At 68.4% G+C, this 42,048-nt stretch carries 39 protein-coding genes and 2 pseudogenes; 16 read left to right on the forward strand and 25 right to left on the reverse strand.

The genetic code is table 11. The features are described 5' to 3' along the window. Nucleotides 1-382 precede the first annotated feature (382 nt). From M8859_RS34520 to M8859_RS34530, 3 genes are all read right to left on the reverse strand, one after another. Nucleotides 383-994, reverse strand: a complete 612-nt coding sequence (locus M8859_RS34520; RefSeq protein ID WP_249645514.1) for a QsdR family transcriptional regulator — start codon at nt 992-994, stop codon at nt 383-385. A 46-nt stretch (nt 995-1,040) separates the two neighbouring features. Further along, complete coding sequence (locus M8859_RS34525; protein ID WP_195070601.1) at nt 1,041-2,837, reverse strand: acyl-CoA dehydrogenase; 1,797 nt, start codon at nt 2,835-2,837, stop codon at nt 1,041-1,043. 139 nt (nt 2,838-2,976) lie between these two features. Next, a complete protein-coding gene (locus M8859_RS34530; protein ID WP_249645515.1) occupies nt 2,977-5,820 on the reverse strand; it encodes an ATP-binding protein in 2,844 nt (947 codons plus the stop codon). Between the two features lie 156 nt (nt 5,821-5,976). On the opposite strand from M8859_RS34530, the gene M8859_RS34535 reads away from it, so the two are divergent. From M8859_RS34535 to M8859_RS34540, 3 genes and pseudogenes are all read left to right on the forward strand, one after another. Further along, nucleotides 5,977-7,134 (forward strand): epoxide hydrolase family protein, encoded by a 1,158-nt coding sequence (locus tag M8859_RS34535; protein WP_249645516.1) that lies wholly within the window; start codon nt 5,977-5,979, stop codon nt 7,132-7,134. Nucleotides 7,135-7,532: 398 nt separating this feature from the next. Next, nucleotides 7,533-7,640: pseudogene (locus M8859_RS37850) on the forward strand (NUDIX domain-containing protein); the annotation flags it as partial. 88 nt (nt 7,641-7,728) lie between these two features. After that, the gene (locus M8859_RS34540; protein WP_249645517.1) at nt 7,729-7,875 is read left to right on the forward strand and encodes an NUDIX hydrolase; all 147 of its coding nucleotides are present in this window, start codon (nt 7,729-7,731) and stop codon (nt 7,873-7,875) included. A 125-nt stretch (nt 7,876-8,000) separates the two neighbouring features. Here M8859_RS34540 and M8859_RS34545 read toward each other — a convergent pair whose 3' ends face one another. Then, nucleotides 8,001-9,212, reverse strand: a complete 1,212-nt coding sequence (locus M8859_RS34545; RefSeq protein WP_249645518.1) for a helix-turn-helix domain-containing protein — start codon at nt 9,210-9,212, stop codon at nt 8,001-8,003. A gap of 213 nt (nt 9,213-9,425) precedes the next feature. Here M8859_RS34545 and M8859_RS34550 point away from each other — a divergent pair, with 213 nt between their 5' ends. From M8859_RS34550 to M8859_RS34560, 3 genes are all read left to right on the forward strand, one after another. Beyond that, entirely contained in the window at nt 9,426-9,767 is a 342-nt protein-coding gene (locus M8859_RS34550) for a hypothetical protein (RefSeq protein WP_249645519.1), read from the forward strand. Beyond that, nucleotides 9,767-10,135: a hypothetical protein gene (locus M8859_RS34555; RefSeq protein WP_195070597.1), complete on the forward strand. Its 369-nt coding sequence runs from the start codon at nt 9,767-9,769 to the stop codon at nt 10,133-10,135. Before M8859_RS34550 ends, M8859_RS34555 begins: the two co-directional genes overlap by 1 nt. Nucleotides 10,136-10,284: 149 nt before the next feature. Further along, nucleotides 10,285-11,283: an FAD-dependent oxidoreductase gene (locus tag M8859_RS34560; RefSeq protein ID WP_249645520.1), complete on the forward strand. Its 999-nt coding sequence runs from the start codon at nt 10,285-10,287 to the stop codon at nt 11,281-11,283. A 115-nt stretch (nt 11,284-11,398) separates the two neighbouring features. Here the strand turns inward: M8859_RS34560 and cysC are convergent, their stop codons facing one another. Genes cysC through M8859_RS34575 form a run of 3 tightly spaced genes read right to left on the reverse strand, consistent with a single transcriptional unit; the run spans nt 11,399 to nt 15,086 of the window. After that, the gene (gene cysC, locus M8859_RS34565) at nt 11,399-13,234 is read right to left on the reverse strand and encodes an adenylyl-sulfate kinase (RefSeq protein ID WP_249645521.1); all 1,836 of its coding nucleotides are present in this window, start codon (nt 13,232-13,234) and stop codon (nt 11,399-11,401) included. After that, nucleotides 13,234-14,166 carry a sulfate adenylyltransferase subunit CysD gene (gene cysD, locus M8859_RS34570; RefSeq protein WP_159930416.1) on the reverse strand — a complete coding sequence of 311 codons (933 nt, stop codon included), beginning with the start codon at nt 14,164-14,166 and terminating at the stop codon, nt 13,234-13,236. Before cysD ends, cysC begins: the two co-directional genes overlap by 1 nt. 32 nt (nt 14,167-14,198) lie before the next feature. Then, nucleotides 14,199-15,086, reverse strand: coding sequence for a helix-turn-helix domain-containing protein (locus M8859_RS34575; protein WP_159930417.1), 888 nt, complete (start codon nt 15,084-15,086; stop codon nt 14,199-14,201). Between the two features lie 84 nt (nt 15,087-15,170). On the opposite strand from M8859_RS34575, the gene M8859_RS34580 reads away from it, so the two are divergent. Genes M8859_RS34580 through M8859_RS34590 form a run of 3 tightly spaced genes read left to right on the forward strand, consistent with a single transcriptional unit; the run spans nt 15,171 to nt 18,283 of the window. Continuing rightward, nucleotides 15,171-16,334 carry a hypothetical protein gene (locus M8859_RS34580; RefSeq protein WP_159930418.1) on the forward strand — a complete coding sequence of 388 codons (1,164 nt, stop codon included), beginning with the start codon at nt 15,171-15,173 and terminating at the stop codon, nt 16,332-16,334. Beyond that, nucleotides 16,334-17,110: an SDR family oxidoreductase gene (locus M8859_RS34585; protein WP_159930419.1), complete on the forward strand. Its 777-nt coding sequence runs from the start codon at nt 16,334-16,336 to the stop codon at nt 17,108-17,110. The genes M8859_RS34580 and M8859_RS34585 overlap by 1 nt, the downstream gene beginning before the upstream one ends. Nucleotides 17,111-17,119: 9 nt before the next feature. Further along, nucleotides 17,120-18,283 carry a sulfotransferase family protein gene (locus tag M8859_RS34590; protein WP_321212491.1) on the forward strand — a complete coding sequence of 388 codons (1,164 nt, stop codon included), beginning with the start codon at nt 17,120-17,122 and terminating at the stop codon, nt 18,281-18,283. A 436-nt stretch (nt 18,284-18,719) separates the two neighbouring features. Here M8859_RS34590 and M8859_RS34595 read toward each other — a convergent pair whose 3' ends face one another. Continuing rightward, nucleotides 18,720-19,394 (reverse strand): PaaI family thioesterase, encoded by a 675-nt coding sequence (locus tag M8859_RS34595; protein WP_159930421.1) that lies wholly within the window; start codon nt 19,392-19,394, stop codon nt 18,720-18,722. A 200-nt stretch (nt 19,395-19,594) separates the two neighbouring features. On the opposite strand from M8859_RS34595, the gene M8859_RS34600 reads away from it, so the two are divergent. Beyond that, nucleotides 19,595-20,245, forward strand: a complete 651-nt coding sequence (locus M8859_RS34600) for an HAD family hydrolase (protein ID WP_159930422.1) — start codon at nt 19,595-19,597, stop codon at nt 20,243-20,245. A 25-nt stretch (nt 20,246-20,270) separates the two neighbouring features. Here M8859_RS34600 and M8859_RS34605 read toward each other — a convergent pair whose 3' ends face one another. Continuing rightward, the gene (locus M8859_RS34605) at nt 20,271-20,864 is read right to left on the reverse strand and encodes a TetR/AcrR family transcriptional regulator (protein WP_159930423.1); all 594 of its coding nucleotides are present in this window, start codon (nt 20,862-20,864) and stop codon (nt 20,271-20,273) included. A 21-nt stretch (nt 20,865-20,885) separates the two neighbouring features. On the opposite strand from M8859_RS34605, the gene M8859_RS34610 reads away from it, so the two are divergent. Then, complete coding sequence (locus tag M8859_RS34610; protein ID WP_159930424.1) at nt 20,886-21,254, forward strand: hypothetical protein; 369 nt, start codon at nt 20,886-20,888, stop codon at nt 21,252-21,254. Further along, nucleotides 21,251-21,772: an SRPBCC family protein gene (locus tag M8859_RS34615; RefSeq protein ID WP_249645522.1), complete on the forward strand. Its 522-nt coding sequence runs from the start codon at nt 21,251-21,253 to the stop codon at nt 21,770-21,772. The genes M8859_RS34610 and M8859_RS34615 overlap by 4 nt, the downstream gene beginning before the upstream one ends. Before the next feature lie 139 nt (nt 21,773-21,911). Here M8859_RS34615 and M8859_RS34620 read toward each other — a convergent pair whose 3' ends face one another. The 5 genes and pseudogenes from M8859_RS34620 to M8859_RS34640 all read right to left on the reverse strand — a co-directional run bounded on the left by M8859_RS34620 (nt 21,912) and on the right by M8859_RS34640 (nt 25,706). Next, nucleotides 21,912-22,412 (reverse strand): hypothetical protein, encoded by a 501-nt coding sequence (locus M8859_RS34620; RefSeq protein WP_159930426.1) that lies wholly within the window; start codon nt 22,410-22,412, stop codon nt 21,912-21,914. A 94-nt stretch (nt 22,413-22,506) separates the two neighbouring features. Next, nucleotides 22,507-23,787, reverse strand: a pseudogene (locus tag M8859_RS34625) (RNA polymerase sigma factor). 13 nt (nt 23,788-23,800) lie between these two features. Continuing rightward, entirely contained in the window at nt 23,801-24,151 is a 351-nt protein-coding gene (locus tag M8859_RS34630; protein WP_159930428.1) for a YciI family protein, read from the reverse strand. Between the two features lie 47 nt (nt 24,152-24,198). Continuing rightward, nucleotides 24,199-25,038 carry an ABC transporter ATP-binding protein gene (locus M8859_RS34635; RefSeq protein ID WP_159930429.1) on the reverse strand — a complete coding sequence of 280 codons (840 nt, stop codon included), beginning with the start codon at nt 25,036-25,038 and terminating at the stop codon, nt 24,199-24,201. Then, complete coding sequence (locus tag M8859_RS34640; protein ID WP_195140378.1) at nt 25,035-25,706, reverse strand: FadR/GntR family transcriptional regulator; 672 nt, start codon at nt 25,704-25,706, stop codon at nt 25,035-25,037. The genes M8859_RS34635 and M8859_RS34640 overlap by 4 nt, the downstream gene beginning before the upstream one ends. 260 nt (nt 25,707-25,966) lie before the next feature. Here M8859_RS34640 and M8859_RS34645 point away from each other — a divergent pair, with 260 nt between their 5' ends. Further along, on the forward strand, nt 25,967-27,646 hold the full coding sequence (locus M8859_RS34645) for a 2-isopropylmalate synthase (protein WP_249645527.1): 1,680 nt from the start codon (nt 25,967-25,969) through the stop codon (nt 27,644-27,646). A gap of 146 nt (nt 27,647-27,792) precedes the next feature. On the opposite strand, the gene M8859_RS34650 is transcribed toward M8859_RS34645, so the two are convergent. Together M8859_RS34650 and M8859_RS34655 are read right to left on the reverse strand one after the other, a co-directional pair. Next, the gene (locus M8859_RS34650; protein ID WP_159930432.1) at nt 27,793-28,314 is read right to left on the reverse strand and encodes a DinB family protein; all 522 of its coding nucleotides are present in this window, start codon (nt 28,312-28,314) and stop codon (nt 27,793-27,795) included. A gap of 50 nt (nt 28,315-28,364) precedes the next feature. Next, on the reverse strand, nt 28,365-28,745 hold the full coding sequence (locus M8859_RS34655) for a nuclear transport factor 2 family protein (protein WP_159930433.1): 381 nt from the start codon (nt 28,743-28,745) through the stop codon (nt 28,365-28,367). A gap of 87 nt (nt 28,746-28,832) precedes the next feature. On the opposite strand from M8859_RS34655, the gene M8859_RS34660 reads away from it, so the two are divergent. Continuing rightward, a complete protein-coding gene (locus M8859_RS34660; protein ID WP_159930434.1) occupies nt 28,833-29,618 on the forward strand; it encodes a helix-turn-helix domain-containing protein in 786 nt (261 codons plus the stop codon). Nucleotides 29,619-29,630: 12 nt separating this feature from the next. Here M8859_RS34660 and M8859_RS34665 read toward each other — a convergent pair whose 3' ends face one another. Both M8859_RS34665 and xylB read right to left on the reverse strand, forming a co-directional pair. After that, nucleotides 29,631-30,260, reverse strand: a complete 630-nt coding sequence (locus M8859_RS34665) for a maleylpyruvate isomerase family mycothiol-dependent enzyme (protein ID WP_159930435.1) — start codon at nt 30,258-30,260, stop codon at nt 29,631-29,633. Between the two features lie 154 nt (nt 30,261-30,414). Beyond that, entirely contained in the window at nt 30,415-31,821 is a 1,407-nt protein-coding gene (gene xylB, locus M8859_RS34670; RefSeq protein WP_159930436.1) for a xylulokinase, read from the reverse strand. Between the two features lie 332 nt (nt 31,822-32,153). Here xylB and M8859_RS34675 point away from each other — a divergent pair, with 332 nt between their 5' ends. Beyond that, nucleotides 32,154-32,648, forward strand: a complete 495-nt coding sequence (locus M8859_RS34675) for a hypothetical protein (RefSeq protein WP_249645523.1) — start codon at nt 32,154-32,156, stop codon at nt 32,646-32,648. On the opposite strand, the gene M8859_RS34680 is transcribed toward M8859_RS34675, so the two are convergent. The 6 genes from M8859_RS34680 to M8859_RS34705 form a co-directional block, all read right to left on the reverse strand. Then, nucleotides 32,639-33,649, reverse strand: coding sequence for a glycoside hydrolase family 172 protein (locus M8859_RS34680; protein WP_249645524.1), 1,011 nt, complete (start codon nt 33,647-33,649; stop codon nt 32,639-32,641). The genes M8859_RS34675 and M8859_RS34680 overlap by 10 nt on opposite strands. Next, a complete protein-coding gene (locus M8859_RS34685) occupies nt 33,646-34,089 on the reverse strand; it encodes a thioredoxin family protein (RefSeq protein WP_308221253.1) in 444 nt (147 codons plus the stop codon). Before M8859_RS34685 ends, M8859_RS34680 begins: the two co-directional genes overlap by 4 nt. Before the next feature lie 56 nt (nt 34,090-34,145). Beyond that, the gene (locus tag M8859_RS34690) at nt 34,146-35,627 is read right to left on the reverse strand and encodes an FGGY-family carbohydrate kinase (protein WP_195070740.1); all 1,482 of its coding nucleotides are present in this window, start codon (nt 35,625-35,627) and stop codon (nt 34,146-34,148) included. Nucleotides 35,628-35,629: 2 nt separating this feature from the next. Further along, entirely contained in the window at nt 35,630-37,042 is a 1,413-nt protein-coding gene (locus M8859_RS34695; RefSeq protein ID WP_249645525.1) for an L-fucose/L-arabinose isomerase family protein, read from the reverse strand. A gap of 122 nt (nt 37,043-37,164) precedes the next feature. Next, on the reverse strand, nt 37,165-38,043 hold the full coding sequence (locus tag M8859_RS34700) for a glycoside hydrolase family protein (RefSeq protein WP_223516358.1): 879 nt from the start codon (nt 38,041-38,043) through the stop codon (nt 37,165-37,167). Between the two features lie 78 nt (nt 38,044-38,121). Then, entirely contained in the window at nt 38,122-40,407 is a 2,286-nt protein-coding gene (locus M8859_RS34705) for an ATP-binding cassette domain-containing protein (protein ID WP_159930442.1), read from the reverse strand. Nucleotides 40,408-40,470: 63 nt separating this feature from the next. Between M8859_RS34705 and M8859_RS34710 the strand changes: the two genes are divergently transcribed. Then, a complete protein-coding gene (locus M8859_RS34710; RefSeq protein WP_195070590.1) occupies nt 40,471-41,439 on the forward strand; it encodes a helix-turn-helix transcriptional regulator in 969 nt (322 codons plus the stop codon). 384 nt (nt 41,440-41,823) lie between these two features. On the opposite strand, the gene M8859_RS34715 is transcribed toward M8859_RS34710, so the two are convergent. Next, nucleotides 41,824-42,048: hypothetical protein (locus tag M8859_RS34715; RefSeq protein ID WP_249645526.1), on the reverse strand; the 225-nt coding region annotated here is incomplete at its 5' end.

Below are 42,048 nucleotides of genomic sequence, written 5' to 3' on the forward strand. Positions count from 1 at the left end.
GCGGGGCATTACGGTGGGACACGAAGACCTCCGGCAGGTGAATGCGTTCCTAGACAGCTCGCACTTCACCCGGAGGTCTTCGCCATGTCAGCCCGACACGCCGCTACCAACGTCCGTGGTCAGTACATCTAGGTCGAGCAGTGCGGCGAGCGCTTCGGCGGTGTAAATGATCTTCAGCCGCAGTCCGGCGTTTTCGGTGTCGGGCAGCCGGGGCCGGTGGTGCGGGCGTATCCGGGGCCGAGCGGTGGTGGCCGCCGCAGTAGACGCCGTCGTCCTCGCACCACAGCTCGGAGGCGGCGGCGAGGGTGCGGGTGTCAGGGCGGTGCCGAGCCGCACGAACGGCAACATGCCGGTGATTTGCGGGACCGTGGTCGTGCGGCGGTCAGGGGGCGATCGCCTCGGGGATGCCCAGCAGCGCCGCCTGGACCTCGTGCAGGCGGTCGACGTCGCCGCGGATGCCCGCGACGTTGTCGTTGTACAGGAACGCCTCGCCGAGCCGGACCAGCGCGTAGGCCAGCAACGCCGGTTCCAGCGGAGGACGGTATCCGTCCTCTTCGGTGGCGCGGACGATCAGTTCCTGGACGGTGCCGACGACCAGTGGCTGTACCGGTCCGTCGCTCGCGGTGAGGATGCGCAACCCGGACAGTGGCTCGTTCTCGAAGTAGCGCCGGAACGGTTCGTTGTCACGCATCCAGCGGTTGACCCGATACAGCACGTCCAGGATGCGGCGCGCGCCGCTGGAGCGCCGGCGGGCGTCCGCATGCCTGAGCAGCGCCTCGAACTCCCCGGCCAGGACCGCGCCGAGCACTCCGTCGCGGGAGCCGAACCAGCGGTACACCGAGGCGCGGCTGAGCCCGAGTTGCCCGGCGATCGCCTGGATGTCCACGCGCTCCCCGGACAGGAACGCGCGGCGAGCGAGTTCTATGACCTGTTCCCTGGTCGCGGAGGCCGGGCGGCCGGGAGGGCGGGTGGTCCGCTGACTGGAATCGATCACCGCGGAATGATACATCGTCTAAGACGTGTATCGAAATGGGCTGAATTCAGAACCAGGCGTCCCGCATCTGCAGAGTAGTCGTGTCCAACCTGGCGAGCAGGTCCAGTGCCGGTGCGGTCTTGGGCAATTCGAAACGGTAGAAGAACCGGGCGGCATGCCGCTTGCCATCGTAGAAGTCGCCGGACCGGTCCGCGGCGGCGAGGAACTGTTCGAGCCAGATCCAGGCCAGGACGGTGTGCCCGAATGCCTCCAGGTACACCGAGCTGTTGGCCAGCGCGGCCTCTATGTCACCGGAGGCGAACAGTCCCGCCGTCACCTCGACCAGCCGCCGCCACGCCGAATCCAGGTGTGCGGCAAGCTCCGCCGCCTCGCCGCCCGCCGCCCGCGCGGCGGTGATGGTCGCGTCGACGCGGGAGCCGAGTGCGAGCAGGCTGGCGCCGCCCTGCTGAGTCACCTTGCGCCCGAGCAGATCCAGCCCTTGGATGCCGTGCGTGCCCTCGTGGATGGGGTTGAGCCGGTTGTCCCGGTAGTGCTGCTCGACGTTGTATTCGCGGGTGTAGCCGTAGCCGCCGAGCACCTGGATGGCGAGGCTGTTGGCCTCCAGGCACCACTGCGAGGGCCAGCTCTTGGCGATCGGGGTCAGGATGTCCAGTAGCAGGGTGACCGCGCGGCGCTCCTCGTCGGATTCGGCGGTGCGCTGCTCGTCGACCAGCCGCGCGCAGTACAGCACCAGCGCCAGCGCGCCCTCGGCATAGGCCTTCTGTGCCAGCAGCATCCGCTTGACGTCGGCGTGCTCGATGATCGGACGCTGCGGCGCGGACGGGTCGGCGGGCAGCTTGGCCCGGCCCTGCGCGCGGGTGCGGGCGTAGTCGAGCGACTCGAGGTATCCGGTGTAGCCGAGCGCGGTGGCGACCAGGCCGACGCCGATGCGGGCCTCGTTCATCATGTGGAACATGTAGGTCAGCCCGCGATGCGGTTCGCCGACCAGGTAGCCGATCGCACCGGGCGCGCCGCCGGGCGTCCAGCGGCCCTCGCCGAAGTTGAGTACGGTGTTGACCGTGCCGCGGAAGCCCATCTTGTGGTTGAGCCCGGCCAGGGCGACGTCGTTGCGTTCGCCGATCGCGCCGTCGTCGCCGACCAGGAATCGCGGCACCACGAACAGTGAGATGCCCTTGGTGCCCGCCGGTCCGCCGGGGATCTTGGCCAGCACCAGGTGCACGATGTTCTCGCCGAGTTCGTGATCGCCGCCGGAAATCCACATCTTGGTGCCGAACAGGCGATACGTGCCGTCGTCCTGTGGTTCGGCGCGGGTGACGATGTCGGCCAGCGACGAACCGGCTTGGGGCTCCGACAGGCACATGGTGCCGAAGAAACGGCCCGCGAGCATCGGCTTGACGAACTTCTCCACGTGCTCCGGACCACCGTGGGCGACAAGCAGATTCGCGTTGGCCACAGTGAGGAACGGGTAACCCGCGGTGCCCGGATTGGCCGCCTGGAACCAGGCGTAGCTCGCCTGCGCGACGGTCGCGGGCAGCTGTGCGCCGCCGAGTTCGTAGTCCATCGCGGCCGAGGGCAGCCCGGCTTTGGCGAAGGCGGCCAGCGCCTGGCCGACTTCGGGGATGATGGTCACGCGTTCGCCGTCGAAGGTGGGTTCGTTGGCGTCGTTGAGCTTGTTGTGCGGTGCGAAGTACTTGGCGGCCAGTTGCTCGCTGAGTTCCAGCACGGCGTCGAAGGTCTCCCGCGAGTGCTCGGCGTACCGCTCGCGTTTGGTGAGGTTCTCGACGTCCAGCCACTCGTAGAGCAGGAAATCGAGATCGCGCCGGGACAGCAAGGTCGACCGCATCAGCCCGTCCTTTCGAGACATGTTCGACTCACTGTATCTTACGGACCGGGATGGGACCGGGCCCCGCCCCGACGGAAAGTCGGCGTCGGAATCGCCGCGCTACTCACCAGTGCCGAACGGCCCCGCCATGCGCCGCCGCTCACCCGTCGGTCGAGGGGCTGAGCAGGCCGCGGGCGTGCGCCATCGCCGCGGCCTCGGTGCGGGTGGCCGCGCCGAGTTTGGCGAGGATGCGCGAGACGTGCACACCGGCGGTGTTGGCGCTGATGAACAGTTCGGCCGCGATCCGGCGGTTGCTCGCGCCCGTGGCTACCAGCCGCAGCACGTCGAGTTCCCGGGGCGTCAGGCCCGCGGTGCTCGGCCGCCGCGCTGGGGAGGGCCGGTCGGAGGATTCGGTGAGAACGATTCCGGCGCGCTCGGCCAACTGTCTGGCTTGCTCGGCGAGGGGAGGCGCCGCCAGTTCGTCGGCCAGCTCGAGCACCGACCGCAGCGCGTCGCGCGCTGCCGGGCGATCGCCCGCGGCCAGTTCGGCTGCCCCGGAGTCCAGCAGGCTGCGCGCCAGCTCGTACGGCTGACGAAGGGCCCGCCAGGAGGCGACCACCGCGTCCCAGTCGGCGGGACGGCCACTGCGCACGGCGTGGCAGGAATTCCGGTACGCGGCGTCGACCGCGCTGGTCACAGGCAGCTTTTCCGTGACCGAATGCAGAACCATGGGAGCGCAGCGCGTCCGGGCGACCGTATCGGCCAGCGCCCACGCCTCGTGATGATGTGCGGCCAGATCGTCCGCGATCAGCGTCGCCGCGCCGATCTCAGCGGCGCGCTGCGGGTCGCCCGCCGCGTGCGCGATCTCGGATTGCACCGTGTACAGCTGAATTCGGTATTGCCTGGCCCATCGACTGTCGCCGAGCAACGGCTGCGCGGTTCTCGCGCTCGTCGCCGCGGCGTTCGCGTCGCCGCGCGCCAGCATGATCCTGGCGTGACACAGCAGCAGCGCGGCGGTGCTCAACGGCGGCAACCGCTCGGTGAGCGATTCGTCGACCAGATCGAGCGCCTCGTTCCATCGACCCAGGGCTGTGAGTGCCTGAGCCCATTTGACCAGCAGAATCGGCGCGGCTTCGGCGAACCGGTAGGTCTCGTGCGCGGCTCGCAGACCCTGTTGGATGGCGGCGATGGCCTTCTCGTTGGCGCCTGCCGACACCAGCAGCGCTGACTCCCACAGCACCACCGTCAGCAGGGTTCCCGGATCTCCCGCTGCCTTCGCCGCGGCATGCGCACGGTCGAAATGCGCCGTGGCGACCTCCGAGCGATCCGCGGTGGCCAGTCCGAGATAGGCGTGGGCGCGCGCGGCCAGCGGCAGGTCGTCGAGCTGTTCGGCCACCTCGGCGGCGGAGCGCGCGTCGTCCTCGGCGGCAGCCGCCGCACCGCTGAACACGCGCGCCGCGGCGAGTTCGGCGAGCACCTCGCCGCGCAGCCGGATCGGCCGGTGCGCGGGAAGCAGTGCCAGGGCCGCGAGCAGGTCGTCCTCGCCGCCGCTGCTGCTCTGATTCCGCAGTCCGGCGCGATAGTGGTGCAGCCGGGCGGCGCGCTCCGGTTCGGTCGCCGCATCGATGGCGGCCAGCGCCGCGTCGGCTGCGGCGATCCCGCGCTCGACGACACCGCCGCGATGACACGCCGCCACAACCGCTTCCACGACATCGAGCCGCTCGACGTCCACCCTGCTCGCCGCGTCCGGCACGCGATCCCACAGTTCGAGCACCCGGTCCAGATGGCGCACCTGATCACGATGCGCGCCGATGCTCTCGGCTTCCGACGCCGATTCCCATGCGGCCTCGAGGGCGGGCGGCAGCTCTCCGGCGGCATACGCGTGGTAGGCCAGCTCGGCGGAGGGGAACTGGTGCGGGTCCTGTTTCCTGTGCTCGAGGAGTGCCTGAGAAATTTTGGCGTGCAACTGCTTTCGTTCGACGGGTAAGAGATCGTCGTAGACCGCATCACGGATGAGGACGTGCCGGAACTCGTAGCCGGTGTCGGTGGTGACCAGCAGTTGCCGATCGATCAGTTGGTGCAGGGCAGTGGTGAGCGCGGCCGGTGTGAGGGCGGTGGCGGCCTCCAGCAGCGTGTGCGGGACCGGAGACCCGGCCGCCGCCGCGAGGCTCAGCACCGAAGCGGTCTGCTCGGGCAGGTCGGACAGATAGCCGAGCAACAGCTCCGACAGCTCGGCGGGCGTGTCCTCGGGCGCGGGGCCGAGCGCTTCCACGAACAGCGGAATTCCCCTGCTGCGCTCGAAGACCCTCGCGATCGTCCCTGGCTCCGGTTCTCTGGCGTGCAGTGCGGCCAGCTGCCTGCCCACTTCGTGCTTGGTCAGCGGCGGCGGAGTCAGCAGTCGCACACGCGGGTCGCGGCGCAGGCCCGTGACCAGCTTGCGCAGCGGTTCGGAGTCGGCGGGCCGGTAGGTGCCGACCAGCACCAGATCGCCCTCGGCCAGGTTGGCCACCAGGAAAGCGAGCAATGCCAAGCTGGCGTCGTCGGCCCAGTGCAGGTCCTCCAGCACCACCACCAGCGGCCTGGTCAGCGCGAACTGTTCCAGCACGGTCAGGATCTCGCCGAACAACCGGGTTCGATCGGTCTCGGCGCCCGCCGTGCCGGACCGCGCGGCCAGCTCGGGAAGCCAGCGCGCCACCGCCGGCTCGGGCACCGGAAGCAGCGCCGCTAGGCCCTCCACCCCCAATTCACGCAGGACCGCGCGCATGACCGCGACGAAAGGCGTGAACGGCACGCCCGTCGCGCCGAACTCCGGACACCGTCCGGACAACACCGCCGTGCGTCCGCCGAGCCGCGTCGTGAACTCCGCTACCAGCCGCGACTTGCCGATGCCCGCTTCGCCGCCGATCAGTACGGTGTGCACCGCCGGATCACGGTAGGCGTCCTGCAATGCTGCGAGCTCGGCGGCCCGCCCCACGAAGGCGCCGCTTACGGGAAGGCTGACCACGGCGCGATCATGCCCGTACCGCGCCTCGGCGACAACTGCGAAGGTCGGGCGAGGGCGCGCCGCACCTGGGGTGAGAGATGAGCCCGCACACCGAACGCGCGAAATAACGGATTCTCGTGATTCGCTCACCCCCTCGTTACCCGAAGCATCAATGGCATGACGAACACCGAGATCCGCCCCTTCCGCATCGACGTCCCCCAGGCCGACCTGGACGACCTGCGCCTGCGCCTGGCCCGCACCCGCTGGATCGACGACCTGCCCGGTACCGGATGGGAACGTGGCGTGCCGACCGCCTACCTGAAGAACCTGGCCGGCTACTGGGCCGAGAAGTTCGACTGGCGCGCCGCCGAGACCGAGCTGAACGCCCACCCGCAGTTCACCACCACGATCGCCGGTCAGAACGTGCACTTCCTCCACATTCGTTCGGCCCGGGAGGACGCCACCCCCTTGCTGCTCCTGCACGGTTGGCCCAGTTCGGTGGCCGACTTCCTCGACATGATCGGCCCGCTCACCGACCCCGCCGCCCACGGCGCACCCGAGGCTCCCGCCTTCCACCTCGTCGTCCCGTCGCTGCCCGGCCACGGGTTCTCCGGCCCGATCACCGAGGCGGGGTGGAACGACGGCCGGATCGCGGCGGCCCTCGCCGAACTCATGGCCCGGCTGGACTACCACCGCTACGGCGTGCAGGGCGGTGACCACGGCGCTTTCATCGCCCCCGCACTGGGGCGGATCGACACGGAACATGTCGTCGGCGTGCACGTCAACGCGCTGGTCACCTTCCCGACCGGCGATCCCGCCGACATGGCCGCGCTCACCGACGCGGAGAAGGCGCGCCTCGGCGGGATGAAGAAGTTCCAGGACGACGGCTCGGCCTACATGAACCTGAAGGGCTCACGCCCGAACACCATCGCGCAATTGCTCGCCGATTCCCCGACCGGCCAGCTCGGCTGGATCGTGGAGAAGTACCGCGAGTGGACCGACCAGTCCCACGACCTGCCCGAACAGGCCGTCGACCTCGATCGCCTGCTGACCACGGTGAGCATCTACTGGTTCACCGACACCGCCCGCAGCGTCGCCGACCTCTACTACGAACGCTTCCACGACGCGACCATGTTCGCCCCGAAGCCGAAGGGCACCGTGCCGACCGGCGTCGCGGTATTCAAGGACGGCGACTACGCCATCCGCCGCTTCGCCGAGCGCGCCCACCACATCACCCACTGGTCGGAGTTCTACTCCGGCGGGCATTTCCCGGCACTGGAGGTGCCGGAGCTGCTGGTCGGCGATATCCGCGAGTTCTTCCGCACGCTCGGTTGAACCGGCAGGACCCGAGGGGCGGGCGCTCATCTCCACCTGCCCCTCGCCGTCGCCGAGACGGTGTCGTATCCGGTCGAGCGCGCAATGAAGGGGGGCGGACATCTTCGGCCTCACCCCCGTTTGTCGATCGCAGATAGCTGGCGACCACGATCGGAGTCTGGCGCTTCAGCCTGCGATACCGTCGAGCAGGTGAACCGCACTCGGTAGACGATCCACGGTGAGCGTCTCGTGGGCGAGAATCGCCATATCCGGCTGTCGACTGTGGATGTGGAGCTACCTGACGGCGTCAGATTCACGCAGTACGTCGCGGATGCCTCGATGCGCAATGACATTGGTACTCAACGAGAAAAGTGAAGCACTGTTGAAGTACCGACATCGATTCGTCCCGACCGCTGGGTGTGGCGCTTCCCGGCGGTTATGTCGATAGAGCGGAAGATGTCGTGATCGCGGCCGCGCGAGAGGTCGAGGAGGAGACCGGTTGGCGGCCGAGAAGAATGGAGCATCTGGTCACGTATCAACCAGCTATTGGCCCGCTGGATCATCCGCAGGAGATATACCTCGCTCGTGGCGCGGACTTGACAGACAATCGGCCGGATGTCCACGAGGCGGCCGGATGTCAACGAGGCGGAGGACATGCGCTGGTTCTCGCTCGACGAGGCGGTGCGAATGATCGAGCGCGGCGAAATCCTCGGAGCAGCAATGGTGGTCGCGGTCTATCGGGTGATCGCTCTGCCCGCTTAGTGCGTCACAGCGCCTGTTGTCGTGACTTCGCGACGGTCGAACGGCAGTGCCGGGTAAAGCGGACCCATCCTCCTTGAAGGCCAAGCGGGATGCGAGTGCGCGTCGCTCGAGTGCAGGCGAGCTGATCAGGTGCGGTCGATGCCACACCACGCGGCGAACCCGCGCACGCTTTCGTTGCTTCGTGCATCGTCGCGGGCGAGGACGCGAATGGTCTCGTGCACCATTGGGTGGTATCGGGTTTGGGTGGGCGCGATCTCCTTGGCCTTTCGCAGAGAGCCGAGGGCTTTCGTGCGATTGCCGTGAAGCAGGTAGCCTCTGGCCAAGTCGATGTAGTGGTGGCCCGCACGCTCCCGTGGCGTGGTCGCCGGGAGATGCACGCGTTCGGCGCGCTTTACGGCCTCGGTGCCGTCCATCATCTCGACAGCCAGGCCGACCGACCAGATGTCGACATTGGTGACGCCGAAGCACAGCCGGTAATCGTCACGGTCGACACCGACGCGTTGGGCGGTGTCCCGCGCTTCGGCGAGATGTTCATCGGCGAGGTCGCGGCGACCGGCTCGGGCGGCGGCGAGGCCCGATTTCAGGTGCAGGCTGCCCCACATGCTGAGGACGGCCGGATCGTCACCGCTGATATCGGACTCGATGGCGGCACGACTTGATTCGAGAAACCGAAGGGCCGTGGACCAGTCGGCCGCGCAGATCAGTTCCCCCGCGCGCTGGTAATCGCCCGCCAGGACGGCCAGCGGGTCGCCGGACTGCGCGGCTGCCCACTCGTACCGCTCGACACACAAAGAAGAAAGGTCGATATAGCCCAGCTTGTACACGACTTGCCCGGTTGCGGCGAACGCTTCGGCGAGAAGTCCGAATACGCGCTCACGCTTGGCTCCCGTCGCGGCATTCCACGCGACGCGCAGGTCGGCGAGCAAGCCGGGAAGGAGCGTGCCGAGGTCACCGAGGTTGACCGAGTGCCGCAATGCGGAAGCTTTCGCGACGTCGGCGGCGAGGTCGCGTTCGGGACGAGGGTCCATGGACCCGTCGGGCTCGATCTTGTACGCGGCCAGTTCCCGGCGAATCTCGGGTACACCGGCGTGCACTCGCTGTTCGTCGCGGGTCTGCCGGGGATAGGGCTGCTCGAGCAGATCGACCACGTTCACTCGCAGGGCGCGGGCGCATGCCGCGACGAACGCCGGTGATGCCGGCGCACGGCCACGCTCGACTTTGCGGACCAGACTCGCCGAGAAGTTGGCTTCCCGCGCGAGTCTTTCCTGGCTCCAGCCCGCAAGCTTCCTGGCTGTGCGGACTTTCTCGCCGACACCGGATTCCTGGGTCATCGTCATCACGGGTTCCATTCGACACGTTTCCTCATGCCCAGGGTGACAAATCTTTTGCCGGTTCGCTGTGTTGTTCGTCCTTCAAAGTCATGTTCCGGCCCTGGCGGCGGGTGAAGCCCTTCCGGATCGCGCCACATCTCCGGCGTTGCTTACACCGCTGGAGATGCGAGAGTCCCCGGCGCCGGGTGCCACACCACATCAACCGAACAAGGGGTGGACATGGCAGAAATCGCGCTTGGCTACATCCGGCTGGATCGGTCCGGTAGTGATCACGCAGGTGAGGAGCGCGCGATCCGGGCTCTAGCCGAGCGGAGGGGCTACCCCGACCCGGAAGTGCTGGTGGTCGATCGCGACGCGCTGATGCCGACGCTCCTGCTGATGCAGGCCATCCGCCGGGTGGGCGCTTCGGTTGTCATCGCTCCGACCCGGGAGCACGTCTGGACCAGCAGGCGCGGTCTCACCGAGGAAGTGACTCTGATCGTCGTTGCGCCCGAGGAAATATGGAAGCGTGGCCATCGGTGGACGCCGTTCGGTTCACCTGACGGCGCGGTGCGGTATTGATGTCCGGCTGGCACGAGTACGGCACAGCTTTCGTTGTGGCGACGGCGATGGTGATGGTGCTGCTGGGAGTCTTCTTCGCGGCGAGTAGATGGTGGCGAAGGCCGTTGCGCGGGCCGAGCGTCTATCACATCGCCGAGCGTGTGGGCCATGAGCAGTTGTGCCTGCTGGGCTGGCCACCGCTGGGCTGGCCTGCGGTAGACCCGGTGGACGGCCCAGAACTCAGTACCGGCGATGCCCACGCGCTGATGCAGGTGCATCGGGATTGCGACGCGGACGAGTGCTCGTGGAAAAGCGCCGCCGTCGAAACTCTGCGGATCACCGGGCGCATGCGACCGAGCAAGTACCCGCGCCGATCGAATCGGCCTTGACGACCGACAGGACCGATAGGCATTGCGCAACAGGCTGATACGTTCGATGCGGACTGTAAAACCGCACGTGCACATGGTGGCCGGTCCGGGGGAGAGCATGATCCGGGCGTGTCATCGATCGGCCCGGCCTACAGCGAAGGGGTGCCCTGGTGTTTCGAGCGGAGGTCATCGGTTGCGGTATCGGAGGGGCGTGCGCGGCGCTGGCGCTGGCGAAAGTCGGTGCCGACGTCACGGTCTACGAGAGGTCGCAGCGCGCGGCCGATGTCGGCGGATGGGTCACGCTCGGTCCTGCGGCGTCGACCGCGCTCGATCAGATCGGTCTGGGTGAGAAGGTCAGGGCGGCCGGGTTCCCGGTTGTCGGTGTCAGTTCGGCCGATACGCTGACGGGGCGCACGAAGTCCTTCGCTCGGACCGAGCCCGGTCATCGCTGGTCGAGTATCCATGTGTGGCGCAGGGATCTGTTGGCCGTACTGCGTGAAGGTCTGGACCGAGCGAAGATTCCCTGCGCCTACGGAACTCGGGCCGATCCCGGCAAGCGCACAGGTGACCTGCTCGTCGGCGCCGATGGCGCTCGTTCGGAAACCCGGCGCATGCTCGGCAGTTCCCAGGAGCCCGCATACACCGGGCAAGTGATCCGGTACGGACATTGCCCGGTTCCGGTGCGAGGGCTACCGACGAACGTACTGCACTTCTGGGCGCACTCGGAGGGGGTCGCGGGGTACGTGGGGGACGAGCGCGATGGTTCCTTCTGGTTCAGCAGGCGAAAAGCGGAGTCTCCGGCCGCGGCTATCGACGCCGACGTGTTTCTCGAAATGCTGCGGGCGACGCAAGTGGCGCAGGTACTGGAGCACTCGGAGGTGAGTGCGCCGATCGCCCTGTACGAACTCGACCCCGATGGCCTCTGGCACAGCGCTGACACCGTACTGATAGGTGATGCGGCACACGCCGTTTCGCCGGCGGCGGGGCGAGGAGCGACCTCCGCGATCGAGGACGCGATCGTCTTGGCGAAGACCGTGCGTGGTGCGAACTCTATTGCCATGGCGCTGGAGTCCTACACCCGGACGCGTCGCCCGATAGCGCAAGCGACCTATCGGCCGGGATCGGTGCGGCAGCCTCCCAAAGTGTCAGCGGCCGATCTGCGGCTCTGACCCGTGGCAGCCGGTCGCGGCCGTGGGGCTCGATCAACGGCTCGGCACCCCCAAGGTGAGTTCGCGGGATCCGACCGATCGCGCGGAGAAATCCGGCGGTTGCCCACACACGTTGTCAGTCCAATCGCGTCAACCTCGCGATGATCGTGGCGGCCATCGATGCCGGGTCCCCATGGTCGGGGCGGAGAACGATATCGGCTTCGGTGGGTGCTTCGTACGGGTCATCGATGCCGGTGAAGCCGCGGATCTCGCCCGCGCGGGCCTTGGCGTACATTCCCTTGGGGTCGCGGGCTTCGCAGACCGCCAGCGGGGTGTCGACGAACACCTCCAGGAACGGGATTCCCGCTGCCTCGTGCGCGGCGCGCACCCGGTCGCGGTCGGCGCGGTAGGGGCTGATCAGCGACACCACCGCGACCACACCGGCTTCGGCGAACAGTTTCGCCACTTCGCCGACGCGCCGGACGTTCTCTTCCCGGTCCGCCGCGCTGAACCCGAGATCCGAGTTGAGCCCGTGCCGCAGGTTGTCGCCGTCGAGGAGGAACGCCGGACGCCCCTCGGCGACCAATCGGCGCTCCAGTTCCACCGCGACGGTCGATTTCCCGGAGCCGGACAGGCCGGTCAACCAGACCGTCAGGCCACGGGTGGCGCGCTCGTCGCGCTCGACGGCGGTGGAATGCCAGACCACGCGGGAGGAAGGCAGGCTCGGGCCGGTGATCATGCCCGCGGCGACGGTGTTGTTGGTGGTGTCGTCGACGAGGATGAAGCTGCCGGTGGCGCGGTTGCGCCGGTACGGGTCGAACAGCAGAGGCTGGCGAGTGCGCAACTGGACACGGCCGATCTCGTTGAGCGTCAACGACTCCGCGCGCTCGTCGCGATGCAGCGTGTTGACGTCCAGCCGGTAGTCCAGGGAGCGGACCTCGGCTGTGACGGCACGGGTGGTGTGCCGGATGGTGTAGGTCGCGCCCGGGGTGAGCTGGGCGTCCTCGGCGAACCAGCACACCATCGCGTCGATATCGCGGTCGGTGTTCGGGCGGTTGTTCGGGCGGCAGATCAGATCGCCGCGGGAGATGTCCAGCTCGTCGGCGAGCTGGATGGTGACCGCCTGCGGCGGGAAGGCTTCCGCGACCGGTGCGCCGCCCGGTCCCCAGATCGCCTCCACGGTGGTGGTGAAACCCGAAGGCAGCACGGCAACTTCGTCGCCCGGCTTGAAGACGCCGCCCGACACGGTGCCCGCGTAGCCACGGAAGTCCTGCGCGTGCCTGCGGGTGACGTACTGCACCGGGAAGCGCGCGTCGATCAGGTTGCGGTCGGAGGCGATGTGCACCTCTTCGAGATGGTGCAGCAGGGGAGTGCCCTCATACCACGGCATGCTCGCGCCGCGATGCACGATGTTGTCGCCGTGCAGCGCAGACACCGGCACGAAGGTCAGATCGGAGACGTCGAGTTTGGAGGCCCACCGCGCGAACTCCTCGCGGATCTCCTCGAATCGCTCCTGCGACCAGTCCACCAGGTCCATCTTGTTCACGCACAGCACCAGGTGCGGGATGCCGAGCAGGCCGGCCAGGAACGCGTGCCGACGGGTCTGCTCCACCACGCCTTTGCGGGCGTCCACCAGGATCAGCGCCAGGTCGGCGGTGGAGGCGCCGGTCACCATGTTGCGGGTGTACTGGACGTGGCCGGGGGTGTCGGCGATGATGAATTTTCTTCTGGGCGTGGCGAAGTAGCGGTGTGCCACGTCGATGGTGATGCCCTGTTCGCGTTCGGCGCGCAGGCCGTCGGTGAGCAGGGCGAGGTTCGGATAGTCGTCGCCGCGGTCGCGGCTGGTGCGCTCCACCGCGGCGAGCTGGTCGGTGAAGAGGGTCTTGGAGTCGAACAGCAGCCGGCCGATCAGGGTCGATTTGCCGTCGTCGACGCTGCCCGCGGTGGCGAGGCGCAACAGTGTGGTCGTCATCAGAAGTAGCCTTCGCGTTTGCGGTCTTCCATGCCTGCCTCGGAGATGCGGTCGTCGGCGCGGGTGGCGCCGCGCTCGGTGACCCGTGCCGCGGCGACCTCGGCGACCACCTCCGCGGGGGTGGCCGCGGTGGATTCGACGCAGCCGGTGCAGGTCGCGTCGCCGACGGTGCGGAAGCGCACGGTGGCCTCGTAGGGCTGCTCGCCGTCGAGCAGTTCGAGGAAACGGGTGTGCGCCAGCAGCATTCCGTCGCGCTGCACCACCGGCCTGCGGTGGGCGTAGTACAGCGGGGGCAGCTCGATATCCTCGGCGGCGATGTAGCTCCAGATGTCGAGTTCGGTCCAGTTCGACAGCGGGAACACCCGGATGTGCTCGCCCGCGCGGTGCCTGCCGTTGTAGAGGTTCCACAGTTCGGGGCGCTGCCTGCGCGGATCCCACTGGCCGTACTCGTCGCGGAAGCTGAACACCCGCTCCTTGGCGCGGGCCTTCTCCTCGTCGCGGCGCGCGCCGCCGAAGACCGCGTCGAACGATCCTTCCTGGATCGAGCGCAGCAGCGTCGTGGTCTGTAGCCGGTTGCGAGAGGCGCGCGGCCCGGTCTCCTCGACCACCCGTCCCGCGTCGATGTCGTCCTGCACTCGTCCTACGACCAGACGCAGCCCCAAGCGGGCCACCGTCGCGTCACGGTAGGCGATCACCTCGTCGAAGTTGTGCCCGGTGTCGATGTGCAGCACCGGGAACGGCAGCGGCGCGGGCCAGAAGGCCTTGGCCGCCAGATGCAGCATCACCACCGAGTCCTTGCCGCCGGAGAACAGCAACACCGGGCGTTCGAATGTCGCTGCCACTTCCCGGAATATGTGCGCCGACTCGGCCTCGAGCGCGTCCAGATGGGGCAGCTCGTAGGTGCTCGCCGTCGACTTCGCGTACTGGCTCACACCGCAAAACTAGAACACGTTTCGGTCTTTGGTCAATGGCTTGAGCCCGGCTTGTGCCCGCCCGAGTTCGCCGTCACCGCGTCGGCGGCGGCCACCAGCGCGGCGCCTCGCCTGGCGATCTCGGCCCCGGTGACCGACCGGCCGACGTACATCGTGAGCACCATGTTCTGCCTGCCGTCGCCGTCGTAGGTCGGGGCCGCCAGCAGGCTCACCGCGTGCTCCTTGCGGGGGCGCAGATCCGCGCCCAGATACACCCGCTCGCCGAGGCTCGTCACCAGCTCGCCGACCAGTTCGCGCAGCTCGGGCGGCAGATCGCGGTCGGCGACCCCGGCCAGCAGCGAGTACAGCCGCCGTCCGGCCGTGGTCATGCTCTCCACGAGGAACCCGCGCTCGCGGCACTCGGCGACGACCTGGCGCAGGCGCGCCTCGTCCTGTCGCAACGGCACCGCCGACGGCTTGGCCAGCCAGGCGTCGAAGGCCGCGTCGATGTCCCAGAGCACGTACATCAGGCCGACCGGTGGCGCGAAATGGTAGGCCGCGCCCACCTTCACCAGGCCGGGACCGGTGCTCTCCAGCACCATGATCTGCTCGCCGACCACCGCCGACGCCGTGCAGGTCGTGTGGTACCGCGCGGACAGTTTCTCCAGCTCGACGCGCGCGAGCGCGGAGATGGCGAAGCTGTCCTGCGCCGCCCGTCCGGCCGCGATCAGCGCCGGTCCGAGCCCGTAGGTGCGGGTATCGGCGTCGCGCGTCAGGTAGCCGCCCGCGGTGAGTTCGGTCAGGATGCCCAGGCAGGTCGGTTTGGCCAAGTCGAGTTCGCGGGCGAGCTCGGAGAGCCCGAAGCGTTTCCCGCGCTGCTCGACGAAGAAATCGAGGACCTGAACCACCCGCGCGGTGGGTGCGGACCGACGGCCGACCATTGACCACTCCTAGAACACGTTCTAATCTTGCCTTGATCGAAATGTACCAGAGCGGTACATATATGGAACACCGGAGAGAGCCTCTTGCTGACACAGCCGTTCGCGGACGCCATCGCCGCCGCCGAGCAGATCATCACCGGAGCCGCGCACATCCGCACCGAACAGGACCTCGTCGAGGGCTACGACTACCTGGCGGGCAGCATCCGCGCGTCGTTGCAGATGGCCTGGGCATACGAGCTGGACTTCCCGTTCTTCGTGATGTCCACCGGGCCCTACACCAAGATGGGATTGGACAACCCCGACACCCTCTATTTCCACGCCTATCTGCGGCCGGACGCGGATTACGTGGTGACCGGAACCCGCGGCACCACCCGCGACCTGAGCTTCCAGGTGCTCAACGGCAACTACTCGCCGGTGGACGTGCCCGACAGCCTCACCGCCTTCGACGACCGCGAGCTCGACATCCGCCCTGACGGCAGCTACGAGCTCCGCTTCGGACCGGGCGAAGCGGGCCCGGGATACGTTCATCTCGGCGCCGACGCGGCGATGCTGGTGGTGCGCGAGGTCCACAGCGATTGGGCCACCGAGAAGGCGGGCACGATCCGCATCCAGCGGGTCGACCGCATCGGTGACGCGCCGCCGCCGCTGACCAAGGACGTGCTGACCAAGCGGTACGGCGTCGCGGGCAAGATGCTGGTGTCGCGGCTGAAGACCTTCCTCGCCTTCCCGGAGTGGTTCTACCTGAACCTGCCGGTGAACACGCTGACCGAGCCGAGGCCGACGCCGGGCGGGCTCAGCACACAGTTCTCCTCGGTGGGTCACTACGACCTGGACGACGACCAGGCCATGATCATCACGGTGCCGAAGTCCGACGCGCCCTACCAGGGCTTCCAGCTCGGCAGCATGTGGTACCTGTCGCTGGACTACATCAACCACCAGACCAGCCTCACCGCCGACCAGGCGCACGTGGACCCGGACGGGATGATCCGGCTGGTGGTCAGCGAGCGCGATCCCGGTCTGGCCAACTGGATCGAGCGCACCGGGCACGCCAGGGGTTATCTGCAATTCCGCTGGCAGCGGCTGTCGAGGGAGATGAAACCGGACGACGGGCCCACCGTGGAGCTGGTCTCGGTCGCCGATCTGCCGAATCGCCTGCCCTTCTACGAGCAGGCCCGGGTCACGCCGGAGCAGTGGCGTACGCGGATCGCGGCGCGGCAAGTCGCCGTCGCGGAAAGGATGCTCGGCTGATGCTGTTGCGGGACAAAGTGGTCGTCGTCTCCGGCGTAGGGCCGGGATTGGGGCGCGCGATCGCCGTGCAGAGCGCGAAAGCGGGCGCGGACGTGGTGCTGGCCTCCCGGACCGAGTCGCGGCTGACCGAGGTGGCCGCGGAGATCACCGCACTGGGCAGGCGCGCGGTGGTCGCGCCCACCGACATCAACGACGAGGCCGCCGCGGCCGATCTGGTGGAGACCGCGCGCAGCGCGTTCGGCAAGGTGGACACGCTGGTGAACAACGCGTTCGCCATCCCGCCCATCGTCGATCTCGCCGATGTCGACTTGGACCAGGTGCGGGCGGGCTTCGAGACGAACGTGCTGGCCGCATTGCGCCTGACCAGGCTGTTCGTGCCCGCCCTCACCGAGACCAAGGGTTCGGTCGTGATGATCAACTCGGCTGTGCTGCGCCACTCGCGGCGGACCTTCGGGCCGTACAAGATGGCGAAGGCCAGCCTGCTCGCGCTGGCGCAGAGCCTGGCCACCGAACTCGGGCCGAAAGGTATCCGGGTGAATTCCGTCGCGCCCGGCTATATCTGGGCCGACAACCTGAAGTGGTACTTCAACTACCTGGCGCAGCAGCGGGGGATCACCCCAGAGGAGGTCTACGACGAGACCGCGAAGACCACCGACCTGCGCAAGCTCCCCGAACCCGACGAGATCGCCGACGCTGTCGTGTTCTTTGCGTCCGACATGGCCCGCGCGATCACCGGCGCGTGCCTGGACGTCAACGCCGGCGAATACCACCACTAGGAGATGACCGTGATCGGTAGGGACGACGTCGGCACCGTCGATGACCTGCATGCTTCCGCGACCAAGGTGGTCGGGCTGGACGACTTCGGGACCGATGACTATCGCGAGGGGCTCGAGGTGCTGCTCGAGTCGTACGCGAAGGACGCCGCACTCACCCCGTTCGGCAACAAGGTCAACCGCGCCTTCCTGCGCGGCGCCCTGATCGCCCGCCTGCTCAGCGAGGCGGCCTGGCGGCAGCACCCGCAGCACGCCGACGTGGCGATCGAACGGCCGATCTTCGTGACCGGTCTGCCGCGCTCGGGCACGACGGCGGTGCACCGTCTGCTCAACGCCGACCCCGCGCACCAAGGGCTGGAGATGTGGCTGACCGAGATGCCGCAACCGCGCCCGCCGCGGGAGACGTGGGCGAGTGACCCGGTGTACCAGCGCCTGGCGGCCGCCTACGACAAGCACCACGTCGAACACCCGGAATTCATGGGCGTCCATCACATTTCGGCCGACCAGGTCGAGGAGTGCTGGCAGCTGTTGCGGCAATCGGCCATGTCGGTGTCCTACGAGTGCCTGGCCTACCTGCCCACCTACTCCGAGTGGTTGCGCGACCGGGATTGGACGCCCGCCTACCGCAGGCACCGGCGCAACCTCCAGCTGATCGGCTTGCCGGACGCGGGCAAACGGTGGGTGCTGAAGAACCCGAGCCACCTGTTCGCGCTGGACGCCATCTTCGAGGTCTATCCGGACGCGCTGGTCATCCAGATGCACCGCGATCCGCGCACCATCATCGCGTCGGTGTGCAGCTTGAACGAGCAGGCGTCGGCGGGCTGGTCGGAGAAATTCCGTGGTCCGGTGGTGGGCACGGCACAACTGGATCTGTGGGCGCGGGGCGCGGAGCGATTCCTCGCCGACCGCGAGCGCTTCGCCGCGGGGCAGTTCTGCGACGTCGACTACGACGAGTTCGTCGCCGACCCGATCGGCACCGTCGAGTCGATCTACCGGCGCTTCGAGCTACCGCTGACCGAGGAGGCGAGCGCCGCGATGACCGCGCTGCACGCGCAGAGCACCACGGGCGCGGCGCGTCCGGCGCACCGCTACACCCTCGGCGACTTCGGGCTGACCGCCGAGCAGGTGGACGCGCGGTTCGCCGCGTACCGGGAAGCGCATTTCCCCGGGCGGTGATCACTCGGCGCCCGCCGGTCCTCCGGCACGACCGGCGCGCGCTGAACGAGCTTGCCGCGCATGCATTTCACGCGTATTTGCAATGAATGCACACGCGGCGACTCCGGGGTCGTGCGCCTTGCCTCTACCTGCACTCTTTCGATCGATCCGGATTTCCGGCTGGGACAGGGCAATTCATGCATTGGTGCACGGTGCGCCATTCGCGACCGCGCTCGTGGGGCGGGAGTCCATCGCCAACGCTCGGGGGAAGACCTGGGCCGCAATTACTCTCGGCGATGGTCCGGCCGCTGCGGGCGGGTAGTCGCGTCAGCGCGTAGGTCTGCGCGTGTCGACCGGTGACCGGGTCGCTTCACCATGCGTGAGTGACACGGACGGAACATGGGCGGCCAGGAAGCCGACGATCCCGGTCCGCGACCGCGCGTCGTGCCGTGGCGCGTCAGGGCTGTCCGGGCTCGAGCACGATGAACAAGCCGTTCGCCTCCGCGCACAGCCGGTCGCCGTTGTGCAGGGTGGCCCGCACGTAGACTTTGCGACCCTCCTGCCGCTCGGCCCACGCGCGCACCTTCAGCTCGGTGTTCAACGGGGTGATCGAGCGGTAGTCGACGGTGAGCGAGGCGGTTCTGGTGACCGAGCCGGAGTGCACCGCGGCCGCCATGCCGAGCAGGTCGTCGAAGGCGATGGCGATCTGGCCGCCGTGGGCGGCGCTGTTGCCGCCGAGGTGGAAGGTGCGGAAGGTGAGGCGCGCGTCGACGCCCTGCCGGTCGACGTGGTCGATGACGAACGGCGGCAGCGTGATGTTGCCGCGGGCGGGCAGGTCGAAGCGGGTCCAGTTGGGCGTCGACCACTCGTCCACCACGGCCGCGTCGAGCTTGTCGTTGAGCTCTTTGAGGATGCCGATGGCCTCCACCGCCAGTTCGTCGGAGGGGGAGGTCAGCCGGACCCGGTCCATCAGGCCGCGCACCTGCTCGATGAACTGTCCGTAGTGCGGCCCGCCGCGGGAGATGTCGTCCTTGGCGGCTTCGTGCGCGGCGATCAGCTCGGTCATCGGCCGGAACCCGCCCTCGTGGTGTTCCTTGCTCGGCAGCGAGTCGCCGGCCTGCGGTTCGTTCATAAGAACAAGTTATCGGTTGCCCGGGGAATGCTCGCCGGGCGGGTGCCGCGTGCGTCGCCGCACGCGCGCACCGCCTAGGCTGATGCGCGGCCGGGTATCGCGTTTTCGCGGGTGGTACCGGCACGATTCGGGCGGGTGGGCAGTGCGACTCGGCCGCGATCGACCTCTGACCGCTCCGGCTGGCGAAAGGCTCTGTGTGCATGGGTATCACCGCGGTCGTCTTCGACATGGACGGCGTACTGATCGACTCCGAGCCGGTCTGGGAACTGGTGCGGCGCGGCTATGTCGCGGAGAAGGGCGGCCGGTGGCTGCCCGACACCCAGCAGCGGCTGATGGGGATGAGCACCGGTGAGTGGTCGGCCTATCTGAGCGGCGACCTCGGCGTCGGCGAGCCGCCGGAGATCGTGGCGCGGGAAGTGATCGAGCGGATGGCCGAGCGCTATGACGACGGCGTGCCGTTGCTGGCCGGGGCCGTCGAGGCCGTACAGCGGATCAGCGAGCACTGGCCGCTCGGGCTGGCCAGTTCGTCGCCGCGCGCCCTGATCGACACCGTGCTCGGCCGGACCGGCCTGATCGAGTATTTCACCGTCACCTTCTCCACCGAGGAGGTCGACCGCGGCAAGCCCGCTCCGGACGTCTACTCGACGGTCGCGACGTTCCTGCGTCAACGGCCGACCGACTGTGTGGCAGTGGAGGATTCCAGCAACGGCCTGCGCTCGGCCCATGCGGCGGGTATGCGAGTCATCGCCGCGCCGCGCCCGGAGTATCCGCCCGCTTCCGACGCGCTGGGACTGGCCTCCCGAGTCATCTCCTCGCTCGACGAACTCACCCCCGCGCTGATCACCGGCTGATCCGCGGACCGGGCACCCGCGCAGGTCAAGGACGGTAGGAGATCAGCAGGGTCCGGACGGCGGCGGTCAGGTCGTCCTCCAGCCAGCCGGGCAGTGACGGAGCGTGGGCGTGGCGGCGCAGCGCCGCATAGGGGAGATCGACGACCGCCCGGGAGATCGCGTCGAGCTCGCGGTCACCGTCGCGGCCGAACAGCGCGGCGGCGATGCGGCGCAGATGCTCGATCAACGGGGCGTTCATCGTGGCCAGCGTGGCGCGGAACTCGGCGTCCGGTCCGCCGTCGAGGAGATCGCTGGGACGCAGCTCGAGCAGGAGCTTGGCGTCCTCGGGTAGTTCGCGCCCGAACCGCAAGGCCGCCCGCGCCATCGCGACACCGGCCTCGACCGGGTCCGGTTCGTCCGCCACGGCGAGGGTGCCGTCCTGAAAGCGGCGCAGCGCGCGCAACCACGCCGCGGTGAGCACGCCGTTGCGGTTGCCGAACCGGTGATACAGGGTGCCGACCGGCGCGCCGCTGGCCTCGGCGATGGCCGACACGCTGGTCGCGCGCGGTCCCTCGGCCAGCGCCAGGGTGCGCGCTGCGTCGAGGATCACGTCGGTGTCGTGCTTGCGGGGTGGGGCCATGTACTAGTACGTTCCTTCTATATGGAGCGTTTGTCCTATATAGATGAGCATGCCAGATCGGTCGAGGCGAATCGTGATCGGGCGTGGAAGGCGGTGGTGAAAGTGGTGTGTAAAGACCCGCACGATCCCGCCGCGGCGCCGACCGGCTTCGTGCTGGATTCCGCCGAGGAACCGCGCCGGTTGGCGCTGCGCGGGCAACACTGGTTCTCGAAATACGCGCTGATCTTCGAACTGGACGAGGAAGGACCCAGCCGCACCCGCGTTCGCGCCCGCAGCTACGGGGACTTCCCCGGCCTGCACGGCCGGATCTACCGCGCGCTGGTCATCGGGACCGGATGCCACCGGGTGGTGGTGCGGCAGATGCTGCGCCGAATCGCGGCGGCGGCATGATCCCGGGAACGGTGTGGGGCGCCACCGAGGCCGAGCGCGAAGCGCCCCTGCCGTGCGACGACCGGCAGTCCGGCGGGGTTCAGGCCGACCGGGCGATCAGCATCGACGCGCCGCCCACCCTCGTCTACGCCTGGCTGTGCCAGTTGCGCGTCGGTCCGTACAGCTACGACCTGCTGGACAACTTCGGCAGACGCAGTCCGCGCCTGCGCGACCCGATGCTCACCGAACTGGAAGTGGGCCAACGGTTCATGTCCCAGTTCGAGCTGGTCTCCTTCGTCCTGGGCAGACACATCACCCTGGTCGCGGACAAGATATGCGTCACCTACGCGGTGCGTCCCGAAGGTGGGGGAACCCGGCTCGTGGTGCGGATACGCTTCGGCGGGCCGAAACTGCTCGCGGCGGCGCTGGCCCTCGGTGACGTGCTCATGATGCGCAAGCAACTGCTGACGCTGAAGGAACTCGCCGAAGCCGAACACCGCACCGGTTCGGCGGCCTCCCCCGAGCCACCGCAACGTTGACGCGCCACGTCGGCATCGAGTCATCGCGATGCCCGGCGACACACTGGCAGCCGGCGCCCGCGTCCAGCTGTGACTCGGTGCGCAGCCGCGCCGATGTCGATTCGAGCGCGAGGGATGATCCGACGACAGAACCTCGCGCTCAGCGGCGACGTTCCACCAGGTCGAACTTCCGCTGCTCGAAACCTTCCGGCACGGTGTCGCGCACCGAGATCAGAGCGTCCGCCCAAGCGCCGAGGAGGGTGTGGTCGCCGGAGGTGTGGCATTGCTCCGGCGCGGGTTCGGCGGTGAGCAAGGGAAGCGGGTGGATGCGGTGGCGGGCCTGGTTCTCCAGCACCGTGGCTTTGTCCATGAAGATCCGAAGGTCGTGATTGAGCAGGTAGCGGCCGACCGCGCCGTGTTCCGGTGGCACCAGCGCCGCAACGGAACTTGCTGTCCGGTAAGTGTTTTCGTTGTCCTGCCCGCGCCGTGGCGCTTCCCGTCCCGCCCAAACGACCCTGGTGGGCTGCCAGAGCAGTCGTTCGATCCCTTGAACGAGGTGGTTGCCGATCCTGGCGTGTTCCATCAGCCTGGCGCCGACGTCCACATAGCCGAGCAGGCGGTGGTCGCCGGTGCGGAGTACTGCTCGATACAGCTGCCACACGTAACCGTATTCCCTTCGGTGGTAGTCGATTTCGTTGCATGCTCACACGCGTTTGCGGTGTGGCGATTACAACGGCGTTACCACCGTGGTGCGGCTAGTCGGCCTCCGCGCACGCCGAAGCACGGTGGAGCAGAAGGGCTCGCTCGGAGGCGTTGCCGGTGAGTTCGGCCGCGCGAGCCGAATTCGGTGCGTGCCTGGGCGTACCGGCCCAGCCGGGCGAGCAGATCACCGCGCACGGCGTAGCGAAGGTGATAGTTGTCCAGGGCGCCCGTAGCGGTGAGTGCGTCCACCAGCTCCAACCCCGCTGCGGGGCCGTGTATCCGGCTCACCGCCACGGCGCGGTTGAGCTCGATGACAGGAGAGGGAAAGCGTTGTGCGAGAATGGCATACAATCCGGCGATGCGCCGCCAATCGGTCTCTTCCGGCGTCGCGGCCATCGCATGCACCGCGGCGATCGCGGCTTGCAGGGCGTACCGGCCCGGCGGCCGCCTGCGCTCGCGCGCCGAACTGTTCGCCCGTCCGAGGGCGGCCAGTCCGCGCCGGATCAGCAGACGATCCCAGCGGGAGCGGTCCTGCTCGTCGAGCAGGACGATGACCTCGGTGGGGCCGGTGCGCGCGGGCAGGCGGGAAGCCTGCAGCTCCAATAGCGCTGCCAGACCGTGCGTTTCCGGCTCGGCGGGCAACAACTCGGCGAGCATGCGGGCCAGACGCAACGCGTCCTGGCACAGCTCCACCCGCATCCAGTCCTCGCCCGCCGTCGCGGCATACCCTCGTTGAAGACGAGATAGACCACCGCCAGCACCGAGGCCAACCGTTCACCCAGCTCCGGCTCGCCCGGGACCTCGTAGGGAATCCGCTTGTCGGCGATGGTGCGTTTCGCGCGCACGATTCGTTGCGCCACCGTCGATTCCGGCACGAGGAACGCCCTGGCGATCTCTCCGGTGGTCAGCCCACCGAGCAGCCGCAGCGTCAGCGCCACCCGGGCCGGCTCGGGTAGCGCCGGATGGCAGGCGGTGAACATCATCCGCAGCAGGTCGTCCTCCACCGGGTGATGGTCCGCGCCGGATGGCGGCGGCTGCTCGGTCACGATATCGCGACCGAGCAGCTCCAGCTTGCGGGCGAGGGTCCGGTTGCGGCGCACCAGATCGATCGCCCGGTGCTTGGCGGTGAGCATGAGCCAGCCGCCCGGATTCGGCGGCACGCCCGCGCTCGGCCACTGCTCCAGTGCCGCGACCAAGGCATCCTGCGCCAGCTCTTCGGCAGCGCCCAGGTCGCCGACCATTCGAGTGAGCCCGGCGACCAATCGGGGCCACTCCATCCGGGTCACCGCCTCGACGGCGCGTCGCGCCGACTCCGCTGACCGCTGCCCGCTCATCCGCCGGACTCGATCAGGCGGGCTCGTCGATGCGCCGCAACTCGACCTCGATGTCCCATTGCGGGCCGTGCGCACCGAGGAAACGCGAGGTCCATTCCACCGCCTCCTCCTTCGACTTGACCTGCAGAAGGGAGTATCCGCCGACTACCTCCTTGGATTCGGTGAAGGGGCCGTCCAGCACGGTCTGCCTGCCACCGGACTGCCTGACCTTGGTGGCCTCGGTGATCGGGCGCAGGCCGTTGGTGTCCAGCAGCACACCCGCCTTGGTCATCTCCTCGATCACCTTTCCGACCTGCTCGAACAGTGCCTCGTCCGGCTGCGGCGCGGTGGCGGGGTCCACGTGGATGAGCATCATGTATCGCATCTGGGCATCCTCGGTCGATGTGTCGTCAGGATCGGTCGATCCTCACATCACTGCATCGAACGAGCACCGTCCGAATCGACATGCGAGGGCCACGCGGTGGTTCTGCGCGCCGCGCGTGCGGTCCAGCGGCCCTCGTCGTAGCGGACCTCGACCGGGTGCGCGAACGCGGCGCTGACGTTCTCGGTGGTGATCGTCTCCGGCGCCGGGCCTGCCGCGACGGTGTGGCCGTCGGCGATGAGCAGCGCGTGGGTAGTCGTGCTGGGAAGTTCCTCCAAATGGTGGGTGACCAGGATGGAGGCGACGTCGGGATGGGTGCGGTCCAGTGTGTCGAGGGTGTCCAGCAGTTGCTCGCGCGCGGCCACGTCCAAACCGGTGGACGGCTCGTCGAACAGCAGCAGCCGGGGTTGCGCGATCAGCGCGCGAGCGATGAGCGTGCGGCCGCGTTCACCTTGGCTCAGCGTGGGCCAGACCTCGTCCGCCTTTCCCGTCAAACCGACGGTGTCGATGATCGCGTCGGCTCGGTCGAGCTGGTCGGCCGTCGGCGCCCAGCGCATCGGGGTGTCGATCGTCGCGGTCAGGCCGGTCAGCACCACCTCGCGAATGGTCAGCGGAGAGCGCAGCGGATGGCGGGGGTCGACCTGGCCGATGTCGCGGCGCAGCCGCTGCAATTCGACGCGGCCGAGTTCCGCCCCGAGCACGCGGACCGACCCCGAGGTCGGGAAGGTCACCGCACCGCAGAAGCCGAGCAACGTGCTCTTTCCCGCGCCGTTGGGACCCAGCAGCGCCCAGCGTTCGCCGGCGCGCACCGTCAGCGAGATCCCATTGATGATCTTCTTGCCGTCGCGGCGGAAGGTCACGTCGGACAGTTCGAGCACCGGAGTGGTCACGCGAAAGCCTCTCTCAGGGTGGTCAGGTGCGCGCGGCTGTGCTCGGCCGCGGCGGCGGGGTCGCGGGCGGCGATCGCGTCGGCCAGCCGCTCGTGCGCGGCGTGGTCCGCGGACTCCGACGGCACCGGGTGGATCTTCAGCATGTCGATCATCGCCAGCCGCAGCCGGGGCAGAAAGCTGTCGAACAGCTGGGTGAGCACGTCGTTGTGAGCGGCGACGATGACGGCCCGGTGAAATGCCATATCGGCGTCGACGTGCTCGGGCGCCGACTCCCCGTGCGCCGCACGCGCGGCCAGTGCCCGGCGGATCGCCCGCAGGTCGGCGGGAGTCCGCCGCCGCGCGGCCAGTGCGGCGGCCTCGGCCTCGATGGCGATGCGCGCCTCGATCACCGAGGCGATGGTGGCGCGGCGCAGCACGGCGTCCCACTCCTCGGGCACGTCCAGTGCGGTCACGAAGACGCCCGCGCCTTGGCGGCTGTCCAGCACGCCCTTGCCCGCCAGCTCGCGGATCGCCTCGCGCAGCGTCGAGCGTCCGACCCCCAGCTGCGCGGCCAGTGTCGTCTCGCCCGGCAGGCGGTGACCAAGCGGCCATTCGCCCGCCCGGATCCGGGTGAGCAGCAACTCGGCCGCCTGGGCGGCCAGGGGATGGCGCCGTACCTGCGAGATCATCAGGACCAGGACCTCTCTACTTGTCTGAGGAGTCGTGTTACAGTCTGCCATCATGCGCACCATGCTCCTGCTTAGCCGCCACGGCGGGGCCTGAACGACCGGCCCCCCGCCGTGGGGCTTCGTCGTGGCCGGTCACTTCGTCGTGACGGCCGCAACGGCCAGGAAGCAGACCCATGACCACCGCATTCCCCAGCATCGACACACCCGTGGGCGACGTACCGGATCAGGCTCCGGCGTGGAATCGTCAGCGGCATTCCCAAATGCCCTCGCATCGCTACCGTGACATCTACCAGCGCGTGGAAGTGCCGCTCACGCAGAGGCATTGGCCCGACGCCAGGATCACCCGGGCGCCCCTGTGGGTGCCGGTCGACTTGCGCGACGGCAACCAAGCCCTCGCCGAGCCGATGGACCCGGCGCGCAAGCGGCGCTTCTTCGAACTCATGATCGCCATGGGTTACAAGGAGATCGAGGTGGGCTATCCCTCGGCCTCCCAAACCGACTTCGACTTCGTCCGGCTCATCGCCGAGGACGATCTCGCACCCGAGGACGTGACGATCGTCGTCTTCACCCCGGCGCGTCGCGATCTCATCGCGAGCACCGTGGCCTCCATCCGGGGCATACCCAACGACGTCGTGATCCACATGTACACCGCCACGGCTCCCGCTTGGCGCGACATCGTGCTCGGCAAGGACCGCGCGGCGCTGCGCGAGCTGATCCTCGACGGCGGCCGTGCCGTGCTGGCCGGCGCCGGGGACCTGCCGAACGTGCGATTCGAGTTCTCACCCGAGGTGTTCAATCTGACCGAGCCCGATTACGTGCTCGACATCTGCGACCGGATGACCACGTTGTGGGACGCCACCGTGCGGCGGCCGGTCATCTTGAACCTGCCTGCCACCGTCGAGGTCGCCACCCCGAACGTCTATGCCGATCAGATCGAATACATGCACCGCAATCTGGCCCGCCGCGACAGCGTGATCCTGTCGGTGCACCCGCACAACGATCGCGGCACCGGCATCGCGTGCGCCGAGCTGGCGGTGCTCGCGGGCGCGCAACGCGTCGAGGGCTGCGTCTTCGGCAACGGTGAACGCACCGGCAACGTCGACATCGCCACGCTGGCGCTGAACCTGCATGCCCAAGGTGTGGACCCGATGATCGACTTCTCCGACATCGACGAGATCCGCCGCACCGTCGAATACTGCACGCGCATGCCGATTCACGAACGTCACCCGTACGTCGGCGACCTGGTGCACACCGCGTTCTCCGGCACCCATCAAGACGCCATCAAGAAGGGAATGGCAGAGCATCGCGCCCGCGCCGCCGCGACGGGCATCGAGGAGCGGGAACTCGACTGGCACGTGCCGTATCTGCCGATCGACCCCACCGACCTCGGCCGCGGCTACGACGGGGTGATCCGGGTCAACTCCCAATCCGGCAAGGGCGGCATCGCCTATCTGCTGCACACCGAGTACGGCATGGACCTGCCGCGGCGCTTGCAGATCGATTTCGCCGGACACGTCCAGGGGCTCGCCGACGACACGGGGGTCGAGATCACCGCCGCCGAACTGCTCGAGCTGTTCGAGGCGATCTACTGCGAGGACCAGTCGTGGCTGGACTTGAAGGAGTGGCGCACCAGCGGCGATGGTGCGGAGGCGCTCACCGAGATGACGCTGACCGTCGACGGGGTCGCCCACCATATACGCCGCCGCGGCGGCGGTCCTGTCGCGGTGCTGACCGAAGCGCTGGCCGCAGCCGGATACCCCATCGAAGTGCTCGGCCTGACCCAGCAGTCGATCGAGCGAGGCAACGACAGCGCCGCGATCACCTATCTGGAATATCGCAGCGGCGAACACACCGGATGGTCCTGCGGCCGGAGCGATTCCGTACTGGCGGCATCATTGGCCGCCGTGGTGCGTGCCGCTGGGCGCTCGGCGCGACGATGATCGTCTGACGCGACCGGTCCAGCGGCGTTCAGCGGCCGGTGGACCCGATCGGGGTGCTCGGGCGGGCCGGCACCTCGATCGGGCCGGGTCCGGTTCGCGATCGAAACCGGATCCGATGAATACGGGTGGAAGCGGCCGGTGGCCCGTCAGTCGCCGGTGAGACCGTCGATCCGCTGCCGCAACAGGTCCGCGTGACCGTTGTGCCGGGCGTATTCCTCGATCATGTGCAGGTATACCCAGCGCAAGGTGTAGACGTCGTCGCTCCAGCGATGGCGGAAGGTGTGGTCCAGCGGCAAGGCCGCGACGGCCGCGTCCGCTTCAGCGATCTCGGCCCGGAAGGCAGCGAAGGCCGCCTCCGGGTCGGCGTCGGCGATGTCGACGAAGTCGCCGTCCGGATTGTCCTCGGAGCAATAGACGTATCCGAGTTCCCGGCCCGCCGCGGCACGCCGGAACCAGCCGCGCTCGACCTCGGTCAGGTGCCGGACGAGGCCGAGCAGCGACATGGTCGACGGCTCGACGGAGCGCGCGCGAAGCTGGTCGCCGTCGAGCCCGGCGCACTTCCACAGCAGTGTGTCGCGGTGCCGGTCGAGCCATGCCCGCAGCATGGTGCGCTCGTCGGCGACCAGTGGCGCTTCGGTGCGTTCGATGTCGGGCGCGATCCACCTCACGCGCTCGACCATAGCCTCGCCCGGATCCATCGAGCACACGAATTTCCGCCTCAGAACATGCCGTGCGGTATTCGATCGGGTTCGGGCACCGGTTGGACGACATCCCAATGCTCCACGATCTTCCCGTCGACGAACCGCCAGATGTCGACGACCGCTTCGGCGGGCTCATCCGGCGGGATCATGCGGTAGTGCGTGACCACGTACTCGTCGTCGGCGATCACCCGCGCCAGCTCGAGCCGGGACGCGGCCACGGGCGCCTGCGCGATGAACTCGATGAAGGCGTCCTTCCCGGAGGGGTTTCCGGGGCTGTGCTCGAGGAAGTCTTCGTGCAGCAGCGTTCGCAGCACGTCGATGTTGCCCGCCGCGAATTCCCTGAAGCATCGCAGGACCAGTTCCTTGTTGCGTAGTGCCACGTTGTTGTCGTTCGTCATGCCGCCGAGACTGGCAGCGGGCCGACAGAAGTGTCGATTACCTGCCATGTAATGGCGGTACGACCCCGCCGTCGCGATACTGGGCCAATGAACGGTGACCGACCGGTAGGCGAGCTGCTGCGCGAGTGGCGGCACCGGCGGAAGTTGAGTCAGCTCGATCTGGCCATTCAGGCGGACGTGTCCGCCCGGCACGTCAGTTTCGTCGAGACCGGCCGCACGATTCCCAGCCGATCCATGGTGCTGCACCTGGCCGAACAGCTCGACATCCCGCTGCGCGAACGCAACCGAGTGCTGCTCGCCGCCGGACACGCTCCCGAGTTCCAGCGCCGCGATTGGACCGATCCCGCGCTACGGCGCGCCCGTTCCGCCGTACAGCGAGTCCTGCATCTGCACGAACCCTTTCCAGCGCTGGCCGTGGACCAGCGCTGGAATCTCGTACAGGCCAACGACTGCGTCGGTGTCTTCTTCGGCGACGTCGATCCGGATCTGCTCGAACCTCCGGTCAACATGATGCGGCTCGGTCTGCACCCACGGGGATTCGCCTCCCGGCTGCGCAATCTCGAACAGGTCCGGGCCTTCCTGCTGCCCCGCCTGGCGCGCCAGGTCACGGCGACCGGAGATGCCGAACTCGCGGCTCTGCAGGAGGAACTGTGGGGCTACGGCGCCCCGGGGAGTGCCGACAGCGACCCCGCGGACATCATGTTGCCGATCCGGCTGCGCCACCGCGACGCCGAACTCTCGTTCTTCAGCACGATCACCACCTTCGGCGCGGCTTTCGACATCACGCTCGACGAGGTCGCGGTCGAAGCGTACTTCCCTGCCGACGACGAAACAGCCGCCTATCTGCGCGGGCTTGCCGACGCCGCCCGGTAGCGCACAGTCGGGTCATCCCGGCGCGGTGAATCGCGGCGCGGTCGAGCCGCGCAGATGTCCGGCGGGCAGCTTGCGGCCGCAGAGTACGAGCAGCAGATCCTGAGCCGAACCCGACAGCACCGTGCCGGAGCCGTAGCTGAAGTCCAGGTCGTCGGCGCGCAGTTCGACACCGCCGAGTTCAGCTCCGAACAGCTTGACGGTCTTCGGATCGATCGTGTCCAGGACCAAGCGCATCCGATCATCCGGCACCCGGCGGTCCAGGCCGAGCGCGACGGTGATGTCCAGGCCGTGGATCACGTCGTGACTCAACGCGTTGGACAGTCCGCCGCCCGGTGGCCGCCAGGGGTGATCGACGTTGTCCCACAGCGATTTCAGCAGATCCGACGCGCTGAGCGTGGCGGCGTCCACCCGGGCGGTGCGGTCGGCCATGCGATTGAAGTTGCCGAACGCCGCCAGCATCCCCAGCGCGAAGCGGGCACTCGACAGCCGATACGGCATGGTGATGTGCGCGACCACTTCGCGTACCCGCCAGCCCGCGCACAGCGTCGGCGCGTCCCAGCTCGCGGCATCCAGCCCGGCCAACAGTTCGGCGAGTTCCGTCCGTTCCGCCGTCACCGCCCTTCGCACCTGGGTATCGGTCATTCGTCCACCTCTCTTCGACGAGGGTGATCAAACCCCTCCGGCCGTCGAGACGCCACCCCAGCGATGGAAATCGGCGACCGGAACAGCGGTGCACGCGCGGCTTCGGGTCCCGGCACCGGCGGACCCGGCCTGGCAGGGCACGCGAAGGTCGTGGTCAGCCGTGCAGCGCCCGGCGTGCCCGCTCGTACTCGGCGCGGATCCGTCGCCCGGCAGCGGCATCGGTAGGCGCGGGAATCTCCGCGACCGTGCGCGCGGGCCAGGCCGGCGGCCGGGACGCACCGCTCAGTGCCCAGGCTGCCTGGCGAGCGGCGCCGAGCGCGACGTACTCGGCGGGTTCCGGCACCGTCACCGTGACGCCGAAGATCTGCGCGGCCACCTCCGCGACCAGCCGCGAGCGTGCCGCGCCGCCGATGAGCAGGACGCGCCGGGGCGTCACCCCGGAACCGGTGAGGTGGTCGAGCGCGTCGGCGAGATGGCACAGCAAGCCTTCGAAGGCGGCACGGGCCACGGTGCCGGGACGCATGGCGCCCGGCCGCAGACCGTGCAGACTGCCCGTCGCGTGCGGAAGGTTGGGTGTGCGTTCACCGGCGAGGTAGGGCAACAGGACCACGCCGTCGGCGCCCGGCGGTTCCGGCGCGGCCAGCGATTCCAGCGTGGGCAGATCCACGCCGAGCAGGTCGGCGGTCGAGGTCAGGACGCGCGCGGCGTTGAGCGTGCAGACCAGCGGCAGGAACGCGCCGGTGGCGTCGGCGAATCCGGCCACCGCGCCGCTCGGGTCGGCGCCGGGGCGACCGGAACGAGCGAAGACCGTCCCGCTGGTGCCCAGGGAGACCACCACGTCGCCTTCCGTGATGCCCAAACCGAGCGCGGCCCCGGCGTTGTCGCCCGTTCCCGCGGCGACGAGTACACCCGACGGCGTCCGGCCTGCGGGCTCGTCCGGGCGAAGGACGCGAGGCAGGAATGGCCTACGTCCGCGAAAGGCCATGGCCAGCAGGTCTTCGCGATAGCCGCCATCGGCGGGCGACCAGTAACCGGTGCCGGACGCGTCGCCCCGGTCGGTGGTCGGCTCGGGCATATGGCCGGCGCCACCGTCCCGGAGTCGCCAGGTCACGTAGTCGTGGGGCAGCAGGACGTGCGCGGTGCGGTCGGCGAGTTCGGGCTCGTGGTCGGCCAACCAGCGCAACTTGGCGACGGTGAAGGCCGCCACCGGCACGCTGCCCACCGCATCGGCCCACGCCCGCGCTCCGCCGAGGTCGGCGATCAATTCCTCGGCCGCGTCCGCGGAGCGCAGGTCGTTCCACAACAGCGCGTCCCGCACCGGACGACCTGCCGCGTCCAGAGCGACCAGGCCGTGCTGCTGTCCCGCGACGGCGATCGCGTCGACGTGCTCGAGCAATCCCGCGCCCGCCGTACACAGTGCGTCCCACCACGCGGCCGGTGCGACCTCCGTCCCCTCGGGGTGGGGCGCCTGACCTCGACCGAGGATTTCACCGCTGTCGGCGTCACAGACGACGACTTTGCACGACTGGGTAGAGCTGTCGATTCCCGCGACCGTCGTCATCCTGCCCACCCCCATCGAATTCCGTTCGCGCCGCCGACGCGGCATCCCCGGCGCGGGGCGATCGGCACGACCCCGGACGAATCCGGTCGAATCCCGAGGACGAATCCGCCGCGTGATCCGAGGCGGACGGCCTTGCCCGGACCCCCTGCTGCCCACCGCTGACCGAACCCGGGCGTAGCGCGGCCGCTGGAACGGTACGACGCGTCACGCGCCTGCCGCACCACCAACCTTTCGATCGTCTCGAGCACACGCATACCGACCACCTTGCACCCCGACCGCCCCGCACCGGCCCCTTTCACGTGTCCGACCGCCGTATCGGGCAGACTGGCGCGATGAGCATCGACCCCACCGACGTGCGCATCCGCACGGGAGACGGGACGCCGCTGCCGGAACTGACCGAGGACGCGCTCGGCGACCTGCTCGACGAATCCGCAGGTCCGGAACACGCCATTCTGGAGCTCGGCCGGGCCGACCTGCACGACATCCGTGCCAGGTTGCTGCCCGACGGCGTCTACGAACTGGAGCACCGGGCCGGGTCGGCGACGGAAACCTTCCAGATGTACACCTCCGACCCGGTGCTCGTGCGCGACGTGCTGTGGGCTTGGCTCTCCGGTGATCCGTGGTGGCACGACTCGGTCGCGTGGTTCCCCGTCGACCCGGCGTTCGCGGAACTGCGAGCCGTGCAGGACGAACTCGCCGGACTGCTGGACGGGCTGACCGTCCTGGACGGTGTCACCGCGGACCTGGACGCGGCGCTGGCACGCGCTGACGAACTGCTGGCACCGGACTTCGCGGCATCGGACGCGGACGACCCTGATCAGGCCTGATACCACCATGCGGTGGTCGCGACGTGGGCGTCCTCCAGCGGAAGATAGGTCTCCACGTCCCGCCATCCGAGGGCCTGCACGGTGACGCGCAATTCGCGCTCGAAACAGATCGGGTCGCGCACATGCCAGCGGTACATCCCGAATCGCTGATCCGGTCGATAGATTTCTTCCGGCGGCAGCACTTGGTGCAGCCCGAGATAGGGCGTGCAATATGTCCGGTAGGTCCCGTCGAGATCGAAATTCCAGGCGCCGCCGAAATAGTCCTCGGTGCCTGTCCCGCAAATAGTGGGATGATCGGTGTCTCCGTCGAGGAAGAACTTGACTTCACCTTCGCCCCACCATCCCGGCGCACCCGGGCGAATGGCTAGATAGGTGCCGACGTAGCGGCCCGGTCCCGGTGTCGTGTCGAGAATCGTGTGTACGGCCGGATTGCCCACTCCGGTGGTGTGCGTCCACCGAGTGTGCAGATACCCGGCGCCGTCCGGCACGTCCTCTTCGGTATAGGTCGCTTGGTAGTACACCGGAACCTCACGGCCGCAGCCGTTCTCGAGCGTGATGCGCGCTCGATGCCGGAACGGCATGGGCCAGTAGCTGTTGAGTCCTCCGGCGGGCGCCACGACCACCATCTCCGAACTCAGCAAGGCCAGCTCGCCCCAGCCGTTGCAGAAGAAGTCACCGAGTGGCAGCTCGATCGCGGGCCGCGCGGCGTCGTCCCAGGACATCCGCAACGTCAGCCCGCGCAAGACGGAACGTTCGGTGGTCAACCAGAAATGCCGGAACACGCCGGGCCCGGAAACATCGGCCAACGTGGCGTTTTCCCCATCGGCGAGCGCGATGGACGGGGAAACCTTCCACCCCGCCCCCAGCAGCCTGGCCGCGCGCGCTCCGGTGCCGTCGGTCGCTCGGGCGCCCGCGCCGGGCGCTCCGGTCGGATTCTCGGCGCTGACCGACCGCGTGCGCGTGCCGTCCAGCCGCCACAGGTCACCGCCCGGCGCGGTCACAGTCCCGGCCAGCCGTATCGGGGTGCGGTCGGCGCGAGTCCGGCTCTGCGGGAGGCGCCGGACCCGCCGGTCGTGGCGAGCTGCCGGGCTTCGGCCTGCTCCCGCCGGACCTGGTCCATGTCGAGCCAGAGGATCTGCTGCACGAGGTCCTCCAGCGCGTCCGCCATCAACGCCCCCGCCTCGCAGTAGACCAGCACACCCTCCCGGAACGCCATCAGCGTCGGATACTGGGTGACCTGGGCACGCGCGCTCAACGCGACCTCTGCTTCGGTGTCGACCTTGCCGTGCACGATCTCCGGATGCCGATCCGCCGACGCCTCGTACACGGGAGCGAATCGCTGGCACGGCCCACACCAGCCCGCCCACCAATCCACGAGCACGATGGCGTGGGACGCGACGACGGACTCGAAATCGTGCTGGGTCAAGGTGATCGTGGGCATGGAATCCTCGTATCGTTCTGCGAAGCAACTCTGCATCGTCGCATGGATATCCGCGATCATGAAGGCGCACCGGCACGATGCTGTTCGGCCGCCAGGAAATGCGCGATATTCGTCGTGTGGTCGTACAGATCGCGGTAATGACGGTAATACTCTTCGTATTTCGCGGTGCGCGCGGGATGAGGCCGCACCGTGTCTACGACGGGATTCCACGCGGAGGTATCGACGCCGGCGGCTTCGGCCGCGAGCAGCGCGTCGCCGAGACTCGCGCCGACGGTGTCGGCGGGCAACTGCTGTGGCAGGCCGGTGACATCGGAGACGATCCGGGTCCACAGGCCGCCTTTGGTGCCACCGCCCACCGCGACCAGACGCCCGGCCCGCCCACCGGCTTCGGTCATGGCCTCGAGATTGTGCCGCACCCCGTAGGCGATGCCTTCCAGGACCGCGCGGTAGAGCTCGGCTTTTCCGTGCCCGAGGGTCAGTCCCGCGACGATGCCGCGGGCGTCCGGGTCGAACAGGGGAGTGCGCTCCCCGGCGAAATAGGGCAGCGCGAGCAGCCCTCTGCTGCCGGGCGGCACGTCCGCGGCCGCGGCGACCAGGTCGGCGAACTCGCCGCCGACGAGCTTGCGCAGCCAGTCGGTGACCGCGCCGGAGGTGGCCATGCCCGCGGCGAGCGTGTACGTGTCCGGCCAGGTGCCGCAGGTGCCCCACAGGCCGGGATGCGGGCGGGGGTCGGTGAGCACCTGCACCAGGAACATCGTGGTGCCGTACATGATCATCGCGTCGCCCGGCGCGCGGACGCCGACGCTGGCCGCCTCGGCCCACGCATCGATGGTGCCGGTGGTGACCGGCAGGCCCGCCGGAAGACCCGTGGCGGCCGCCGCGTCCGCGGTCACCCGGCCCACGATCTGCGTGGGCCAGGCCAGTTCGGGCAGCGACCATCCCGGCACGATCCGCTCGGCCCAATCCGTCGCCCACGCGCGGGCACGCAAGTCGTACAGGGGTACGCACTGACTGGCCGATTGGTGGTCGAGAACGTACCGGCCGGTGAGCCGGTACACCAGGAAAGAACTCGCCATCAGCAGCATTTCGGTGCGTGCGGCGACCTCCGGTTCGTGCCGGACCAGCCACCGGGCCTTCGGACCGACGGCCTGGCTGGTCAGCGTCGATCCGGCGCGGTCGAGCACGGCCCGCGCGCCGAATTCGTCGTTCAATTCCGTGATCTCGGCGCTCGCCCTGGTGTCGACGCCGTAGAGGATGGCCGGACGCAGCGGCGTGCCCTGCGCATCGGCGGGCAGGAGGCACGGGCCGATGCCGGATACCGCCAGACCGTCGAGCGGGGCGCCGCCCGCCGCGTCGACGAGGTCGCGGGCGAGCGCCACGAAATCGCCCCACCACACCGCTTCCGCGTCGTGCTCGACCCAGCCCGGGTGCGGCATGGAAACGTCGTGCGCTCGTTCGGCTCTGGCGACGATCGTGCCGCGGGCATCGGTGAGGACGCCTTTGGAGCTCGAGGTTCCGATGTCGATGCCGAGGAACATCGTCACCGCGTGAACTCGTCCAGCGTGACGTCGAGCAGTTCGCACGTCGCGCGGATCGAGGCCCGGTGATCACCGGGCACCGCGTGGATGTGGTTGGCGCCGAAGCGGTTCAAGAAGTCCTCGGCGCGCGCGTCCAGCCGGGCGAACGCGTGCGGCCACTCCCAGGTCGATTGCTTCATCAGCGCCTCGTTGGTCCGCTGGTCGTAGTTCTCGAACTCGCCGAGCATCAGTTGCATGCGGTAGCGGCCGTCGAGGCGGGTCAGCCGCGCGAGCGTCATCCGGCCCGGCGCGGCCAAGTGGTGCACCGAGGCGCCGCCCGCGGGGAAGAAGAACACCTCCGGGTACAGGTGCACCTTCGCCAGATTCTCCGCGGGGTCGGCGCTGCGCGCGGCGAACCAGGTGGCGTGCTGGCCGGAATTGCAGAGATCCCAGATGTCGCGGTCTGCGTGATAGTGGCGGACGTCGGCGAACAGCACCGGGGTGCCGGCGATCCGCTTGAGCAGCTGCATGGTCAGCGCGCCGTCCATGTCCGCCTCGGTGGCGCAGACGTGCGGCTCTTTGGGGCCGTTCCAGTCGTAGGGATCGTTGAGGAACGCCTCGGTGACGTCCATGGTGGCGAAGTACTGGGTGAGTTCGGGCTGTCCCTTGATCCCCGAGAAATCCAAGCGCCATTCAGCGATCAGCTCGCGCATCGCCAGATAGGAGCGGATCTGGCGTTCCAGCAGCTCGGGGGTGAGTTTGGCGCCGTCGTAGTGCACGCCCGCGGTGTGCCGCTCCAGCCACTCGCGCGCGGCCCTGGCCTCGCCCGCGTCGGCGAGTTCGGCGCGCCGCACGATCTCCCACTGGTCGATCTCCTCGACGTCGATGCCGAATTGCCGCTGCCACTGATCGGTGTTGGCGACCGCGGTGTTCATCCCCATCGGTCGCCCGCCGAAGCGCCCGAATGTCGTACCCCGCAGTCCGGAGACGGCCGCGGCGGCACGCGCGCGCACACCGATGGCTTCGATGAGTTCGGGATCGGACGGATCGCCCCACAGCCTGCTGTGCTTGCGTCCGATCTGGTCCAGTGCGCCGCCTGCGGCGAGCATGCCCACCATGCCGGGTTGCACCGGGTCGACGTTCGACAGCAACAGCAGCGGCCCGGGGATTGCGCCCGCCGCGAGCATGGTGAAGTGCGGGAACGCCCAGACCGCATAGTGCAGAACGGTCAGGTCCACGCCCGCGCCCGCGACCGTGCGCGCCACCGAACTCGCCAGCGCGTTGTCGCTGACCGGGGCAGCGCCGCGAACGACGTCGTGTCCCGCCGCGGCGAGCGCGCCCACCAGCCGATCCTCGGCGGAGGCGATGAAGTCGGCGATGCCCGCATGCACGTAGTCGCGGCCATCGGAAATACTGATAACGCCGATACGGGCCATGCCGGTCCCTCCCGTAGGTGGGTGATCGGAGAGTTCGACTCGATCAACAGATACCAGTCACGACCGAGCCCGTTGGCGTTTCGCCGAAATCGAGCCCGGCTCGGCGCTTCGGACCGCTTCGCTTATCTCGGAACCGTTTTGGCTACGCGTGAGTGCGGGAAGGTGAGCGGCGCCAGATGCACGCCGCCCTGGCCCCAGCCCGCGCTGGTGATCCACCAGCGGCCGTCGTCGTGGACCGCTTCGGCCGCGTGCGCCGGAATGTGACCGACCTTGTCCCCGATGCGGAACCGGAATGGACTGTCACTGCGGAACACGTCGGTGCCGACGTAATGCGGACGCGGACCGATGAACAGATACCACCATCCGTCGTGCCGCAGGACGTAAGGAGATTCGGTATTGCCCGCTTCCGTGCCTTTGGTCGGGTCCGTATAAGCGACATGCCGCTCGCCCCAGTGCACGAGGTCGGTGCTGGTTCGGTAGGCGACGACGTGATGACCACCGGCCGGGGCGCTGGTCGCGCAGTAGTACATCACCCATTGGTCGCCGACACGTGCCACCATCGGGTCACGAGCGTCGTATCCGTCGCGGAACAGCGGACCCGCCGGCGACCTGGTCCAGCGGAACAGGTCCGGCGAGGTCGCCGAGTTCATCGCGGCGCGGGTGCGGTCCGCGCCGCCCGCCGCGTAGAACATGTGGTACTGCCCGTGGACGCCGATCACATAGGGCGCCCAGAGATGCGTTTCGCCGTAGTCCCGATTCACCCGCAGCGCGGCGTCGTGCTTGGTCCACGGCCCGAGCAGCCGGTCGGCGCTGGCATGGGCGAACTCGACCTCGTCGAACGGATCCGCGGGCTCCGGGTGGGTGATTCCGAACAGATGCCACCGCCCGGCGTCATCGCGAACCATCGTGTGGTCGTTGATGTACCAGGCTTCCGGCTCGCCGACGCTCGGATCGTAGATCCGCGCGAATGCCCCCGCTCGAACCACCTGCCGCGTCGTCATAGGTTCATGATGCCGCCGCGGCGGTCGTCGCGTGCCGTCCTGAGCTCTCGGGTCCGCGTCCTCGGCATGCGGAAATGCTCAGGCGGCGACGCTGCGCCGCAGGTACTCCGCGGTGAGGGACCGATCGTCCCGCAGCAAGGCCGCCGGCGTCCCGGCGAAAACTATGTCGCCGCCGTGCTTTCCGCCGTCGGGTCCGAGATCGATCACCCAGTCGGCGCGCGCGACCACGTCCAGGTCGTGTTCGATGACGATCACCGTGTTGCCCGCGTCGACCAGCCGGTCCAGCAGCGCCACCAGGGTGTCGACGTCGGCCATGTGCAGCCCGGTGGTGGGCTCGTCCAGCACGTAGACGCCGGCTCCGTCGCGACGCTGGAGATGGTCGGCCAGCTTGACGCGCTGGCGCTCCCCGCCGGACAGCGACGTGAGCGAGCGGCCGAGGGCGAGGTAGCCGAGCCCGACGTCGAGCAGTGCCCGCAACGGCGTGCGAATCCTCCGGTCGCCCTCCTCGGCCCAGAAGTCCAGCGCCTGTTCGGCGGGCATCTCCAGCACGTCGGCGATGGACGCGCCGCGAATCTCGTAGGCCAGCGCCTCCGGCCGGAATCTGCGTCCGTGGCAGGACCGGCAAACCGTGGTGACCGGATCCATGTAGGCCAGGTCGGTGAAGATCACCCCGGCGCCATCGCATTCGCCGCAGGCGCCATCCGAGTTGAAACTGAACAGGCCTGGCCGGACCCCGTGCTGCTTGGCGAAAAGCTGACGCAGCGGATCCATGATGCCGAGATATGTGGCGGGGCTCGAGCGGCGGGAGGCGGCGATTGCGGACTGGTCGACCACGATGACCTGCGGATGTGCCGCGACGAACGCGCCGGACACCAGTGTGCTCTTCCCGGAGCCCGCCACTCCGGTCACCGCCGTGAGCACGCCCGTCGGAAAGCGCGCGGTGAGATTCTTCAGGTTGTAGGTGTCGGCGCCGGTGACGGTGAGCCATCCGTCCGGCTCGCGGACGTCTTCCTTGACCCGCCGCGCCCGGCGCAGTCGTTCCCCGGTCGGCGTCCGTGCGGCCCGCAGTTGATCGACCGTCCCCTGGAAGACGACCTGTCCGCCGCGTCCTCCAGCGCCCGGCCCCATGTCGACTACATGGTCGGCGACGGCGATGACGTCGGGGGAGTGCTCGACGACCAGGACGGTGTTGCCCTTGTCGCGCAGCTGGATCAGCAGGTTGTTCAGCCGGCCCACGTCTCGGGGATGCATGCCGACACTCGGCTCGTCGAAGATGTAGGTCATGCCGGTGAGGCTGGAGCCCAGATGCCGGACGACTTTCAGGCGCTGCGCCTCCCCGCCGGACAGGGTCGCGGTTTCCCGATCGAGCGACAGATAGCCGAGCCCGACCTCCTCGATCCGGCGCAACCGGGCGACGGCGGCCCGCGCGATCGGTGCGGCGACCGGATCGTCCAGGCCTTCGAGCACCTCGATGAGTTCGGTGATCTCCAGCCTGCCGTAGTCGGCGATGCCGAGCCCATCGATGCGGCTCGCCAGCGCGGCGGCGTTGAGCCGGGCGCCACCGCACTCCGGGCAGACCTCCTCGGTGACCACCGCTCGGGCGGCCGCGCGATTCTTGTCCGAAAGCGCGGTGAGATCACGCTTGACATAGAGACGGTCGAACCGCTCCAGCAGGCCTTCGTAGGCGTTGTTACCCGCCGAGCCGTTCCGATTCTTGCGCGGCACCCGGAAGCCTTTGCCGTGGAGGAACAATTCCCATTCTTCCGGGGTGAACTCCCGCAGTGGCTTGTCCGCGTCGAAGAGTCCCGACTCGGCATAGAGCTGCCACTGAAACGTTCCTACCGCGAAGGGCCCGAAGGTGATGGCGCCCTCGTTGAGCGACTTGCCCGTATCGATGAGCTTGTCCAGATCCGGGCGCACCACCTGGCCCAGCCCGCCACACGCAGGACACATACCCAGCGGGTCGTTGAACGAATAGCGGGTGGCCTCGCCGGCGCTCGGCACGCTGTGCCGGGAGAACAGCACACGGATGATCGACTGGATGTCGGTCATGGTCCCCACCGTGGAACGGGAATTGCCGCCGATCGGCTTCTGGTCGACAACCACGGCGGGGGCCAGGTTGTCGATAGCGTCCGCCTCCGGCCGCTCGTATTTCGGCAGCCGGTTGCGGATGAACCAGGTGAACGTCTCGTTGAGCTGTCGCTGCGATTCGACCGCGACGGTGCCGAAGACGATCGACGACTTACCCGAACCGGAGACGCCGGTGAAGACCACGATCTTGCCCTTGGGGATCGTCAGCGAGACGTCGCGCAGGTTGTTCTCGCGGGCCCCGACGATCTCGATGGTGTCTCGATGAGCATGCACGAAGGCCACGCTAGGAGCCGATGAGGTCGGTTTCTGTCCTTATTCGCGGCCATACTGGAGCGCGTGACCCAGACCGCCGCGCGACTGCTCCAGCTGCTGTCGCTGCTGCAGACCCGCCGGGAATGGAGCGGCCCGGAATTGGCGGCGCGTCTCGGGGTCACGGTGCGGACGGTGCGCCGGGACGTGGAGCGCCTGCGTGAGCTGGAATATCCGGTGGTCGCGAGCCTCGGCGCGATCGGTGGATACCGGCTGGAGGCGGGCGCGGCGCTGCCGCCTCTGCTGCTCGACGACGAGGAGGCGGTCGCGATCACCCTCGGACTGCGCGGCGCGGCACAAGGCGCGGTCGTCGGTATCGAGGAATCGGCCGCCCGCGCCCTGGTGAAACTGCAGCAAGTGCTGCCGTCGCGGTTGCGCCGCCGGGTCGACGCCATAGACACAACCACCGTGTCGCTCGGCGGACCCGCCGCCGGTCCGAGGATCGATCCGGAAGTTCTCGTCGCCTTGGCCGCCGCCGCACGCGACAACGAAAGAATCCGCTTCCGCTACCGGGACAAGGCCGACGCGGAGACCAGCCGCCTCGCCGAACCCCACAGCCTCGTTTCCGCGGGTCGTCGCTGGTATCTGGTGGCCTGGGATGTCGGTCGCGGTGACTGGCGCACTTTCCGCGTGGACCGCGTGACCGCGCCGCAGCCCACCGGAATACGCTGCGCACCCCGAGCGCTGCCCGCCGAGGACGCGGCGAGTTTCGTGACCAGCCAGTTGGCCCGGACCAGGCCGGTCCGAGAGGTGATCCTGCGGGTCCACGCCCGCGCCGACACTCTCGTCGAAGCGTTCCGGGTTCGCGCGGAGGAGATCGAACCGGTGGACGCGCGGACCTGTCTTCTGCGCACCTCGGCGGATTCCTTGGAGTGGACCGCCCTCCGCATCGCCCACCTGGACCTGGAGTTCGAGGTCGTCGAACCCACCGAAATGAAAGCTCTGCTCGGTGATCTCGGCGCGAAATTACTCCGTGCGGCCAGGAATACGGGCTGACCACCCCAGCCGATATTCGCCAGACCCCCGTCGGAAGCGGCGCTACGGTGCGGCGCATGACGTCATCGCTGGATCGCCCGACACGCCCGCCTGGTGGGCAACGGGAGAACTCGATTCATGGAGTGGTCGCGCAGCCCGGTGAGCTTCCGAAGTCGATCTCGGGTGGCTTGAATCACATTTGTGTCATTCGGTGTCGAACCGGGGTGAGTGCACGCCTCTGACCTGCGAAATCGTGCGTTGCGCAGGCGATTTGACGAAGCGTTCGACGCCGCGTAACTTATTCCAGGTCAGAGCGACACGGACACCGACCCGGAGCCGAGAAGCGAAGCGGAGACGCTGAGTGGATGGACCGGGAAACGAGGTAGGACGAGGAGCGCCTGGCGATCACACTGGCTCGATCGGGAGCCCGATTTTGATCGGGTCAACGAATGAGCTAAGCTGGAAAAGTTGCCTCACTGAAGTTCCGGTGAATACCGGGGTGAATGTGTGTGCGTGTGTTCTTTGAGAACTCAATAGTGTGTCGATGAATGTCAGTGCCAAATATTTTTTGGTTCCGGCTCTTGCACTCCCCGTGTGGAGGGTCGGGCATTTTTTGTCAGCTTTTTGCTG

The organism is Nocardia sputi (genome assembly GCF_023501985.1).

Bases quoted from the DNA above. Each gene is read 5' to 3' on its own strand.
- M8859_RS34525 (WP_195070601.1), bottom strand. From the start codon at position 2,837: ATGCGGTCGACCTTGCTGTCCCGGCGCGATCTCGATTTCCTGCTCTAC.
- M8859_RS34535 (WP_249645516.1), top strand. From the start codon at position 5,977: ATGACGAACACCGAGATCCGCCCCTTCCGCATCGACGTCCCCCAGGCC.
- M8859_RS34540 (WP_249645517.1), top strand. From the start codon at position 7,729: ATGTCCACGAGGCGGCCGGATGTCAACGAGGCGGAGGACATGCGCTGG.
- M8859_RS34545 (WP_249645518.1), bottom strand. From the start codon at position 9,212: ATGACGATGACCCAGGAATCCGGTGTCGGCGAGAAAGTCCGCACAGCC.
- M8859_RS34550 (WP_249645519.1), top strand. From the start codon at position 9,426: ATGGCAGAAATCGCGCTTGGCTACATCCGGCTGGATCGGTCCGGTAGT.
- M8859_RS34555 (WP_195070597.1), top strand. From the start codon at position 9,767: ATGTCCGGCTGGCACGAGTACGGCACAGCTTTCGTTGTGGCGACGGCG.
- cysC (WP_249645521.1), bottom strand. From the start codon at position 13,234: ATGACGACCACACTGTTGCGCCTCGCCACCGCGGGCAGCGTCGACGAC.
- M8859_RS34575 (WP_159930417.1), bottom strand. From the start codon at position 15,086: ATGGTCGGCCGTCGGTCCGCACCCACCGCGCGGGTGGTTCAGGTCCTC.
- M8859_RS34585 (WP_159930419.1), top strand. From the start codon at position 16,334: ATGCTGTTGCGGGACAAAGTGGTCGTCGTCTCCGGCGTAGGGCCGGGA.
- M8859_RS34595 (WP_159930421.1), bottom strand. From the start codon at position 19,394: ATGAACGAACCGCAGGCCGGCGACTCGCTGCCGAGCAAGGAACACCAC.
- M8859_RS34600 (WP_159930422.1), top strand. From the start codon at position 19,595: ATGGGTATCACCGCGGTCGTCTTCGACATGGACGGCGTACTGATCGAC.
- M8859_RS34605 (WP_159930423.1), bottom strand. From the start codon at position 20,864: ATGGCCCCACCCCGCAAGCACGACACCGACGTGATCCTCGACGCAGCG.
- M8859_RS34610 (WP_159930424.1), top strand. From the start codon at position 20,886: ATGGAGCGTTTGTCCTATATAGATGAGCATGCCAGATCGGTCGAGGCG.
- M8859_RS34615 (WP_249645522.1), top strand. From the start codon at position 21,251: ATGATCCCGGGAACGGTGTGGGGCGCCACCGAGGCCGAGCGCGAAGCG.
- M8859_RS34630 (WP_159930428.1), bottom strand. From the start codon at position 24,151: ATGCGATACATGATGCTCATCCACGTGGACCCCGCCACCGCGCCGCAG.
- M8859_RS34640 (WP_195140378.1), bottom strand. From the start codon at position 25,706: ATGATCTCGCAGGTACGGCGCCATCCCCTGGCCGCCCAGGCGGCCGAG.
- M8859_RS34645 (WP_249645527.1), top strand. From the start codon at position 25,967: ATGCCCTCGCATCGCTACCGTGACATCTACCAGCGCGTGGAAGTGCCG.
- M8859_RS34655 (WP_159930433.1), bottom strand. From the start codon at position 28,745: ATGACGAACGACAACAACGTGGCACTACGCAACAAGGAACTGGTCCTG.
- M8859_RS34660 (WP_159930434.1), top strand. From the start codon at position 28,833: ATGAACGGTGACCGACCGGTAGGCGAGCTGCTGCGCGAGTGGCGGCAC.
- M8859_RS34665 (WP_159930435.1), bottom strand. From the start codon at position 30,260: ATGACCGATACCCAGGTGCGAAGGGCGGTGACGGCGGAACGGACGGAA.
- xylB (WP_159930436.1), bottom strand. From the start codon at position 31,821: ATGACGACGGTCGCGGGAATCGACAGCTCTACCCAGTCGTGCAAAGTC.
- M8859_RS34675 (WP_249645523.1), top strand. From the start codon at position 32,154: ATGAGCATCGACCCCACCGACGTGCGCATCCGCACGGGAGACGGGACG.
- M8859_RS34685 (WP_308221253.1), bottom strand. From the start codon at position 34,089: ATGCCCACGATCACCTTGACCCAGCACGATTTCGAGTCCGTCGTCGCG.
- M8859_RS34690 (WP_195070740.1), bottom strand. From the start codon at position 35,627: ATGTTCCTCGGCATCGACATCGGAACCTCGAGCTCCAAAGGCGTCCTC.
- M8859_RS34695 (WP_249645525.1), bottom strand. From the start codon at position 37,042: ATGGCCCGTATCGGCGTTATCAGTATTTCCGATGGCCGCGACTACGTG.
- M8859_RS34700 (WP_223516358.1), bottom strand. From the start codon at position 38,043: ATGACGACGCGGCAGGTGGTTCGAGCGGGGGCATTCGCGCGGATCTAC.